The organism is Caballeronia sp. LP006 (assembly GCF_031450995.1).
Lineage (GTDB): Bacteria > Pseudomonadota > Gammaproteobacteria > Burkholderiales > Burkholderiaceae > Caballeronia.
On sequence record NZ_JARTVW010000005.1, the window covers coordinates 114,124 to 171,208 of the forward strand.

The following is a 57,085-nucleotide window of genomic DNA, read 5'->3' on the forward strand; positions in this document are numbered from 1 at the left end:
GTGGTGAGCCGCGCGTCTTTCGAACATTCAGCCAAATGGCTAACGCGTGTGTTTGGCGCGTTTCAAAGGTGCTTATCCGCACGATCCCGCGTATCTTGAAGGGACGAAGTTTCGAAGCAGGAGAAACGGGACCGAAGCACGCCCGCGGTTCGTCGCAAGTCTTAAGAAAGGCTCGAAACCCGGACGGCTATAATCCCGAGACTGTTTTTTGGTGGTGCCATGCAATCCTCTTCCCCGACCAACCCGCCATCCAAACCGCCCGAAGGTCAGACGACCAGGCGACCGTGGTATTTGCGGCTGCTTTCCGCGCTTGTCATCAGCTTTTTCGCGCTAATCGTTTGCGCGGCGCTCGTGCTCGGGTATGCGCTTGTCGTCGCGATGCCGAACCTGCCTTCGCTCGATGCGCTCACTGACTACAAGCCGAAGGTGCCGCTGCGCATCTATACGGCGGATCACGTGCTGATCGGCGAGTTCGGCGAAGAGCGGCGCAGCGTCGTGCGCATTCGCGACGTGCCGGACCATCTCAAGAAAGCGGTGCTCGCCATCGAGGACTCGCGTTTCTACGACCACGGCGGCGTCGATCTCACCGGCATCCTGCGCGCGGGCACGGTGGCGCTGTCGAACGGTCACGCGTCACAGGGCGCAAGCACGATCACCATGCAGGTCGCGCGCAACTTCTTCCTGTCGAGCGAGAAGACCTACACGCGCAAGATCTACGAGATGCTGCTCGCTTACAAGATCGAGCGCGCGCTGACGAAAGATCAGATTCTCGAGGTCTATATGAATCAGATCTATCTCGGACAGCGCGCGTATGGTTTTGCGAGCGCCGCCCGGGTGTACTTCGGCAAGGATCTGAAGGACATCTCGCTCGCGGAAGCCGCCATGCTCGCCGGTCTGCCGAAGGCGCCGTCGGCCTATAACCCGGTCGTGAATCCGAAGCGCGCGAAGGTGAGGCAGGAGTACATCCTTCAGCGCATGCGCGAACTCAACTTCATCACGCAGGACGAATACGACCAGGCGAAGAATCAGCCGCTCGTCGTGAAGGGACAAGGCCGCGAGTTCAGCGTGCACGCCGAATACGTCGCGGAAATGGTGCGGCAGATGATGTACGCGCAGTACAAGGAAGAGGCGTACACGCGCGGTCTCAATGTCGTGACCACGATCGATTCCGCCGATCAGGACGCCGCCTACCGCGCGGTACGCAAGGGGCTGATGGACTACGAACGCCGGCATGGATATCGCGGGCCCGAGGGTTTCATCGATCTGCCCGCGAATGCGGACGACCGCGAGCAGGCTATCGACGACGCGCTTGCCGAGCATCCGGACAACGGCGAGATCGTCGCGGCGGTGGTCACGTCGGCGAGCACGAAGGAAGTGAAGGCGAGCTTCATCGACGGCAACGTGGCGACCATCAACGGCGCCGATCTGCGCTTCGTCTCCAATGCGCTCTCCACGCGCGCACAGCCCAATGCCCGCATTCGTCCTGGCGCGATCGTGCGGCTCATGAAGAACGACGACGGCGAGTGGATTATCACGCAGTTGCCGCAAGTGGAAGGCGCGCTGATCTCGCTCGTGCCGCAGGACGGCGCCATTCGCGCGCTCGTGGGCGGTTTCGACTTCAACAAGAACAAGTTCAATCACGTGACGCAAGCGTGGCGTCAGCCGGGATCGAGCTTCAAGCCGTTCATCTATTCGGCGTCGCTGGAAAAAGGCTTGTCGCCCGCGACCATCATCAACGATGGTCCGCTCTTCTTCACCGCCGCCGAAACCGGCGGTCAGGCGTGGGAGCCGAAGAACTACGGCGGCGGCTTCGACGGACCCATGACCATGCGCTCCGCGCTGCAGAGATCGAAGAACATGGTGTCCATCCGCATTTTGAACACCATCGGCACGAAGTACGCGCAGCAGTACATCACGCGCTTCGGCTTCGACGCGGACCGGCATCCCGCGTATTTGCCGATGGCGCTCGGCGCGGGTCTCGTCACGCCGCTGCAGATGGCGACGGGCTACGCGGTGTTCGCCAATGGCGGGTATCGCGTGAATCCGTATCTGATCGCCGATATCACCGACCCATACGGCGCGGTCGTGTCGCATCCGCAACCGCTCGTCGCGCAGCAAAGCGCGCCGCTTGCCATCACGCCGCGCAACGCGTTCGTGATGAATAGCCTTTTGCAAAGCGTCGCGCAGCACGGCACGGCGGCCAAGACGAATCAGTTGAAGCGCACCGACCTCGCAGGCAAGACCGGCACGACGAACGATTCGCGCGACGCCTGGTTCGCGGGCTATCAGCGTTCGCTCGTGGCGATTGCGTGGATCGGCTATGACAATCCGCGCACGCTCGGCGACAAGGAAACGGGCGGCGGTCTCGCACTGCCCGTGTGGATGGATTACATGGCGCGCGCCCTGAAGGGCTTGCCCGAGTACAAGCCGATGACGCCGCCCGACGTGACCTCGCTCGGTGGCGAACTGTACTTCGACGACATGACGCCGGGCCACGGCTTCATCGCGACAATCGGCGTGAGTCAGGCGTCGTCGGCCTCGGGCGTGTCGGGCGTCACGGCTCCGGCGCCCGAAGTCGGCGAGCAGGAAAAGCAGGACATCATGAATCTGTTCAAGGGACAGTGACGTTCCTTGCCGGGCGCGCCTTACTTCGCTGAAAAGCGAACGGGCTCGCCCGCCTGTTCGGTCGAATACTTGGTGAGCGTGGCGAAAAACTCGCTGTTGTCGCGTGTGTCGCGCCAGGCGCCATCCACGTATTTGTAGTGAAAACCGCCCGCCTTCGCGGCTAGCCAGATCTCGTGTTTCGGCGGCTGAAGATTGACGATCACCTTCGTGCGGTTCTCGAATTCTAGCGTGAGCACATTGCCGCTACGCTCGAATTCGATATCGGCTTCAGCCCGATCCACAGCACGTTCGATGGCCGTCAGCGCGGCCTCTGCCAAGCTCAGGTATTCCTGGTCTGTCATGCTAAACTCCATCGATTCAATGGTACAGGGACGTTTATGCGAGTCGTTTTCAGGATGAGCGCGATTGTAGCGGCTTTGAGCATGAGCGCCGCGGCAACACTCGCACTCGGCGGTTGTGGACAACGTGGTCCGCTCTATCTTCCCACTGTCCCGCCACTGCCGCAGCGTCCTAGCGACCTTCAGGATACGCCGCCTTCCGCTTCCGTCGACAAGGCAAGCGCTGCATCGGCTGCGAGCGAGACTGGCGACATTCCCGATACCTCCGGCGCGCCGCTGTCGCTTTCGCCGGACACCACTCTGAAACCGGCGCCCGCCGGGTACTGACCTAGGCCTCACGCGCACCAAGCCGCGTACATCCGACTCCACGCATGAACGATTCCGCATTCCACTACGTCGACGGCGCGTTGCACGTCGAAGGCGTCCCCGCCGCGTCGCTCGCGGAACAGTTCGGCACGCCGCTTTACGTCTATTCGCGCGATGCACTGACGCGCGCCTATCGCGCTTACGCCGATGCCTGCGCGGGCCGAAAGGCAACGGTGCACGTCGCGGTCAAAGCCAACAGCAATCTCGCGGTGCTCAACGTGTTCGCGCGCCTGGGCGCGGGCTTCGACATCGTGTCGTCGGGCGAACTGGCGCGTGTGCTGGCTGCGGGCGGCAAGGCTTCCAACACGGTTTTCTCGGGTGTCGGCAAGAGCGCGGCCGAGATGCGCGAGGCGCTCGAAGCGGGCGTGAAGTGCTTCAACGTCGAGTCCATTCCCGAGTTGCACGCGCTCAACGAAGTCGCGAAGTCGCTTGGCAAGAAGGCGCCCGTGTCGCTGCGCGTGAATCCCGATGTCGACGCCAAAACGCATCCGTACATCTCCACCGGTTTGAAGTCGAACAAGTTCGGCGTGGCCTTCGGCGACGCGCGCGCGACGTATCGTGAAGCGCATGACATGGCGAATCTCGATGTCGTGGGTATCGACTGTCATATCGGTTCGCAGATCACCGAAGTGAGCCCGTATCTCGATGCCATCGACAAGCTGCTCGACCTCGTCGAACAGATCGAGTCCGACGGCATGAGCATTCGTCACGTGGATGTCGGCGGCGGTCTCGGCATTACGTACGACGACGAAACGCCGCCGGATATCGGCGACTTCGTGCGCACGTTGCTCGCGCATTTCGAAGAGCGCGGCCACGGTCAGCGCGAAGTGTATTTCGAGCCGGGACGCTCGCTCGTCGGCAATGCGGGCGTGCTGCTAACGCGCGTCGAATATCTGAAGCCGGGTGAAGAGAAGAACTTCGCTATCGTCGATGCCGCGATGAACGACCTCGCGCGTCCCGCCATGTACGAGGCGTTTCATCGCATCGTGCCGGTCATGGAACGCAAGGCAAGCGCGCGTTTATACGATGTCGTCGGCCCGGTTTGCGAAAGCGGCGACTGGCTCGGACGCGATCGTGAACTGGCCGTCGAGCAAGGCGACTTGCTCGCCATTCTTTCGGCGGGAGCGTATGGCTTCGTGATGAGCTCGAACTACAACACGCGTGCGCGCGCCGCTGAAATCATGGTCGATGGCGAACGCGCGCGCGTGGTGCGCGAACGCGAAGAAGTGAAGCAGTTGTTCGCGGGCGAATCCATTTTGCCGGACTGAATCTTCGTGCCGTGAGCCAAAAAAGCGATGCCGTGGCATCGCTTTTTTTATGCGCTCAACCGGCGTCGCTCGATTCGTCCTTTGAGCCACGCGATCAGCCGCCAGCCCAGCAACACGATCACGATTGCGCCGTAAATCTTCGGCAAGGCGAAATCGTGCTTGCCGGCCTTCATCCACCAGAAATGCAGGATGGCCAGAATAGCGACGAGATAGATGATCCGATGCAGCATCTGCCAGCGGCGGCCGAGCTTGCGGACCATCGCTTTCGGCGATGTCACCGCGAGCGGTATCAGCAACACGAACGCGGCAAAGCCCACGGTGATGAACGGCCGCTTGCCGATGTCCTTCAACATCGCGGCGACATCGAACCACTTATCGAACCAAATGTATGTCGTGAAGTGCAGCACGGCGAAGAAGAACGCGTAAAGGCCGATCATGCGGCGAAAGCGCACGAGCGCCGTTACGCCCGTCAGCCGGCGCACCGGCGTGATGGCGAGCGTGATGCAGACATAGACGAGTGTCCAAAGGCCGGTCGAACGCGTGATGAACTCGATCGGATTCGCGCCCAGTCCGCCCATGACGCCGAGCAACACAATGCGCGCCAGCGGATAGAGCGCCGCGATGAACACGATCACTTTTGCGGGCGCGATCCAGCGCGGCCCGGACCGCACGTTCGCGCGCGTTTGCGATCGCTTGAGTTCGGATGCAGTGGGCATCGTTCAGAAGTTTTCCTTGAGGTCCATGCCCTGATAGAGCGACGCAACCTGATCGCCATATCCGTTGAACATGAGCGTCTTGCGCTTGGGCGCAAAGAAACCGTCCTCGCCAATACGCCGCTCCGTCGCCTGACTCCAGCGCGGATGATCCACGCCAGGATTCACGTTCGAATAGAAGCCGTATTCCGTCGGCGCGTATAGATTCCAGCTCGTCGGCGGCTGCTTTTCAACGAAGCGAATCTTGACCAGCGACTTCGCGCTCTTGAAGCCGTATTTCCACGGCACGACGATACGCACCGGCGCGCCGTTCTGATTCGGCAGCACTTCGCCATACAAGCCGACGGTGAGCAAGGTGAGCGGATTCATCGCTTCGTCCATGCGCAGGCCTTCGGAATACGGCCATTCGAGGATCGGCGTCGAAAGACCCGGCATCTGCGAAGGATCGGCAAGCGTGATGAACTGCACGTACTTCGCGCTGCCCGTGGGCTCCGCGCGCTTGATGAGCTCGGACAGCGAGACGCCGATCCACGGAATGACCATCGACCAGCCTTCGACGCATCGCAGGCGATACAAACGTTCTTCGAGTGGCGCGAGCTTCAGAAGCTCGTCGATGTCGTAGGTTTTCGGATTCTTGATCGCGCCTTCGACCGACACTTTCCACGGCCTCGGCCGCAACGTGCCCGCGTGTTCGGCGGGATCGCCCTTGTCGGTGCCGAACTCGTAGAAGTTGTTGTAGCTCGTGATGTCCTTGAGCGACGTCGCCTTGTCGAGCGCGATGAACTTCGGATTCGCTTTCGCCGCGAGTTTCTGGCCCTTCGCATCCGGCGATGTGAACGCCGCATTCGCGATGCCGCTCACGCCAGTCAAGCCGGTCGCCGCCAGCGCGCCGATCGAACGCAGCGCACGCCGCCGATTCTCGAACACATCGCGCGGCGTGATTTCGTGCGCGGCGATATCGTCACCATAAAGCGCGCGATTACGTCTGATCCACATGGAGCCATACTCCCTTTGCTTGCGCGGCATTGGATACGCCGCCCATCCATTCATATACGTGCAAACAGCAAACCGGATGCCGCTATTCCATCACAAGGCAAAAAAAAACCGCCAGCGCGACGCATGGCGGTTTCTCTTCTTTCGATGGCGCGAGATCAGAGCTTGCCGTAACTGTGCAGTCCCGAAAGGAACATGTTGACGCCCAAAAACGCGAAGGTCGTGACGATCAATCCCGTCAGCGCCCACCACGCCGCCGCCGCGCCGCGCAGGCCCTTCATCAACCGCATGTGCAGCCATGCCGCGTAGTTCAGCCAGACGATCAGCGCCCAGGTTTCCTTCGGGTCCCAGCTCCAGTAGCCGCCCCACGCTTCGGCGGCCCACAGCGCGCCGAGAATGGTCGCGATGGTGAAGAACGCGAAACCGACCGCAATGGACTTGTACATCACGTCGTCGAGCACTTCCAGCGACGGCAGACGGTCGGCCAAAAAGCCGCGCTGCTTCGCCAGATACGCGACGGAAACCATCGCGGAAAGCGCGAAACTGCCGTAGCCGATGAAGTTCGCCGGTACGTGAATCTTCATCCACCAGCTTTGCAGCGCGGGCACGAGCGGCTGAATCTGCTGCGCGTCGCGGGCAATCGAATACCACATCAGGAAGCCGACCGCCGCGCTGATCACGAGCAGCACGAACGCGCCCATCTGACGCGTCGCGTAATGCTGTTCGTAGTAGAGATAGAACAGTGACGTGATGAGGCAAAACAGTACGAACACTTCGTACAGATTCGAGATGGGAATGTGTCCGACATCCGCGCCGATCATGTACGACTCGTACCAGCGCACCATCAGGCCCGTGAAGCCCATGAGCACCGCGACCCACGTCATGCGCGAGCCGATTGCGCCGCCCGTCTGCGAGCGCGACACGAGGCCGATCCAGTAAAAGAGCGTCGCCAGAATGAAGAGCGCGCTCATCCATAGAATCGCGGATTGGCTCGACAGGAAGTATTTGAGGAAGAAGTTGGTTTCGGCGCGCGCGAGGTCGTGCTGGTAGAGCTGGATCGAGAACAGCGACATGACCGCGATCGTCGCGATGAGCAGCCGCGCCGGTTTCCAGCGCCAGCCGAGCACGACGAAGGTCGGCACTGCGGCGACCAGCACCGCCATGTCGTACACGTCCATGAACGTGTGATAGCGGTTGAGCGCGAAGCCCGCGCCCGCGACCATCGCGATGGCGAACAGCCAGTCGATTGCGCCCAGGCGTTTGAGGAACGGACGATCGTCGAAAACGGCGACATCGGGCAGGCCCGACGACGATGATGCCGGACGTTGCGTCTTGGGCTGCGCGTGGGAGGAGGTCTGAGAGAGGTCCATGATCTTACCGTGTTGATACTTCCGAGCCGGAGGCCGCGGATGGCTCGTGTGTTTGCGTCACCGGCGCTTTCGACGGATGCTGCGCCGCCGGATCGATTGGCGTGGTGCCGAGCGCCGCCGCGACCGTCGCGCGCGTACGCTCGAATTCCTTCTCGAAATCGAGCGTGCGGCGCGCCGTGGACATTGCCATCAAAACGCTCGCACCGCCTTGCCCTGAATCTTTGAGCCAGAACCAGAGCCGGCGTTCACGCACGTAAAACATCGAGAAAATGCCGAGCACGAGCAGGAGGCTGCCAAGATACACCACTTTTTTGCCCGGTGCGCGCGTTAGCTGGAATACCGATGCTTGCACCTGTTTGAAGGTGTCGAGCTGCAAAAATACCGGCGATCCGTACAGAAAGCTGTCGGAAAGCGCGTTGATGGACGACTGAACAAAGGCGCTGTTTTTCTCGTCCACTTTTGCGGCCGGCTCGCCGTTTTGTTCGCGAGAAATCTGCCAGACGTCCCACATTGCGCCTTCCAGCATGCGCATGAGCAAACCGGCGGCCTTTTCTTGCTCGCCCTTCGGCACCGAACGATCGATGAACGCCGCGATACTTTGAAATCCGCCGCTCATTTGCGGATTCGTGGACCCGTTGCCCGATTCATCCGCGCCGGCAAAAAGATTCAGCACGCGGATCGCGCTTTCGTCCAGGTGCTTCTGCAAATCGCCGTTTTCCTGAGGCACGGAACGCTGCGCGAACCGATGCGCAGCCTCGATGCGCGTCGCGGGCGTGGCAAGCGCGGCGCGCAGATTCATCCATTCCTTCACCGTGCCTTGCTCGTCGGCAGGAATGCGCAAGTAGCGGAACGGATCGCTCGGGCTCAGGCGCATGCCGGCGAGGAACATCCGCTGACCGCTGACATCGACCGGCAACATGTAGTTGCTGTACTCGCGCGCCTGACCGTCCGTGCCGCGCACCTTGTACTGCACCGATGGGCCGATATTGCGCAGATCCGTCGGCTTCGACGTCTTTGCGCCGGAGCCGAGGCGCTCGTCGAACGCATCGCGCAAGGTTTCCTTCTTGCCGACGCCGCGTGCGTCCGGCGCACCGTTGCCGTCCGTCATGTTTTCGACGTTGATTGCGCGGAAATCGGTGAATTCGACCGTTTGACCCTGCGCACCGGCAATCTGCTGATTCACGGGCGCAGTGCCGCCGATCGTACCGTTGAAGGGCGTGGTTTTCGCGCTGCCGCCGCTCATGGGCCAGGCGGTCATCTGCATCTTCGAGCCGCCGTCCTGAAAACTCGACTGATAGATAGACACGCCGTCGTACGTGAACGGCTTGTTCACTTCGACGCGCGCCGGAATGCGCTTGCCGGTCTTGTGGTCGATCACCACGATGTCGCTAGCGAACAGCTTCGGCATGCCGGTCGAGTAGTAATCGACGATGAATTTGTCGAGTTGAATCGAGAACGGCAAGTCCTGAATGATCGAGCCGTCCTGTTGATTCAAGATTGCCGTGCCGACGTATTGACCTTCCGGGACCCACGCGTAACCGCGAAACGTCGGATTCGACACGGACAGGCGATGCTCCGCCGGAATGTCGTTGATGACCGCGTTGGTCTGAATGGGCGTCTTGTTGAAGAGCCACATCTGCAGCTTGATGGGCAGATTGCTGTCGAGCAGCCCGCCGACGCAAATGATGACGATAGCCAGATGCGCCGAGATGTAGCCGATCTTCGTGAGCGCGCCGCGCTTGCCCGCGATGAGCGTCGAGCCTGCGTCAATCTGACGCGTGACAAAGCGATAACCCATCTTTGCGGAAAGACGTTCGAGCGTGGCGGCCGTCTGCGCGCGATCCGCGCTGACTACGAATTCACCCTTGTGATGAAACGCGCGCAAGCCGCCTTCGTGAACGCGATCCTTCCAGCTCTTGAGGTCCGCGATCATTTTCGGGCCGTTGCGAATGACGCATAGCGAGACTGAAATCACGAGAAAGATCAGGATCAGCATGAACCACCACGCGCTGTACACGGTGTAGATGCTGATGCCGCGGAAGATGTCCGCCCAGAACGGGCCGAACTGATTGACGTAGTTGGGGTACGGGTCGTCTTGCGTAAGCACCGTGCCGATGATGCTTGCTATGGCCAGTACGACCAGCAAGGCGATGGCGAAGCGCATCGAACTTACGAGTTCGACAAAATGCCTGACCGCGCGACGGCTCGACTTCGACTGCAATCCCGATGTGGTGACGCTCATTCAAACTCCGACTGACAGCAAAAAAGGGTGGCGACGCGAGCGGTCTCGTCGACCGACGTCCCACCCTTTTCTTGTTTTCGCGCCGGCCTCGTTGGACCGGCTGCTTAATGTTTGCTCAGTGGCAACTTATGGGCAACGCTTGGGGCAACTCAGTATCGACGATTACCGGGTTCGATGCCGAAGAACGCATGCCCTGCCCGGATCAATGCAAACCGGCGATGTAATCCGCCACCGCTTTCATCTCCGTTTCGCTCAAACGGGAGGAGATGGCATGCATGGGCTCGCTATTGTTACGCGTGCCTTGCGCGAACGCATTCAACTGCGCCACCGTGTAATCGCCCCACTGCCACGATAGCCGCGGATATTGCACCGGGATACCCATGCCTGTCGCGCCGTGGCACGCCGCGCACGCCGGCACACCCTTGTCCGCGATGCCGCCGCGATAAATCTTCTGCCCGAGCACAACGTCGTTCTTGTCGCGCGCAAAGTTGGGCTTGGCCTTCTGCGACGCAAAGTATGCGGCGACGTTGATCATGTCCTGATCCGACAACGCGCCCGCAATGCCCGCCATGATCGGATTGTTACGCGCCGGCGCCTTGGCTCCCGGCTGCGTCTTGTAATCCTTCAACTGCTTGACGATGTATTCGGCGTGCTGGCCCGCGAGCTTGGGAAACGCCGCGCCAGCGCTGTTGCCATCCGCCGCGTGACACGCCGCGCACACCTGGGTTGCAATGGCCTGACCTCGGGCCACATCCGGCTTTGCCGGTTGCGCGGGCTCCGCCGCGTTTGCTGATGCTGTTATCAATCCACCGAAAGCCGCCGCTGCCTGAATCAACATCAGAGACCTGTACAGTCGGTTCATTCGCGTACCCTGTTTTTCGTCTTGTGAGAATGTGAGGTTCTGCAAAAAACGACGGCGGCAAACCGGGAACGGCCACAACATGACCCGAACGAAAGGGCTCAAAAGACGCCCTTAAAACTGTCTCGCTCCATTGTGGGTGCGCTTGCAACCCGGGTCTTCCGTGCCCGTGCGGATCTTTAAAAAACCGTCGTATTGTACAATAACCCGCTACACGCAAAGACGCCAGTCGGGGCATGCCCAGTATTTGCCGGGTTCTCAAGGCTTCATGTTTTCGCAGCTCTCTCAGTCGACCCGCCAAATGCCATTTCTGCTCCATCAAGCTCGCTTCTTCACCACTGTCAATCACCTTCGTGATCTGCCGCCGACGCCGCAACCTGAAATCGCTTTCGGCGGCCGTTCCAACGCAGGCAAGTCCACTGCGATCAATGTGCTCTGCAATCAGAAGCGGCTCGCGTTCGCCAGCAAGACGCCCGGACGCACGCAGCACATCAACTACTTCTCCGTCGGGCCTGAAGACGAGCCGACCGGCTTTCTGGTCGATCTTCCGGGTTACGGCTATGCAGAAGTGCCAGGCGCCGCAAAGGCGCACTGGCAGCAATTGCTTTCGACGTATCTGCAAAGCCGCGCTCAATTGCGCGGCATGATCCTGATGATGGACTCGCGTCGTCCGCTCACCGAGCTCGACCAGATCATGATCGACTGGTTCGCGCCCACCGGTAAGCCCATTCACGCGCTGCTCACTAAATGCGACAAATTGACGCGACAGGAGATGACCAACGCCCTGCGCGCGACGAAAAAAGCATTCGGCGAGTACAAGGATGCGGGCTATCGCGGTGAATTGAGCGTGCAGCTTTTTTCAGCGCTCAAGCGCACGGGACTGGAAGAAGCGCATGAGCTTATTGAAGGCTGGCTCGCGCCTAAGCAAGCGGCTTCGGAAGACGTCGCGGAGTGAAAATTAACGCGTGCGGCATGAAAAAAACCCGCCGCATGACGGCGGGTTAACAGCCTGATCGAATAACGACAGGCACCCGCTCAGGGAGGAGAAGCGGGGAGTTCAGCGCGAAGCGCCTTACTCGATCGGTATGATATACCATTGTCTCAAAACGTTTCCAGACCGCTCCGAGCGCTTGCCCGGCAAGGCTTCGAGCATTTTCGAAGCGCGTTTTCATCCTCGTCCCCGAAGCACTTCAAACCGAGCCAAGTCATGAGTTTCTATCCCCATCATCGCCCGCGCCGCATGCGCCGCGATGACTTCTCACGCCGTCTGATGCGCGAGAACATCCTCACCACGAACGATCTGATTTATCCCGTGTTCATCGTCGAAGGCACCAACGTGCGGCATGCCGTGCCGTCGATGCCCGGCGTCGAGCGCACGTCCGTCGACTTGTTGATGAGCGTGGCCGAGCAGTGCGTCGAACTGGGCGTGCCCGTGATCTCGCTCTTTCCGGCAATCGAACCGTCGCTGAAAACACCGGATGGACGCGAGGCGATCAATCCCGAAGGTCTGATTCCGCGTGCCGTGCGCGAACTGAAGAAGAACTTCCCGACGCTCGGCGTACTCACCGATGTCGCACTCGACCCGTACACGAGTCACGGCCAGGACGGCGTGCTCGATGAAGAAGGCTACGTGAAGAACGACGAAACGAGCGAGATTCTCGTCGATCAGGCGCGCACCCAGGCGGAAGCAGGCGTGGATATCGTGGCGCCGTCGGACATGATGGACGGGCGCATCGGCGCCATCCGCGAGATGCTGGAAAGCGACGGCCACATCCACACGCGCATCATGGCTTACGCGGCGAAATTCGCATCGGCGTTCTACGGCCCGTTCCGCGATGCCGTCGGCTCCGCCGCGAATCTCGGCAAGGGCAACAAGATGACGTATCAAATGGACCCGGCGAACTCGGATGAAGCGATGCGCGAAGTGCGCATGGACATCGAGGAAGGCGCGGACATGGTGATGGTCAAGCCCGGCATGCCGTATCTCGACATCGTGCGGCGCGTGAAGGACGAGTTCCGCTTTCCGACGTACGCCTATCAGGTGAGCGGCGAGTACGCGATGATCAAGGCCGCCGCGCAAAACGGCTGGCTCGATCACGACAAGACGATGATGGAAGCGCTGCTCGCGTTCAAACGCGCGGGCGCGGATGGCGTCTTGACCTATTTCGCGCTGGATGCCGCGAAGATTTTGCGGGCGCCGAAATAAGTCGTTTCAGGGCGGTGCGCAATGCATCGCCCTTCGTCATCCGTTCGCCGGACTGACTTTATCGAGGCTTTTCAAAAACGTATCCGCCGATTCATAGCCAACCACGCGCGCGACCTCGTTGCCTTGCGCATCGAAAAAGATGATGCCGGGCGGGCCGAACAGCTTGAAGCGCTTGAGCAAGGTCTGATCATCGGTGTTGTTCGCGGTCACGTCCGCACGCAACAGATTGAGTTGCGCGAGACGCGCCTGAACGCGGGCGTCGGAGAAAGTCAGGTTCTCCATTTCCTTGCAGGACACGCACCAGTCGGCGTAAAAGTCGAGCATGGCGGGACGTGCCGCCGATTTCACCGCCGAATCCAGTTCCGTCGATGACTTGACCGGCGCGAAGATCGGCCCCGATGCTCGTGCCGTCGCGCCTGCATTGCTGCCGCCGCGCGCGGCTAGTACGGCTAGCGGGCGCAATGCATCCGTCGATCCCGCCGCGAGACCGACCAGCAACGCCGCCGCCCAGGTGGCAAACGCGGCGCCCAGGCCGCGCCCCAGCCGCTTCCAGACGTTGACCGGCGCGATCGCGCCCGAAGCAAAGAGGCCGAGCGATGCCGCCGCGACCAGCAGCCAAAGCGCGGCGAGCAACATTTGCGCAACGCCACCGATGACCGGCCACACGATCCACAAAGCGGCCGCAAGCAACGCGACGCCGAAGAACACCTTCACGCCGTCCATCCAGGCGCCCGCTCGCGGCAGCACCGACCCCGCGCCGAGACCGATGATCAGCAACGGCACACCAAGCCCGATACCCATGGCGAACAGCGCGGCCCCGCCGAGCACGGCGTTGCCCGTGTGCGCGACAAACGCGAGCACGGCGAAAAGCGGCGCGGTCATGCACGCGCCGACGACGAGCGCCGACAACGCGCCCATCACGGCGACCGCCGCGAACTTACCGCCGCCGCGTTTCTGAGACGCCTCGTTGACGCCGCTTTGCCAGCGCTCCGGCAACGCGATATCGACTCCCGAGATCAGCGCGACCGCGAAAACCGCGAGCAGGATGCCGAACGCGCCCAGCACCCATGGGTTTTGCAGCCACGCGCCGAGGCTTTGACCGACGAGCGCCGCGGCAATCCCAAGCGCGGTATAGACAAGCGCCATGCCGACGACGTACGACACCGACAGCGCAAAGCCACGCGTGCGCGTGACACGCGCGCCTTCGCCGACGATGATCGCGGAAAGAATCGGGATCATCGGATACGAGCAAGGCAACAAGCTCAACACCATGCCCGCCAGAAAGTACAAGCCGACCACAGCGAAGAAGCCGCCGCCTTCGAGCATCGACTGCGCGTAGTCGGCGCTCGTCGCGCGTTCGAACCAGGAATGGGACGACGCAGTGTTTGTCGCTGGAGACGTCGCAGAACCGGCACCGGCAGCTTGCAACGCGTCACCCTTGACGCGATAAACGCGCTCCATCGGCGGATAGCAGATGCCCTGATCCGCGCAACCTTGCGACGTCACCGATAGCTCGAACGGCCCCTTTGCCTGAGTCACCGGGATGCGGATGAGTAGTTCGCCGCGATAGGTTTCGACGTCCTTGTTAAATGTCTGGTCGAAATGAACCTTGCCGGCGGGCAGTTGCGCCGCGCCGATAATCGCCTCGCCGCTTTTGACCGCAAAGGCAAAGCGCTCGCGATACAAGTAGTAGCCATCGGCGATCTTATAACGCACGTCCACTTCGCCCGGCTGTTCGGACGCACTGAACTTGAAGGCGACGGCGGGATCGAGGAAGTCGTCCGCGGCGTGCGCGGCGTTTATCGCCAAAGGCAGAAAGGCGAGCGTCGCGGCCATCATCAGCCAACGCAAAACGAGACGAGGAAGATCAAACATGAAGAGGACGCTGCGTTTCTGCATTGACCCATTGTCCATATCCCGGCGATGCATCGGCCTGCCAGACAAGAATTTCGGGCGTTTCATAAGGATGCGCCGCCGCGACGAAGCGCTGCAATTCGGCGCTGCACGCAAGGCTCGTCTTGAAGAGCAACTGCACTTCCCGCGATGTCTCCAGTGCGCCCTTCCAGTGATATTGCGATTGCACTTCGCCGAGCCTCGTCACGCACGCAGCCAGGCGCGCCTCGAGCACCGCTTGCGCCAACGTGTCGGCAGCGTGTGCATCCGGAACGGTGGTCAGCATAAGGACGACAGGGACATTCACTTCGGGCTCCGGTGCGGCGCGGCACGTGACACTTGTGGATCGGGCCTTATCGTAGCACTCCGCTCACTTCGACGACCGCAACGACTCCGAAGCCCACAATGCAAAAAGGCCAAGCTACGCTTGACCTTTTCGTTCACCACCAACCGAATTTATTCAGCTTCCTGAACTTCTTCGGTTTCTTCGACTTCCGGGCGGTCCATCAGTTGAACCAGCGCCATCGGAGCGTTGTCGCCAACACGGAAACCAAACTTCAGGATGCTGAGGTAGCCACCCGGACGGCTTGCGTAACGCGGGCCGAGGACGTCGAACAGCTTTGCGACGGAGTCACGATCGCGCAGGCGATTGAAAGCCAGACGACGATTTGCCAGCGACGGCTTCTTGCCGAGCGTGATGAGGGGCTCGACGACCTTGCGCAGTTCCTTGGCTTTCGGCAGCGTCGTCTTGATGACTTCGTGCTCGATCAGCGAGTTCGACATATTACGGAGCATTGCCAGACGGTGGCTGCTCGTGCGGTTCAGTTTCCGCAAACCATGCTTATGGCGCATTTCAGTTCCTTAAACGAGTTTTGATCCAGCTCTTCTATTGCGCTCTAAAGTGGCGCACGGGCCGGTCGAAGAAAAAGCAAGACGCGGATTTTAAAGCAAAATCCGCGTCTTTGCCAGTAACGCGATTGACTCTTGCGCTTACTTGTCGAGACCAGCCGGCGGCCAGTTTTCGAGCTTCATGCCGAGCGTCAGACCGCGCGAAGCCAAGACTTCCTTGATTTCGTTCAGCGACTTGCGGCCCAGATTCGGCGTCTTCAGCAGTTCGTTTTCCGTACGCTGGATAAGATCACCGATGTAGTAGATGTTCTCGGCCTTCAGACAGTTCGCCGAGCGAACCGTGAGTTCCAGGTCATCCACCGGGCGCAGCAGGATCGGATCGATCTGCGGCGCACGCGACGGCGCTTCCGCTGCCGCTTCCGTGCCTTCCAGCGCTGCGAAGACCGACAACTGATCGACCAGAATACGCGCCGATTGACGGATCGCTTCCTCCGGCGAGATCACGCCGTTGGTTTCGATGTTCATCACGAGCTTGTCGAGGTCGGTACGCTGTTCGACACGCGCGCTTTCCACGGCATAGCTCACGCGGCGAACCGGCGAGAACGACGCGTCAAGCACGATACGACCGATGATCTTGGCCGATTCCTCGCCATAACGACGCACGTTGCCCGGCACGTAGCCACGGCCCTTTTCAATCTTGATCTGGACGTCGAGCTTGCCGCCCTTCGAGAGATGGGCAATCACGTGACCGGGATTGATGACCTCGCAATCATGCGCGAGTTCGATATCGCCAGCCGTGACGAGGCCTTCGCCTTCCTTGCGCAGCGTCACCGTGACTTCGTCGCGGTTATGCAGCTTGAAGACGACGCCCTTCAGGTTCAACAGCAGGTTGACCACATCCTCTTGCACACCGTCGAGCGTCGAGTATTCGTGCACTACGCCTGCAATCGTCACTTCGGTCGGCGCGTAGCCCACCATCGACGACAACAGCACGCGCCGAAGCGCGTTGCCCAAGGTGTGGCCATAGCCGCGTTCGAACGGCTCCATAACCACTTTCGCATGGCTCTCGCCAAGCGATTCAACTGCAATGATCTTGGGCTTCAACAAACTGGTTTGCATAGGTTTTCCTTTTCAATACCCTCGGCTCGTTACACCGATAAGGCTGACCGGTAACAACCTGAAAAAAACAGCCGAGGCCGCCCTCTTGCCACCGGCAATCAGGGTCCCCGGCTGCCAATCCGGTTACCGCGCGATTAACCGCGCGATTAACGCGAATACAATTCGACGATCAGGCTTTCGTTGATGTCGCCAGCGATATCGCTGCGTTCCGGCATCGACTTGAACGTTCCTTCGAACTTCTTGGCGTCGACCGACACCCAGCTCGGCATACCGCCTTGCTCGGCGAGCGACAGCGCTTCGACGATACGAGCCTGCTTGCGCGACTGCTCACGCACGGAGATGACGTCGCCCGACTTCACTTGCAGTGACGGGATATTCGCGACTTGGCCGTTCACGACGATCGACTTGTGGCTCACGAGCTGACGTGCTTCAGCGCGCGTCGAGCCGAAGCCCATGCGATAAACGACGTTGTCGAGGCGCGATTCGAGCAATTGCAGCAAGTTCTCGCCCGTCGGACCCTTGCGGCGGTCGGCTTCAGCGAAGTAGCGGCGGAACTGACGCTCGAGCACGCCATAGATACGCTTCACTTTTTGCTTTTCGCGCAACTGGGTGCCGTAGTCGGACGTACGTGCGCCCGAAATGCGGCCATGTTGACCAGGCTTGCTGTCGAGCTTGCACTTGTCGGCGAGCGAGCGGCGTGCGCTCTTCAGGAACAGATCGGTGCCTTCACGGCGGGACAGCTTGGCTTTGGGACCGGTATAGCGTGCCACTTTGAATCCTTAAAAATTGATCACGCAAACTTTCGTCTGCGCTAGTTCGAACCCTATAGGCCGAACGGTGGGCTTAGTGAAATGCGCGAAGCAGATGCATAACGCACGAAGCCCGTCGACGCTTTCGCATCGACAGGAAACATGCGGTCGCGAATCAACTGATGCGCGACTTTAGATACGACGACGCTTCGGCGGACGGCAGCCGTTGTGCGGGACCGGCGTCACGTCGGAGATCGCGGTGATCTTGATGCCAAGACCATGCAGCGCGCGCACCGCCGACTCACGGCCAGGGCCAGGGCCCTTGATCCGCACTTCGAGGTTCTTCACGCCGTATTCCATTGCCACGCGGCCAGCCGATTCTGCTGCAACCTGAGCTGCGAAAGGCGTCGACTTACGCGAGCCCTTGAAACCCTGGCCGCCCGAGGTCGCCCATGCCAGCGCGTTACCTTGACGATCGGTGATCGTGATAATGGTGTTGTTGAACGACGCGTGAACGTGAACCACGCCCTCGGCGACGTTCTTCTTGACCTTCTTGCGAACGCGTTGCGCCGCGGAGTTGTTCGAAGCCTTAGCCATTACGTTTTCCTGTAACTGTCAGTTCCGCTTACTTCTTCAGCGATTGCGCTGCACGACGCGGACCCTTGCGAGTACGGGCGTTGGTGCGCGTGCGCTGGCCACGCAGGGGCAGACCCTTGCGATGACGCATGCCGCGGTAGCAACCCAAGTCCATCAGGCGCTTGATGTTCATCGTCACTTCACGGCGCAGATCGCCTTCGACGATGAACTTGCCCACTTCGTCACGCAGCTTTTCGAGGTCTGCGTCGGTGAGGTCCTTGACCTTCTTCGAAAATTCCACACCAGCAGCACTGCAAATGCCGCGGGAACGCGTGCGACCAATGCCGAAGATTGCCGTCAGGCCGATCTCGGTATGCTGGTGATTCGGGATGTTAACCCCTGCGATACGAGCCATTGTTTTTCCTCAAACAAAAAGCGCAAGCAAAAAGCGCGGCGTTCAGCCTTGACGCTGTTTGTGGCGCGGATCAGAGCTGCAAATCACGCGCACAACGCCCTTGCGCTTAATGATCTTGCAATTGCGGCAAATGCGCTTAACCGATGCCATCACTTTCATGATATTACCCTTTTTTCAAATCACTTCGCCCGGAACACGATCCGTGCACGAGACAGATCGTAAGGCGTCAATTCAACCGTAACCTTGTCGCCCGGTAGGATACGGATGTAGTGCATCCGCATCTTTCCGGATATGTGTCCCAGGACGACATGGCCATTTTCCAATTTCACCCGGAAAGTAGCGTTGGGGAGGTTTTCAATGACCTCGCCCTGCATCTGGATTACATCGTCTTTGGCCATAGTCCTAACTAGCGCATCGGGACGTTGCCGCCCTTGAAGTTTGCCTTCTTGAGCAGCGATTCATATTGTTGCGACATAACGTACGACTGCACCTGAGCCATGAAGTCCATCGTGACGACGACAATGATCAGCAGCGACGTTCCACCAAAATAAAACGGCACGTTCCAGCGCAACACCAGAAACTCAGGCAACAAGCACACAAACACGATGTAGATCGCACCGGCCAGCGTCAGACGCGTGAGGATGCGGTCGATGTACCGTGCAGTCTGATCGCCCGGACGAATACCCGGAACGAACGCACCGCTCTTCTTCAAGTTGTCGGCGGTTTCCCTGCTGTTGAACACCAACGCGGTGTAGAAGAAGCAGAAGAACACGATAGCCAACGCATACAGCAGCACGTACACAGGTTGACCGGGCTTGAGGGCTTCAGCCACGCTGTGCAGCGTGTTCGCGAACCAGCCGGTACGCGTTCCCGAACTGAACCAGTTCAGGATGGTTGCCGGGAAGAGAATGATCGACGACGCGAAGATCGGCGGAATCACACCCGACATGTTCAGCTTCAGCGGCAGATGTGACGACTGTCCACCGTAAATCTTGTTACCGACCTGGCGCTTCGCATAGTTCACGAGGATCTTGCGCTGACCGCGTTCGATGAACACGACCAGATACGTAACCGCCGCGATCAACGCGACGATGATGATCGCCGAGATGATGCTCATCGAACCAGTGCGAACCAGCTCGAACAGACCGCCGATTGCATTCGGAAAGCCTGCCGCGATACCACCGAAAATGATGATCGAGATGCCGTTGCCGAGACCGCGCTCCGTGATCTGCTCACCAAGCCACATCAGGAACATCGTGCCCGTTACCAGCGTGACCACCGTCGTCAGCCGGAACACCATGCCGGGATCCAATACCAGGCCGGGCTGATTTTCCAGCGCCACCGCGATACCGAAAGCCTGGAAGGTTGCCAGAACCACCGTGAAGATCCGCGTGTACTGCGTGATCTTTCGTTGACCTGCCTGTCCTTCCTTCTTCAACGCCTCCATTTGCGGCGACACGATCGACAACAACTGCATGATGATCGAGGCCGAAATGTAGGGCATGATGCCCAACGCGAAAATCGTGAATCGTGACAGCGCGCCACCCGAGAACATGTTGAACATGCCAAGGATGCCGCCCGACTGGCTTTGGAACAACTTCGCCAGCTGATCCGGATCGATGCCGGGAACCGGAATATGCGCACCAATGCGGTAGACAACCAACGCCAGCAGCAGGAACACTGCACGCCGACGCAGATCGCCAAATTTCGCCGCGCTTCGACCGGGTTTTGCGAGACTCGGGCTGTTAGCCAAGAACCTTCTCCGATGCTAGTGCTAGTAACGGCGAAATCGCGTTACTCGGCGAACGAGCCGCCAGCGGCTTCGATTGCTGCACGGGCGCCCTTCGTTGCCGTCAGACCCTTCACCGTGACCTTGCGGGTGATCTCGCCGGTCTTGATGATCTTCGCGCTCTTGATGAGCTCGCCGACCAGACCCGCTTGCTTCAAAGCCAACAGATCGATTTCGTCGACCGGCAACTTCTCGAGATCAGCCAGGCGCACTTGACCGACGAATTCCTTCGTCAGCGAAGTGAAGCCGCGCTTCGGCAGACGACGCTGCAGAGGCATCTGACCGCCTTCGAAGCCGACTTTGTGAAAGCCGCCCGAACGCGATTTCTGACCCTTGTGGCCGCGACCTGCAGTCTTGCCGAGGCCCGAACCGATGCCACGACCGACGCGACGCTTAGCGTGCTTCGCGCCTTCTGCCGGCTTCAGGTTATTCAATTCCATGTTCAACTCCTTGGATCCTAGTCGGCGGCCTTAGCCGATGACCTTAACGAGGTACGAAACCTTGTTGATCATCCCGCGCACTGCCGGCGTGTCCTGCAGCTCGCTCACCGAGTTGAGGCGACGCAGGCCGAGGCCACGCACCGTAGCGCGGTGCGTTTCGCGGGTCCCGATCAGGCTCTTGACGAGCTGAATCTTGACAGTTTTCTCAGACATGATGACCTCGAGGCTTAGCCCAAAATATCTTCGACGGACTTGCCGCGCTTCGCCGCGATGTCGCCCGGCGTGGACTGCTTACGCAGACCGTCGAGCGTTGCACGAACGAGATTGTACGGGTTCGTCGAACCGTGGCTCTTGGCCACCACGTTCTGCACGCCCATCACGTCGAACACTGCGCGCATCGGGCCGCCTGCGATCACGCCAGTACCGTCCTTCGCCGGAGCGAGGAGGACTGCGGAAGCGCCATGCTTACCGTGCACTTCGTGTTGCAACGTACCGTTCTTGAGCGGCACCTTGAACATGTTGCGGCGGGCTTGCTCCATTGCCTTTTGAACGGCGACCGGAACTTCCTTCGCTTTGCCCTTGCCCATGCCGACGCGGCCATCACCGTCGCCAACCACGGTCAGTGCGGCGAAACCGAGAATCCGGCCACCCTTCACGACCTTGGTCACGCGGTTGACCGAAATCATCTTTTCGCGCAGGCCGTCGTCGCGTTCGTCAGCCTGAACTTTCGCTTGCATCTTTGCCATGACGAATTCTTCCCTTAGAACTTGAGCCCGGCTTCGCGCGCGGCATCAGCCAGCGCTTTCACGCGGCCGTGGTAGCGGAAACCCGAGCGGTCAAAGGCGACGGATTCGATGCCGGCAGCCTTAGCCTTTTCGGCAATACGCTTGCCGATCAGGGTTGCAGCGTTGATATTGCCGCCCTTGCCCGACTTGTCAGCCAGTTCAGCGCGCACTTCGGCTTCCAGCGTCGAGGCGCTTGCAAGCACCTTCGTGCCGCATGCCGAGAACACTTGCGCGTAGATATGCGTATTCGTGCGATGCACGGCGAGACGCGCGACCTGCAGCTCAGCGATCTTGATACGCGTCTGACGAGCGCGGCGCAGGCGAGATTGAGTCTTATCCATGATTGCGCACCCTTACTTCTTCTTCGTTTCTTTGAGGATCACGACCTCGTCGGCATAACGCACGCCCTTGCCCTTATAGGGCTCCGGCGGACGATAGCCACGAACTTCCGCCGCGACTTGGCCGACTTTCTGCTTGTCGATCCCCTTGATCACGATTTCGGTCTGCGTCGGGGTTTCAGCCTTGACGCCTTCCGGCATCTGGTGCACCACGGGGTGCGAGAAACCCAGCGACAGATTCAGCTTGTCGCCTTGCGCTTGTGCACGATAACCGACGCCAACCAGCGTCAGTTTGCGTTCGAAACCCTTAGTGACGCCATGCACCATGTTCGCCACCAGGGCGCGCATCGTGCCGGACATCGCGTTCGCTTCGCGGCTTTCGTCAGCCGGCGCGAAATTCAACGTACCATTGTCGTTCGCCACGCTCACCAGCGGATTGCCCGCTTGCGAAATCGTGCCGAGCGGACCCTTGACGGTGATGACGTCGCCCTTGACGGCCACTTCGGCGCCTTGCGGCAACGCGATCGGGCTCTTACCTACTCGAGACATGTTTCTTCTCCCTTCGGCGTTAAGCGACGTAGCAGATGACTTCGCCACCGACGCCGGTCTGGCGCGCCTTGCGGTCAGTCATCACACCCTTCGGCGTCGAGACGATTGCAACGCCCAGGCCATTCATCACCTGAGGAATGTCGTTGCGCCCGCGATACACGCGCAGACCGGGCTTCGAGACGCGCTCGAGGCGCTCGATAACCGGACGGCCAGCGTAGTACTTCAACGCGATGTTCAATTCCGACTTCGCACCTTCAGCCTTCACTGCGAAATCGTCGATATAACCTTCGTCCTTCAAAACCTGCGCAATCGCAACCTTGACTTTCGACGAGGGCATAGTCACCGAAACCTTCTCAACCATCTGCGCATTGCGGATGCGAGTCAGCATATCGGCGATAGGATCACTCATGCTCATTTATGTTTCTCCTATTACCAGCTCGCCTTGGTGAGGCCAGGGATTTCACCGCGGAATGCGATTTCGCGGATCTTGCTACGCGCGAGTCCGAACTTGCGGAACGTGCCGCGAGGACGACCCGTGATCGCGCAGCGGTTACGCTTGCGAGTAGGGTTCGAGTTACGCGGCAATTGTTGCAGCGCGAGACGGGCGATATAGCGTTCTTCGTCCGACTTGCTTGCGTCGTCGATCACAGCCTTCAGCTCAGCACGCTTCGGAGCGTACTTGGCTGCGAGGCGTGCGCGCTTCTTTTCACGTTCGATCAGTGCCAGTTTAGCCACGGTAACCTCAGTTTCTGAACGGGAACTTGAAGCCGGCGAGCAGCGCCTTTGCTTCGTCGTCACTCTTCGCGGTGGTCGTGATGCTGATGTTCAGCCCACGCAGCGCGTCGATCTTGTCGTAGTCAATTTCGGGGAAAATGATCTGCTCTTTCACACCGATGTTGTAGTTACCACGACCGTCGAATGCACGGCCCGAGACGCCACGGAAGTCGCGCACACGGGGGAGCGCAACCGTCACGAAGCGGTCCAGGAATTCGTACATCGCTTGACCGCGCAGCGTAACCATCGCGCCGATCGGGTAGCCTTGACGAATCTTGAAGCCCGCGATTGCCTTGCGCGCCTTCGTGATAACCGGCTTTTGGCCAGCGATCTTCGTCAGGTCGCCCACGGCGTTTTCGATAATCTTCTTGTCAGCGACCGCTTCGCCAAGACCCATGTTGAGGGTGATCTTGGTGATGCGCGGCACTTCCATGATGGACTTGTAGCCGAACTTTTCAACCAGTTGCGGCACAACCGTTTCTTTGTAAATTTCTTGCAGACGAGCCATTTTTTAACTCCGCGTCAGGCGTTAAGCGTGGCGCCGGTCGACTTCAAGAAGCGAACCTTCTTTCCATCTTCGACCTTGATGCCCACACGCGACGCCTTGCCATTCGCGTCGACCAATGCGACGTTCGAAATATGCAGCGGCATCGTTTTGGCTTCCACACCGCCCGTCGTACCCTTCATCGGGTTCGGCTTCACATGCTTCTTGACGAGGTTGATACCCTCGACCGTGACATGCTCTTCCGCAACGACCAGCACGGTACCGCGCTTGCCTTTGTCCTTGCCGGTAGTGACGATAACTTCGTCACCCTTGCGAATCTTGTTCATCGCGACTCCTTACAGCACTTCCGGCGCGAGCGAAACGATCTTCATGAATCGTTCGCTACGCAGTTCACGCGTCACCGGCCCGAAAATACGCGTGCCGATCGGCTCGAGCTTCGTGTTCAACAGTACGGCGGCATTGCCGTCGAACTTGATGAGCGAGCCATCCTGGCGACGCACGCCCTTGGCCGTGCGAACGACCACGGCGTTATAAATTTCGCCCTTCTTTACGCGTCCGCGCGGCGTCGCTTCCTTGACGGTCACCTTGATGATGTCGCCAATGCTAGCGTAACGACGCTTCGAACCGCCGAGCACCTTGATGCACATGACTTCACGCGCACCCGTGTTGTCGGCCACTTCAAGCCGAGTTTCGGTCTGGATCATGGTTTATCTTTCCCAACTTAATCCGGTCACACCACCATGGCGCATCCGGTCAGTCTTGGTCCCGTCAGCCAATCGGCTGCTTGGGTTAGAACAGGCAGCGAGGGCAGACGAAACCCGCCATCGCAATCCGGTGAATCTGTCGACTCAGGCTGGCGCCTGAACCGGCTTCCCCCACCAGTTTCGCCCGCGACGGGGCTCCCACAAAGAGGGAAGACCGAGATTATAACAAATAATCTCGGTCTTGCAAGCGAAACTTACTGCGACACTAGTTACTGCATCGCGGCACTACAACTACAGACTTAGATCACGCGCGCCGCTTCAACCAACTTCGACACAACCCAAGCCTTCGTCTTCGAAATCGGACGAGTTTCCTGGATTTCGACGAGATCGCCTTCGTTGTACGTATTGGCGTCATCATGCGCGTGGTACTTCTTCGAACGCACGACGTACTTGCCGTAGATCGGATGCTTCACGCGGTGCTCGACCAGAACGGTGACCGTCTTGTCCATCTTGTTGCTGACGACCTTGCCGACCAGCGTCCGCTTGAGCGAGGTTTTTACGCTATCGTTCATTTCTGGTTCGCCTTCTCAGTCAGGACGGTCCGCACACGTGCGATGTCGCGACGAACCTTCTTCAGCTGGCTCGTGTTCGTGAGCTGCTGGGTCGCGAGTTGCATGCGCAGGCCGAATTGCGCCTTCAGCAGGTCCGTCAGCTCTTTGTTGAGCGCGGCCTGGTCTTTCTGGTGAAGTTCAGATGCCTTCATCATTTACTCCTTAGGCGCCGAGCTGACGCACGACGAAGTACGTCTTAAGCGGCAGCTTGGCTGCAGCCAGACGGAACGCTTCGCGCGCCAGTTCTTCGGTGACACCGTCCATTTCGTACAGCATCTTGCCCGGTTGAATTTCAGCGACGTAGTACTCCGGGTTACCCTTACCATTACCCATACGTACTTCTGCCGGCTTCTGCGAAATCGGCTTGTCTGGGAAAATGCGGATCCAGATCCGGCCACCACGCTTGATGTGACGCGTCATTGCACGACGCGCGGCTTCGATTTGACGCGCGGTCAAACGGCCGCGACCGATAGCCTTCAGACCGTATTCACCGAACGACACCGCGTTGCCGCGCGTCGCCTTGCCGGTGTTACGACCTTTCTGCTCTTTGCGATACTTTCTGCGTTTCGGTTGCAGCATCGTTATTCTCCACTCTTCGCGTCACCGCCAGCGCCGCCACGACGGGGACCGCCGCGACGAGCACCTGCCGGAGCGCCTTCGCCATCACGACGCGGACGGCGATCGCCACCCGGACGTGCGTTGCGGCGCGGACGCTTGTCTTCCGCCACTTCTTCCACCACCGGTGCTTCATTACGGCCCAGCGTGTCGCCCTTGTAGACCCACACCTTCACGCCGATGATGCCGTACGTGGTTTTCGCTTCCGACGTTGCGTAGTCGATGTCGGCACGCAGCGTATGGAGGGGCACGCGACCTTCGCGATACCACTCGGTACGAGCGATTTCGATACCGTTAAGACGGCCCGCGCTCATGATCTTGATACCTTGCGCGCCAAGGCGCATGGCATTCTGCATCGCACGCTTCATCGCGCGACGGAACATGATCCGGCGTTCGAGCTGTTGCGTGATCGAGTCAGCGATCAGCTGAGCATCGGTTTCCGGCTTCCGAATTTCTTCGATGTTGACGTGAACCGGAACGCCCATGCGCTTCTGCAGTTCAGCCTTCAACAGTTCGATGTCTTCGCCCTTCTTGCCGATGACAACGCCCGGACGCGAGCTATAAATTGTGATACGCGCGTTCTTTGCCGGACGCTCGATGATGACGCGACCAACAGAAGCGTTCTTCAGCTTCTTCTTCAGGTACTCACGAACACCGATGTCTTCCTGGAGCATCGCCGCGAAGTTGCTGTTGTTCGCATACCAGCGCGAAGCCCAGTTGCGGCTGACGGCCAAACGGAAGCCAGTCGGATGAATTTTTTGTCCCATCGTATGGCTCCTTAATTCCCGACCGTCACAGTGATGTGACAGGATTGCTTCTCGATGCGGTTACCACGACCCTTAGCGCGTGCGGTAAAACGCTTCAACGAAGCAGCCTTGTCGATATAGATGCTCGTGATCTTGAGCTCATCGATATCGGCGCCTTCGTTGTGTTCCGCATTCGCGATCGCAGACAGCACGACCTTCTTGACGATACCCGCCGCCTTCTTCGGCGAGAACGTCAGAACGTTCAGCGCCTTGTCGACCGGCAAACCACGAATCTGGTCAGCCACAAGGCGCGTTTTCTGCGCCGAGATGCGGGCACCGCGATGAATTGCTTTCACTTCCATCTTGATAGCCCCTTATTTCTTGGCCTTCTTGTCGGCCGCGTGACCCTTGAACGTACGGGTCAATGCGAACTCGCCAAGCTTGTGGCCGACCATGTTTTCCGTGACATACACCGGAACGTGCTGACGGCCGTTGTGAACAGCGATCGTCAGACCGATGAAGTCCGGGAGAATCGTCGAGCGACGCGACCAGGTCTTGATCGGCTTCTTGTCGCGCGTAGCTGCAGCCGACTCAACTTTCTTCAGCAAATGAGCGTCGCAGAACGGACCTTTTTTAGCAGAACGTGTCATTGCCTACTCCTTAACGCTTGTGACGGCGCTGGACGATCATCGTCGTCGTGCGCTTGTTGCTACGGGTGCGATAACCCTTAGTCGGCGTGCCCCACGGGCTCACCGGATCGCGACCTGCAGCCGTCTTGCCTTCACCACCGCCGTGCGGGTGATCGACCGGGTTCATTGCAACGCCGCGCACCGTCGGACGGATACCACGCCAGCGGTTCGCGCCAGCCTTACCGATTTGACGGAGGCTATGCTCTTCGTTGCCCACTTCACCGATCGTTGCGCGGCACTCGACGTGCACGCGGCGAATTTCGCCCGAACGCAGACGAACCTGCGCGTAGACGCCTTCGCGCGCCAGCAGCATCGCGGACGTACCAGCCGAACGCGCGATTTGCGCACCCTTGCCCGGCAGCATTTCGATGCAGTGGATCGTGGTACCGACCGGAATGTTGCGGATCGGCAGCGTGTTGCCTGCGCGGATCGGCGCTTCCGAACCGGACATGAGCTGCGTACCAACGATCACGCCCTTCGGCGCGATGATGTAGCGACGCTCACCGTCTGCGTACAGAACCAGCGCGATGTTCGCGCTACGGTTCGGGTCGTACTCAAGACGCTCGACCTTTGCCGGAATGCCGTCCTTGTTGCGACGGAAGTCGACGATACGGTAGTGCTGCTTATGACCACCGCCCTTATGACGCGTGGTGATGCGGCCGTTGTTGTTACGGCCGGCGGTCACGGACTGCGAATCGAGCAGCGCCGCAAACGGCTTGCCCTTATGCAGATCCTTGTTGACCACCTTGACCATCGCGCGGCGACCCGGCGAAGTCGGCTTAACTTTAACGATTGCCATGATTACTTGGCCTCCGCTTCAAAGTTGATTTCCTGGCCGGGCTTCAAGCAGACGTATGCCTTCTTCACGTCCTTGCGCTTGCCGTTGAAGCGGCCAAAGCGCTTGGCTTTACCCTTCGTGACGAGCACGTTGACGGAATTGACTTCGACCTTGAACAGCAGCTCGACAGCAGCCTTTACTTCCTGCTTCGTGGCGTCCGGGGCGACTTCGAACACGACTTGTTCGTTCTTGTCGGCCACCAGCGTCGCCTTTTCGGAGATCACCGGCGCGAGCAGAACTTGCATCAAACGATGATCGTTTTTGCGAATCTCGCTCATGACAGCAACTCCTCGATCTGAGCGACCGCAGCCTTCGTGATCAGAATCTTCTTGAAGTAGATCAGCGAGAGCGGGTCGGCGTAACGCGGCTCGACAACGGCCACGTGGGCCAGATTGCGCGACGCGAGGTACAGGTTCTCGTCGACCGTATCGGTGATGACCAACACGGAATCGAGACCCATCGCCTTGAATTTATCGGCCAACAGCTTGGTCTTCGGCGCTTCGAGCGCGAGGTCTTCGACCACCGAGATACGGCCTTCACGAGCCAATTGCGAGAAGATCGAGCAGAGACCTGCGCGATGCATCTTCTTGTTGACCTTGTGCGAGAAGTTTTCTTCCGGCGAATTCGGGAAGATACGACCACCGCCACGCCACAACGGGCTTGACGACATACCGGCACGAGCGCGACCCGTACCTTTCTGACGCCACGGCTTCTTGGTGGTGTGCTTCACCTGCTCACGATCCTTCTGAGCGCGGTTGCCGCTACGTGCATTGGCTTGATAAGCCACGACGACCTGGTGAATCAGGGCTTCGTTGTAATCGCGACCGAACACGACGTCCGATGCGTTCACGCCAGCAGCTTCCTGACCATTGGCATTCAGGAGCTTAAGTTCCATTATTTCGCTCCTTTCACAGCACGCGTCTTGACGGCCGGCGTCACGAATACCTTGCCGCCCTTCGCACCCGGAACCGCGCCGCGGACCAGCAGCAGATTACGGTCGGCGTCGATGCGAGCGATTTCGAGATTCTGAACCGTGACGGTTTCGTCACCGAGGTGACCCGTCATGCGCTTACCCGGGAACACACGACCCGGATCCTGCGCCATACCGATCGAACCCGGAACGTTGTGCGAACGCGAGTTACCGTGCGAGGCACGACCTGAGGCGAAGTTGTAACGCTTGATGGTACCGGCGTAGCCCTTACCAATCGACGTGCCTTGCACGTCGACCTTCTGGCCAACTTCGAAAATGTCCGTACCGATCACAGCGCCGTTCGCCAATTCGGCGGCCTTCGCGGATTCGATCTGGAATTCTTTGAGGATTTCACCAGCTTGAACGCCAGCTTTGGCGAGGTGACCCGCCAGCGGCTTCGTCACGCGCGATGCGCGGCGAGCACCGAATGCAACCTGAACGGCGGTATAACCATCCGTTTCAACGGTCTTGATCTGCGTCACGCGGTTGTCCGACACGTCCAGCACGGTGACGGGAATCGAGTCCCCTTCAGGCGTGAAGATACGGGTCATGCCAACCTTGCGACCTACGAGTCCAAGGCTCATCGTTTTCTCCATTCCCGACTGCGATTGGTCGGGGCTGATTACAAAATGTCCACTTCGTTACGAGAAACTGGGCGGACTTTTTTGCGCAAGTGCGCGAAAAGCCTTGGAGTATAACAAGGCTTTCCGTTTTCTGCAAGCAATCAAAGACTTAGCTTCACCCGAAAACCCGGCGAAGCTTTAGAGGCTTACTGCAGCTTGATTTCGACGTCGACGCCAGCCGGCAAGTCGAGCTTCATCAGCGCGTCGACCGTCTTGTCAGTCGGATCGACGATGTCCATCAGGCGCTGATGCGTACGGATTTCGAGCTGATCGCGCGACGTCTTGTTGACGTGCGGCGAACGCAAAATGTCAAAGCGCTGAATGCGCGTCGGCAGCGGCACCGGGCCACGGACGATTGCACCAGTCCGCTTCGCCGTATCGACGATTTCGGCTGCCGATTGATCGATCAAGCGATAGTCGAATGCTTTCAGACGGATACGGATTTTTTGGTTCTGCATGACAATTCCTTAAAAGAGCGAGGCGATGTTGCACCGCCGATTTGGCAAAAGAGCGAGAGACCGGGCATTCGCTTGGGGCGAACACCCGGCCTCGGTCACGTTACTTCAGTACTGCAACGACAGGTGAGCCCGAGATTTTACTCGATAATCTTGGCAACCACACCTGCGCCGACGGTACGACCGCCTTCGCGGATAGCGAAGCGCAGACCTTCTTCCATGGCGATCGGTGCAATCAGCTTCACCGTGATCGACACGTTGTCGCCCGGCATCACCATTTCCTTGTCCTTCGGCAGCTCGATCGAGCCCGTCACGTCCGTCGTACGGAAGTAGAACTGCGGACGGTAGTTGTTGAAGAACGGCGTGTGGCGGCCGCCTTCGTCCTTGCTCAGCACGTACACTTCAGCCGTGAAGTGCGTGTGCGGCGTGATCGAACCCGGCTTGGCCAGAACCTGGCCACGCTCCACGTCTTCACGCTTCGTGCCGCGCAGCAGGATACCGACGTTGTCGCCCGCTTGACCTTGGTCCAGCAGCTTGCGGAACATTTCCACGCCCGTGCAAGTCGTCTTCACCGTCGGCTTGATACCGACGATTTCGATTTCCTCGCCAACCTTCACCACGCCGCGCTCCACGCGACCCGTCACCACCGTGCCGCGACCCGAGATCGAGAACACATCTTCCACCGGCATCAGGAAGGCGCCGTCCACTGCGCGCTCCGGCGTCGGGATGTACGTGTCCAGCGCGTCGGCCAGATTCATGATCGCCACTTCGCCCAGCTCGCCCGTGTCGCCTTCCAGCGCCAGCTTGGCCGAACCCTTGATGATCGGCGTGTCGTCGCCCGGGAAGTCGTACTTCGACAGAAGCTCGCGCACTTCCATTTCGACGAGTTCGAGCAGCTCGGCGTCGTCCACCATGTCGCACTTGTTCAGGAACACGATGATGTAAGGCACGCCGACCTGACGCGCCAACAGGATGTGCTCACGCGTTTGCGGCATCGGGCCGTCAGCGGCCGAGCACACCAGGATTGCGCCGTCCATCTGCGCCGCGCCCGTGATCATGTTCTTCACATAGTCAGCGTGGCCCGGGCAATCGACGTGTGCGTAGTGGCGATTAGCCGTTTCGTACTCGACGTGCGCGGTGTTGATGGTGATACCACGTGCCTTTTCTTCCGGCGCTGCATCGATCTGGTCGTATGCCTTCGCTTCGCCGCCAAACTTCTTGGTCAGCACCGTCGTGATCGCTGCCGTCAGCGTGGTCTTGCCGTGGTCAACGTGACCGATCGTGCCCACGTTCACGTGCGGCTTGGTCCGCTCGAATTTACCTTTTGCCATGATTACCTTCTTTCAGAGATTGTTTATCGGTTAAAAGCTTGTGGCTCGCCGAATGACTTGCAGGGCTTACTTGCCCTTGGCGTTGATGATCGCTTCGGCAACGTTACGCGGAGCTTCAGCATAGTGCTTGAATTCCATCGTGTACGTAGCACGGCCTTGCGACAGCGAGCGCAGCGAGGTCGAGTAGCCGAACATTTCCGACAGCGGTACTTCGGCGCGAACGATCTTGCCGCCGCCGATCATGTCTTCCATGCCCTGGACGATACCGCGACGGCCCGACAAGTCGCCCATCACGTTGCCCATGTAATCTTCCGGCGTTTCGACTTCCACGGCCATCATCGGTTCGAGGATGACCGGGCTTGCCTTGCGCATTGCTTCCTTGAAGGCCATCGAACCGGCCATGCGGAACGCATTTTCGTTCGAGTCGACGTCGTGGTACGAACCGAACGTCAGGTGAACCTTCACGTCGACGACCGGGAAGCCAGCCAGCACGCCCGACTTCAGCGTTTCCTGGATACCCTTGTCCACCGCCGGGATGTATTCGCGCGGAATCACACCGCCCTTGATCTCGTCCAGGAACTCGTAGCCCTTGCCCTGTTCGTTCGGCTCGAGCGTGATGACCGCGTGACCATACTGACCGCGACCACCCGACTGTTTGACGAACTTGCCGTCGACATCGGCAGCCGTCGCGCGGATCGTTTCGCGGTACGCAACCTGCGGCTTGCCGACGGTTGCTTCAACGCCGAATTCACGCTTCATCCGGTCGACCAGAATTTCGAGGTGGAGCTCGCCCATACCCGAAATGATGGTCTGGCCCGACTCTTCGTCCGTTTGAACGCGGAACGACGGATCTTCTTGAGCCAGACGGTTCAGCGCCAGACCCATCTTTTCCTGGTCGGGCTTCGTCTTCGGCTCAACTGCCTGCGAAATCACCGGCTCCGGGAAAATCATGCGTTCGAGCACGATCGGGCTCTGCGGGTCGCACAGCGTGTCGCCCGTGGTCGCTTCCTTCAGGCCCACGGCTGCCGCGATGTCGCCTGCGCGCACTTCCTTGATTTCTTCGCGCTGGTTCGCGTGCATCTGCAGAATACGACCCAGACGTTCCTTCTTGTCCTTGGTCGCGTTCAGCACGGTGTCACCCGAATTGACCACACCCGAATACACACGGAAGAAGATCAGCTGACCGACGAACGGGTCGGTCATGATCTTGAATGCCAGCGACGAGAATTTTTCGTCGTCGGCAGCACGGCGCTCGCCCTTCTCACCGTTTTCGAGTTCACCCGTAACCGGCGGAATGTCGACCGGCGACGGCAGGAAGTCGATCACGGCGTCGAGCATGCGCTGCACGCCCTTGTTCTTGAACGCGGTGCCGCACAGCATCGGCTGAATTTCGCACGCGATGGTCCGGTCGCGGATCGCCTTGACGATTTCCGCTTCGGTCAGCTCTTCGCCGCCGAGATACTTTTCCATCAGTTCTTCGCTGGCTTCGGCAGCCGACTCGATCATCTTCTCGCGCCACTCGTTGCACGTGTCGACGAGTTCAGCCGGGATGTCGACGTAGTCGAACTTCGTGCCCTGGGACGCTTCGTCCCAAATGATCGCCTTCATCTTGAGAAGGTCGACCACGCCCTTGAAGTTTTCTTCCGAGCCGATCGGCACGACGACGGGAACCGGGTTCGCCTTCAGACGCGTCTTCAGTTGCTCGTAGACCTTGAAGAAGTTTGCGCCAGTGCGGTCCATCTTGTTGACGAACGCGAGACGCGGAACCTTGTACTTGTTAGCCTGACGCCACACGGTTTCCGACTGCGGCTGCACGCCGCCCACTGCACAGTAGACCATGCACGCGCCGTCGAGGACGCGCATCGAGCGCTCCACTTCGATCGTGAAGTCGACGTGCCCCGGGGTGTCGATGATGTTGATGCGGTGCTCGGGATAGTTGCCGCCCATGCCCTTCCAGAAGGCCGTGGTAGCAGCCGACGTGATGGTGATGCCGCGCTCCTGCTCCTGCTCCATCCAGTCCATCGTTGCAGCGCCGTCGTGAACTTCGCCGATCTTGTGGTTCACGCCCGTGTAAAACAGGATGCGCTCGGTCGTCGTCGTTTTGCCGGCGTCGATGTGAGCGCTAATACCGATGTTGCGGTAGCGCTCGATAGGTGTCTTGCGAGCCACTTTGGATCCTTTTTTGGTCGACCCGCCGACTCGATCTATAACGAGCCGGCAGCGTCCTAACACAAACGGGCGAGGCGCCTGGAGTAGCGCACCCGCCCTTATTTTTCCGTTTGCCCTACGAGCGGGAGCTTAGAAACGGAAATGCGAGAATGCCTTGTTGGCCTCTGCCATGCGGTGAACTTCGTCGCGCTTCTTCATCGCGCCGCCACGGCCTTCTGCCGCTTCGGAGAGTTCGCCCGCAAGCCGCAGGGCCATCGACTTTTCGCTGCGCTTCTTCGCGGCTTCACGCAACCAACGCATCGCCAATGCCATACGACGCGAGGGACGCACTTCGACCGGAACCTGGTAGTTGGCACCACCAACGCGACGGCTCTTCACTTCGACCACCGGCTTCACGTTGTTGAGCGCAACCGTGAACACTTCCAGCGGGTCCTTGCCACCCTTGGTCTGGATCTGTTCAAAAGCGCCGTACACGATACGCTCGGCAACCGACTTCTTGCCTGAGAGCATCAGCACGTTCATGAACTTGGCTACATCTACGTTGCCGAATTTCGGGTCCGGCAACACTTCCCGCTTGGGGACTTCGCGACGACGCGGCATGATTCTTCCTTTACCTTTTCAGTTGGAGCCGACTCCGAACGAGTCTTTAAGCTCCGCGGCCACCAACAAACCCGATCCATCTTTTCGACAAAACCAGCTTGGCCGGGTGACCACTTACTCGATAGCACTGGCATTCCAGTACCACCGCCTAAACCGCCTTACGGCGACCTCAAACAACTTGCAGATGACTGCAGACCGGCGACTTACTTGCCAGCCTTCGCGCGCTTCGCACCGTACTTCGAGCGAGCTTGCTTACGATCCTTGACGCCCTGAGTATCTAGCGAGCCGCGAACCATGTGGTAACGCACACCCGGCAAGTCCTTGACACGACCGCCGCGAATCAGCACGACCGAGTGTTCTTGCAGGTTGTGGCCTTCACCACCGATGTACGAAATAACTTCGAAACCGTTCGTCAGGCGAACCTTCGCAACCTTACGAAGTGCCGAGTTCGGCTTCTTAGGCGTCGTGGTGTACACGCGAGTGCACACGCCACGACGCTGGGGGCAGTCCTGCAGGGCCGGCGACTTGCTCTTCGTCGTTTCCGACGTGCGGCCTTTGCGAACCAATTGATTGATGGTTGGCATCGTTTATTCCTGAAAATGATCAAATTCGGCGCGATTCTCGACGGGCAAAGCGTCGGAAAATGCGCGTCTAACGTTCTCGAAGAAGCTCGATCCCCTGTCGTACGCGGCGCTAAGCCGGTTCCGAAAACGGACCAAGAACGAGAACCTAGCATGATATGCTGAAAATCCCAATTGGGTCAACACGTTGCGCGCATTTCGGAGTACCGCGCAAAGCGTTGGCTTATTCGGTCGTCACGACATCCAGCAACTCGTCGCCGAAACGCTCCAGCTTGCGCGCGCCGATGCCCGGGATATGACGCAGATCATCCACCGTATCGGGATCGCTTCGAGCTATTTCGGCAAGCGTGGCGTCATGAAAAATGACGTAGGCCGGCACGCCGTCGCTCTTGGCGGTTTCTGCGCGCCAAATGCGCAGACGCTCCCAGCGAGACTTCTGCCGTTGCGACATGCCCGTGGTCGGATCGGCGCGTTCCCGCGTGCGTCCCGACGATTGCCGGCTACGCACCGGCTTCACGTATTTACGCAGCGTGACGTGCTCCTCGCCTTTCAGCACGGGCTTGCTCGCATCGGTGAGAACGAGCGCGCCGAAGCCGTCGTGGTCGATCGCCAAATAGCCAAAAGCGACGAGCTGCCGAAACACCGCGCGCCACTCTGGCTCGGTAAGCGCGGCGCCGACGCCGAACGTCGATAAATTTTCGTGTCCGCGCTGTAGGACCTTTTCGCTGCGCGACCCGCGCAGAATGTCGATCAGGTGTCCCGCGCCGAAATGGAAGCCGCTCGCTTTGCGCGCGCGGAAGACGCAGGACAGCGCCATTTGCGCTTCGCGCGTGGCATCGAACGACGCGGGCGGTTCCAGGCATGTATCGCAGTTGCCGCACGGTTGGCTCGTCTCGCCGAAATAAGCCAGCAGCCGCACCCGCCGGCAGGCAGCCGTTTCGCACAAGCCAAGAAGCGCATCGAGCTTGCCGGTCTGTACGCGTTTGTGGGCGTCGTCGGCTTCGGATTCGTCGATCATCTTGCGCTGCTGCACGACATCGCCGAGTCCGTAAGCCATCCATGCGTTCGCCGGCATGCCGTCACGACCCGCGCGTCCGGTTTCCTGATAGTAGCCCTCGACGCTCTTTGGCAAGTCCAGATGCGCGACGAAGCGCACATCCGGTTTATCGATACCCATGCCGAACGCAATCGTCGCGCACATCACGACGCCTTCCTCGCGCTGAAACATCTCCTGATGCTTCTGCCGCGTCTCGAATTCCATGCCCGCGTGATACGGCAGCGCGCGCACGCCCTGACCCTTCAGCCACTCGGCGGTCTCTTCCACCTTGCGACGCGACAGACAATAAACGACGCCTGCGTCCGTCGTGCCGTCCGTATTCGTATGCTCGGCGCGGATGAAATCGAGTAACTGCAAGCGTGCGTTGTCTTTCTCGACAATCCGGTAACGGATATTCGGCCGATCGAAACTCGATACGAAGATACGCGCGTCGTCGAGCGCCAGCCGATGCACGATCTCGTCGCGCGTGATGGCGTCCGCGGTCGCCGTGAGCGCGATGCGCGGCACCGAAGGGAACCGTTCGTGCAGCACGGAAAGCTGGATGTACTCCGGGCGAAAATCGTGTCCCCATTGCGACACGCAATGCGCTTCGTCGATGGCAAAAAGACCCACGCGCGCGCTTTCGAGCAATTCTAGAAAGCGCGGCGTCATGAGACGTTCGGGCGCCACATACAAAAGGTCGATGGTGCCGTTGCGCAGCGCGCGCTCCGTGGCGGCGGCCTCCGCGCCGGAGAGCGTCGAGTTCAAGTACGCCGCGCGCACGCCAAGCTCGGTGAGCGCCGCGACCTGATCCTGCATCAACGCAATCAACGGCGACACGACGATTCCCGCGCCGAAGCCCGACTCCTTGCGCACGAGCGACGGAATTTGATAGCAAAGCGATTTGCCGCCGCCCGTCGGCATGAGCACGAGCGAGTCGCCACCGTTGGCGACGTGTTCGACGATATCCGCCTGCTGTCCGCGAAAAGCCGGATAGCCGAAAACTTCCTTGAGGATCTGCAGCGGACGGGACATGGACGGGAGACGCTCACTACAACATGGAGATACCGAATTCTAACAACGCATGCTCGCCTGCCGAGGCGCTCGTTGCAGCGTTAGCCAATCGGCAGAGTGGGAATCGTCGAAAACGAACCGGCGAAAAAAAACCGCCCGGCTAAAAGCCGAGCGGTTCGATGTTGCAACCGACAATCCAGCGAGAGAACTTACTCGTTGGTATGCGGCGCCTGCTCCGTTGCCGGGGTTTCCGGCGTACCGAAATCGAATGCCTCTTCGGCAGCGATCTGGTCGAAGCGTTCGCGATCCGACATTTCCTTGCTCTTGCGCGCCTTGTGGAACGCGAGACCCGTACCAGCCGGAATCAGACGGCCGACGATCACGTTTTCCTTCAGGCCACGCAGATCATCACGCTTGCCCATGATCGCCGCTTCGGTCAGCACGCGGGTCGTTTCCTGGAACGACGCCGCCGAGATGAACGAATCGGTCGACAGAGAAGCCTTCGTGATACCGAGCAGCACGTTTTCGTACGTGGCCGGACGCTTGTCGTCCGCGGTCATGCGGTCGTTCTCATCGAGCATGTCCGACCGCTCGACTTGTTCGCCCGGAATGAAGCGCGTGTCGCCGTTGTCCGTGATCTGGACCCGACGCAGCATCTGACGCACGATCACTTCAATGTGCTTGTCGTTGATCTTCACGCCTTGCAGACGGTACACGTCCTGCACTTCGTCCACGATGTAACGCGACAGCGCCTCGATACCCTGCAAACGCAGGATATCGTGCGGATCGGCAGGACCGTCGACGATCATTTCGCCCTTGTTGACGACCTGACCATCGTGCACCAGCACCTGCTTTTCCTTCGCGATCAGGAACTCGTGCTGATTGCCTTCGAGGTCCGTGATAACGAGACGCTGCTTGCCCTTCGTGTCCTTACCGAACGACGTCGTGCCCGTGACTTCCGCCAGAATGCCGGCGTCCTTCGGCGAGCGCGCTTCGAACAGTTCGGCCACGCGCGGCAGACCACCGGTAATGTCACGCGTCTTCTGCGCTTCAACCGGGATACGTGCCAGCACTTCACCAACCTGCACTTGCTGACCATCCTTCACGGTGATCAGTGCGCCGACCTGGAAGCCGATCTGCACCGAATGCTCGGTGTTCGGGATCTTCACTTCCTCGCCGTTCGCGTCGAGCAGCTTCACCTGCGGACGCACGCTCTTCGAAGCCTGCGAACCACGGCGCTTCACGTCGATTACGACGAGCGTCGAAAGACCCGTGACGTCGTCGATCTGCTTCGCGACCGTCACGCCTTCCTCGACGTTTTCGAACTTCACCGTACCGCCCCACTCGGTGATGATCGGACGCGTCAGCGGATCCCATTGAGCCAGTTGCGAACCGGCCTTGATCTGCGCGCCGTCGAGTTGCAGCAACGTGGCGCCGTACGGGATCTTGTGACGTTCACGCTCGCGACCGAGGTCGTCCGCGATGATCGCCTCGCCCGAACGCGAGATGACGACTTGCTCGCCCTTCGCGTTGGTGACGTAACGCATCGTGGCCGTGAAGCGCACCGTACCGTTCGACTTCGCTTCGACCGTCGAAGCAACCGCCGCACGCGATGCCGCGCCACCGATGTGGAACGTACGCATCGTAAGCTGCGTGCCCGGTTCACCGATCGACTGCGCCGCGATCACACCAACCGCTTCGCCGACGTTCACGCGCGAACCACGACCCAGGTCGCGGCCATAGCACGAAGCGCACAAGCCATAACGCGTTTCGCAGGTCAACGGCGTGCGCACGCGCACTTCGTCGATACCGAGGCGTTCAATTTCCTCGACCGCGTCTTCATCGAGCAGATCGCCCGATGCGTACAGCGTTTCCTGCGTTTCCGGATTGACGACGTCCGCCACCGCGACGCGGCCGAGAATACGGTCACGCAGCGCTTCGACGACTTCACCGCCTTCGACCAACGCCTTCATCGCCACGCCGTTCGACGTGCCGCAATCTTCTTCGACGACGACCAGATCCTGCGTCACGTCGACGAGACGGCGCGTCAGGTAACCCGAGTTCGCCGTCTTCAACGCCGTATCCGCCAGACCCTTACGTGCACCGTGCGTCGAGATGAAGTACTGCAGCACGTTCAGGCCTTCGCGGAAGTTCGCGGTGATCGGCGTCTCGATGATCGAGCCGTCCGGCTTCGCCATCAGGCCGCGCATACCGGCGAGCTGACGAATCTGCACCGCGGAACCGCGCGCGCCCGAGTCGGCCATCATGTAGATGGAGTTGAACGATTCCTGACGCGTTTCCTTGCCGTCACGATCCGTCACCGGCTCTGTTGCAAGCTGTTCCATCATCGCCTTGCCGACCGCTTCCGACGTTGCCGACCAGATGTCGACCACGTTGTTGTAGCGTTCTTGCGCGGTGACGAGACCCGACATGTACTGACGGTCGTATTCCTTCACCTTCTTCGCGGCGTCACCGACGATCGTCTCTTTCTGCGGCGGCACGAGCATGTCGTCCACGCAGATCGAGATGCCGGCGCGCGTTGCAAGACGGAAACCCATTTGCATCAGCTGGTCGGCGAAGATCACCGTTTCGCGCAGACCGCACTTGCGGAACGCCGTGTTGATCAGACGCGAAATTTCCTTCTTCTTCAACGGCTTGTTCAGCACGGTGAAGGGCAGCCCCGGCGGCAGAATTTCCGACAGGATCGAGCGGCCGACCGTCGTTGCGAACAACGAGATCTTCGGCACGAACTTCGGCGCGCCTTCGCTCTGGTCTTCGTTGTGGACCATTTCCGTGATCCGCACGTTGACGCGCGATGCCAGCTCGACTTCCTTGTTCTCGTACGCGCGAATCACTTCCGACACGCCCGTGAACGTCATGCCTTCGCCCTTGCCATTCACCGCTTCACGCGATGCATAGTAAAGACCCAGCACGATATCCTGCGACGGCACGATCGACGGGTCGCCGTTGGCCGGGAACAGAACGTTGTTCGACGCGAGCATCAGCGTACGCGCTTCCATCTGCGCTTCCAGCGACAGCGGCACGTGAACGGCCATCTGGTCACCGTCGAAGTCGGCGTTGAACGCCGCGCAAACGAGCGGGTGCAGCTGAATTGCCTTACCTTCGATCAGCACCGGCTCGAAAGCCTGAATGCCGAGTCGGTGAAGCGTAGGCGCGCGGTTCAGCATGACCGGATGTTCGCGAATGACTTCTTCGAGAATGTCCCACACCACGGGCGTCTGGTTCTCGACTTCCTTCTTCGCGGCCTTGATGGTCGTAGCTACGCCCATCACTTCCAGCTTGTTGAAGATGAAAGGTTTGAACAGTTCGAGCGCCATCAGCTTCGGCAGACCGCACTGATGCAGCTTCAACGTCGGGCCGACCACGATCACCGAACGGCCCGAATAGTCGACGCGCTTACCGAGCAAGTTCTGACGGAAACGACCGCCTTTACCCTTGATCATGTCGGCGAGCGACTTCAGCGGACGCTTGTTCGCACCCGTCATTGCCTTACCGCGACGACCGTTGTCGAGCAGCGAATCGACGGCTTCCTGCAGCATCCGCTTTTCGTTGCGGACGATGATTTCAGGCGCCTTCAGTTCGAGCAGACGCTTCAACCGGTTGTTACGGTTGATCACGCGGCGATACAGGTCGTTCAAGTCCGACGTCGCGAAACGGCCGCCATCCAGCGGCACGAGCGGACGCAGTTCCGGCGGCAGCACCGGCAGCACTTCGAGCACCATCCAGTCGGGCTTGATGCCCGAACGCTGGAAAGCCTCGAGCACTTTCAGGCGCTTTGCGTACTTCTTGATCTTCGCTTCCGAACCCGTGTTCTTGAGTTCGGTGCGCAGCATCTCGACCTGTTCGTCGATGTTGATCGAACGCAGCAGTTCGCGCACGCCTTCCGCGCCCATCTCGGCGCGGAATTCGTCACCGTACTCTTCGACCTTGTTGTAGTAATCCTCTTCGGTCATGATCTGCCGCGCTTTCAGCGGCGTCATGCCCGGATCGATCACCACGTATGCCTCAAAGTACAGCACGCGTTCGATGTCACGCAGCGTCATGTCGAGCACCATGCCTAAACGCGACGGCAGCGACTTCAAGAACCAGATGTGCGCAACCGGCGAGGCCAGTTCGATATGGCCCATGCGTTCGCGACGCACCTTGGCGAGCGTCACTTCGACGCCGCACTTTTCGCAGATCACGCCGCGGTGCTTCAGACGCTTGTACTTGCCGCAAAGGCATTCGTAGTCCTTGATCGGACCAAAAATCTTCGCGCAGAACAGACCGTCCCGCTCCGGCTTGAAGGTACGGTAGTTGATGGTCTCCGGCTTCTTCACTTCGCCGAATGACCACGAACGGATCTTGTCGGGCGAAGCCAGACCGATCTTGATCGCGTCGAATACTTCTTCTTGCTGGACTTGCTTGAATAGATCGAGCAGAGCTTTCATTGCTTTCTCTCCGTAGTCCGATTAGTTGCGGTCGAGATCGATATCGATACCGAGCGAGCGGATTTCCTTCACCAACACGTTGAAGGATTCCGGCATGCCGGCGTCGATCACGTGATCGCCCTTGACCAGGTTCTCATAAACCTTGGTCCGGCCTGTCACGTCGTCCGACTTGACCGTCAGCATTTCCTGCAGCACGTACGACGCGCCGTACGCTTCGAGCGCCCATACTTCCATTTCACCGAAACGCTGGCCACCGAACTGCGCCTTACCACCCAGCGGCTGCTGCGTGACGAGCGAGTACGGGCCGGTCGAACGCGCGTGCATCTTGTCGTCGACCAAGTGATGCAGTTTCAGGTAGTGCATGTAGCCAACCGTGACCGTACGCTCGAACGGTTCGCCCGTTCGGCCGTCGTGCAGCGTGACCTGATTCTTCGAAGGCGTCATGCCGAGGTTCTTCGCGATGTCATCCGGATAAGCCAGATTCAGCGCGCGCGACATTTCGTCTTCCGTTGCGCCGTCGAACACCGGCGTTGCGAACGGCACACCTTCGCGCAGGTTCTTTGCCAGTTCGACGATTTCGTCGTCGGAGAAGCTTTCCAGCTCTTCCTTGCGGCCCGACTCGTTGTAGATCTGGGTCAGGAACTGACGCAGTTCTTCGATCTTCGCCTGACGCTGCAGCATTTCGCCGATACGCCAGCCAAGACCCTTCGCGGCCCAGCCCAGATGCACTTCGAGAATCTGACCCACGTTCATCCGCGACGGCACGCCGAGCGGATTCAGCACGACGTCGGCCGGACGGCCATCGGCCATGTACGGCATGTCTTCGATCGGAACAATCTTCGACACGACACCCTTGTTACCGTGACGACCCGCCATCTTGTCGCCAGGCTGCAGACGACGCTTGACCGCGAGATACACCTTGACCATCTTCAGCACGCCCGGCGGCAATTCGTCGCCCTGCGTGAGCTTCTTGCGCTTTTCCTCGAACGCGAGGTCGAACTGGTGACGCTTCTGTTCGATCGAGTCCTTGATGGCTTCGAGCTGCGCCGCTGCTTCTTCGTCCGCGAGGCGGATATCGAACCAGTGGTAGTGATCGAGGTCTTCGAGGTACGGAAGATCGATCGCCGTGCCCTTCGCCAGCTTCTTCGGACCGCCGTTCGCGACCTTGCCGTTCAGCATGCGTGCGAGACGCGAGAAGGCGTCGCCTTCCACGATACGCAACTGGTCGTTCAAGTCGAGGCGATAGCGCTTCAGTTCGTCGTCGATGATCTGTTGCGCGCGCTTGTCACGCGTGATGCCTTCGCGCGTGAACACTTGCACGTCGATCACCGTACCGCTCATGCCCGAGGGCACGCGCAGCGACGTGTCCTTCACGTCCGACGCTTTCTCACCGAAGATCGCGCGCAGCAGCTTTTCTTCCGGCGTCAGCTGGGTTTCGCCCTTCGGCGTGACCTTGCCGACCAGCACGTCGCCCGCTTCGACTTCCGCGCCGATGTACACGATGCCCGACTCATCCAGACGGCCAAGCTGCACTTCCGCAAGGTTCGAGATGTCGCGCGTGATTTCTTCCGGTCCGAGCTTCGTGTCGCGAGCCACGACGTTCAGTTCTTCGATGTGGATCGACGTATAACGATCGTCCGCCACGACTTTTTCCGAGATCAGGATCGAGTCTTCGAAGTTGTAGCCGTTCCACGGCATGAACGCGACCAGCATGTTCTGACCGAGCGCGAGCTCACCCAGATCCGTGGATGCGCCGTCGGCCAGCACGTCGCCGCGCGCAACCTTGTCGCCCACCTTGACGATCGGACGCTGGTTGATGTTCGTGTTCTGGTTCGAACGCGTGTACTTGATGAGGTTGTAGATGTCCACGCCGACATCGCCGGCGACGGCTTCATCGTCGTTCACGCGAATCACGATACGGCCGGCATCGACGTAATCCACGACACCGCCGCGGAATGCCTGCACCGTCGTACCCGAGTCGACCGCGACCGTGCGCTCGATACCCGTACCGACCACGGCCTTTTCAGGACGCAGACACGGCACTGCCTGACGCTGCATGTTCGAACCCATCAACGCGCGGTTCGCGTCATCGTGCTCAAGGAACGGAATCAGCGATGCCGCCACCGACACGATCTGCGACGGCGCCACGTCCATGTACTGGATGCGGTCCGGCGTGACCATCAGCGTTTCGCCTGCTTCACGTGACGAAACCAGTTCGTCGGTCAGCGTGCCGTCTTCGCCCACGGCGGCATTCGCCTGCGCGATCACGTAACGGCCTTCTTCGATCGCTGACAGATAGTCGATCTGATCCGTCACCTTGCTATCCACGACCTTGCGATACGGCGTTTCGAGGAAGCCGTATTCGTTCAGGTGCGCGTAAAGAGCCAGCGAGTTGATCAGGCCGATGTTCGGACCTTCCGGCGTTTCGATCGGGCACACGCGGCCATAGTGGGTCGGGTGCACGTCGCGAACTTCGAAGCCAGCACGCTCACGCGTCAAACCGCCCGGGCCAAGTGCCGAAACACGGCGCTTGTGAGTGATTTCCGACAGCGGGTTGGTCTGGTCCATAAACTGCGACAACTGCGACGAACCGAAGAACTCGCGAATTGCCGACGAAATCGGCTTCGAGTTGATCAGGTCGTGCGGCATCAGATTTTCGCTTTCGGCTTGACCGAGGCGTTCCTTCACTGCGCGCTCGACACGCACGAGACCCGCGCGGAACTGGTTCTCCGCCAGTTCGCCGACGCAACGCACTCGACGATTGCCCAAGTGGTCGATGTCGTCCACTTCGCCCTTGCCGTTACGCAACTCGACGAGAATCTTGATGGTCGCGAGGATGTCGTCGTCTTGCAAAGTCATCGGGCCGATGATTTCATCACGGCCAACGCGGCGATTGAACTTCATGCGGCCGACCTTCGAAAGGTCATACGCGTCTTCGCTGTAGAACAGACGGTTGAACAACGCCTCGACTGCTTCCTCGGTCGGCGGTTCGCCCGGACGCATCATGCGGTAGATCGCGATACGCGCGGCCATCTTGTCGGCGGTTTCATCGATACGCAGCGTCGACGAGATATACGGGCCTTGGTCCAGATCGTTCGTGTAGAGCGTCTGGATTTCCTTGACCTTCGCCTCGCGCAGCTTTTCGAGCACCGTCTCGGTGATTTCCTCGTTGGCGTTCGCGATCACTTCGCCCGTTTCCGGATCGATCACGTTCTTCGCCAGCACGCGGCCGAGCAAATAGTCCTCGGGCACCGAGATGAACTTCGTCTTGGCGTTTTCGAGGTCGCGAATGTGCTTCGCGTTGATTCGCTTGTCCTTCGTGACGATGACATTGCCATCGCGGTCCTGGATGTCGAAGCGCGCGACTTCACCGCGCAGACGCTCCGGCACGAATTCCATTTGCGCGCCTTCGCCCATCAGCGCGAAGTTGTCGAACACGAAGAAGTTCGCGAGGATTTGCTCCGGCGTCATGCCGATAGCCTTGAGCAGAATCGTGACCGGCATCTTGCGGCGACGGTCGACGCGGAAGTACAGCACGTCCTTCGGGTCGAACTCGAAGTCGAGCCACGAACCGCGGTAAGGGATGATACGAGCCGAGAACAACAGCTTGCCGGAGCTATGCGTCTTGCCCTTGTCGTGCTCGAAGAACACGCCAGGCGAACGGTGAAGCTGCGACACGATCACGCGCTCGGTACCGTTGATGACGAACGAACCCGTCGGCGTCATGAGCGGAATTTCGCCCATGTACACTTCCTGTTCCTTCACTTCCTTGACCACCGGCTTGCTCGGCGATTCCTTGTCGAGCAAAACCAGACGCACCTTCGCGCGCAAGGCGGAGCAGTACGTCAGGCCGCGCTGCTGACATTCCTTGATGTTGAACGCGGGCGGCGACAGCATGTAGCTGACGAACTCGAGACGCGCAAACCCGTTGTGCGAAACGATCGGGAAAACAGAGGTAAATGCAGCTTGCAGGCCTTCCGCCTTGCGCTGCGTGGAGGACGTATCCGCTTGCAGAAACGTCTGGAATGATTCAAGCTGGGTCGCCAGCAAAAAGGGAACTTGGTGAACGATGGGGCGTTTCGCGAAACTCTTGCGAATACGCTTCTTCTCGGTGAAGGAATATTGCATACGATCTCCGAATCACGGCGGGCGTTGGCGAGGCGGGATACCTCGACGTCACGGCCCGGTGTTCACCGACTGAGATTCGCGCGAATGTCCGGGGAGGACGCGCGAATCTAGAAGCTTGGTGGTTGGCCGCTACCAACCGCTGGCTGACGGCAGCGGATGCCTGTGTTTCCCGCTACCCGACCAAACTTGCCTTCTGCAGTCGCTTCAGAAGACAAAGAGAACTGCCGGAAATTCATGCTGACCCGACTGTTCTCTTTGGCCTCTGCGAGGACATTTATGCTTGATTACACGCATAAAAACTCTGCCCTCACAAAGCACAAAAAGGCCGGCGGTGGAAAACCGCCAGCCTCAACACAGCGCAATGAAACTTACTTGATTTCAGCTTTCGCGCCTGCGTCTTCCAACTTCTTCTTTGCTTCGTCAGCAGCAGCCTTCGGCACCGCTTCCTTGATGGGCTTCGGTGCACCGTCGACCAGGTCCTTCGCTTCCTTCAGGCCAAGACCCGTCAGTTCACGAACGGCCTTAATCACGGAAACCTTGTTCGCACCAACTTCGAGCAGGTTCACGGTGAACTCGGTTTGCTCTTCAACAGCAGCAGCAGCGCCGCCGCCTGCGGGGCCAGCGACTGCAACAGCAGCTGCCGACACGCCAAACTTCTCTTCGAACGCCTTGACCAGCTCGTTCAGTTCGAGAACCGACATCGAGCCAACGGCTTCGAGGATGTCTTCTTTTGCGATTGCCATTTGAAATACTCCTAGATTGAATTCGGATCGAGCTAGCGATCTAGCTAATACCTAACTGAGCGACTGGCGCCCAAGCGTGTGCGTTATGCAGCTTCGCCTTGTTTCTTTTCTGCCAGCGCGGCCAAAGCGCGCGCAAAGCCGGAAACAGGTGCTTGCATGACGAACAACAACTTGGAGAGCAGTTCTTCGCGGCTCGGGATGTTGGCCAGCGCTTGCACGCCTGCCTTGTCCATCACCTTGCCTTCGTAGGAACCAGCCTTGATGATCAACTTGTCATTGCTCTTGCCGAAGTCATTGACGACCTTGGCAGCGGCAATGGCATCTTCCGAGATGCCGTAGATCAGAGGACCGGTCATCTGCTCAGCCAGCGAAGCGAACGGGGTACCTTCGACGGCGCGACGCGCCAACGTGTTCTTCAACACGCGCAGATACACCTGTTGCTCACGCGCTTTCGCGCGCAGCTTGGTCAGATCGCCAACCGTGATCCCACGATACTCAGCGAGCACCATCGTCTGAGCCTTCGCGACTTGCGCGGCGACTTCAGCGACGACTGCCTGCTTACTTTCTTTGTTCAGTGGCACGGTTAAACCTCCAGATTCGATGCACTCGGGTTACCAACCCTCATGCACCACGTTCGACAACGGCGTCCGACTGTTAGGAGTATCTCGATCGATTGGTGTTCGCATCACAGCGCACGACAACCGACTTCAACCACTGCAAAACCGTTTCGGGTTCGCCATCTGCGTTGGCTTGAATTAAGGCAGTGCCCAACCGCGACGCCACCACCAACGGTCTTTGACAACCGGTTGCTCGATTCCGACTGCAACCTCGCAACCGCCCAAAGCCCTTTACAGCGCGGTCTCAAGACCGCGCCCAAATTCTTTACTGCTGCGCGAGCGTGGCTTGATCCACGCGTACGCCGACACCCATCGTGCTCGACAGAGCGATCTTGCGCAGGTACACGCCCTTACTCGTGGCCGGCTTGGCCTTTTGCAGCGCGTCGACCAGTGCTGCCAGGTTTTGACGCAGCGAAGCAGGTTCGAACGATGCACGACCGATCGTGCCATGAATAATACCGGCCTTGTCGACGCGGAACTGAACTTGACCAGCCTTCGCGTTACGCACAGCTTGCGCGACGTCCGGCGTGACAGTACCGACCTTCGGATTCGGCATCAGGCCGCGGGGGCCGAGGATCTGGCCCAACGTACCGACGACGCGCATCGTGTCCGGCGAGGCGATCACGACGTCGAAGTTCAGGTTACCAGCCTTGACTTGCTCGGCCAGGTCTTCCATACCCACGATGTCTGCGCCCGCTGCACGTGCTTGCTCGGCCTTTTCGCCTTGCGCGAACACAGCAACACGAACCGACTTGCCCGTGCCTGCCGGCAGAACGACCGAACCGCGAACCACTTGGTCCGACTTCTTCGCGTCGATGCCGAGTTGGACTGCGACGTCGATCGACTCGTCGAACTTGGCGCTTGCGCATTCTTTCACGAGAGCCAATGCGTCGTCGATCGGGTACAGCTTCTGGCGATCAACCTTGCTTGCGAATGCCTGAAGGCGCTTAGAAAGCTTAGCCATTTACACGCCCTCCACAGTGATGCCCATCGAACGGGCGCTGCCGGCGATCGTGCGCACGGCGGCGTCAAGATCAGCTGCCGTAAGATCCGGCATCTTGGTCTTCGCGATTTCTTCCGCTTGAGCGCGGGTGATGTTTCCGACCTTATCGGTGTGCGGCTTTGCCGAACCCTTGTCGACTTTGGCTGCCTTCTTGATCAGAACGGTAGCGGGCGGCGTCTTCATGATGAACGTGAAGCTCTTGTCCGCGAAAGCCGTGATTACGACCGGCACCGGCAGACCCGGCTCCATGCCCTGAGTCTGCGCGTTAAACGCCTTGCAGAACTCCATGATGTTCAGGCCACGCTGGCCCAGTGCCGGACCGACCGGCGGCGACGGGTTGGCTTTACCTGCAGGAATCTGCAGTTTGATAAAGCCGATGATTTTCTTTGCCATTTTGAAAACCTCTGCTGAACGCCGAAACGTTCGATGAGTGATAGCGCGCGTTCAACAACGATGCCTACTGACGCTCCTCAACAGCCATTACGCGGGCTGTAAGCGCAAAATCGCGCGAGAACCCAAAGGCCTCACGCGATGAAACTTTTTAAACCTTTTCGACCTGACCGAACTCGAGTTCGACCGGCGTCGAGCGCCCAAAAATCGTGACAGACACACGGACTCGGGACTTTTCGTAGTTCACTTCTTCGACGTTGCCGTTGAAGTCGGTGAAAGGACCTTCCTTCACTCGAACCATCTCGCCAACTTCGAACAACGTCTTGGGCCGCGGCTTTTCGACGCCCTCCTGCATCTGCGACATGATCTTTTCGACTTCACGCGGCGAGATGGGACTCGGACGATTGCGCGCTCCACCAACAAAGCCGGTGACCTTCGCAGTGTTCTTCACCAGGTGCCAGGTTTCGTCCGTCATCTCCATTTCCACCAGGACGTAACCGGGGAAGAAACGACGCTCAGTAACCGACTTGTGGCCGCCCTTGACCTCAACCACCTCTTCGGTCGGGACGAGAATTTGACCGAACTGATCCTGCATGCCTGCTCGGTCGATACGCTCCTGAAGCGCACGTTGCACGCTCTTCTCCATTCCGGAGTAGGCGTGCACCACATACCAACGTTTTCCGCTCGGGGATGCCGGAGTATCGCTCATATCATTTCCAACCCAGAATCGCCGAGAAAATCACCCATTCGATCGACTTATCGCTAAGCCAAAGGAAGATGGCCATGATTAAAACAAACGCGAAGACCACGAGGGTCGTTTGCGTTGCTTCCTTGCGGGTGGGCCAGACAACCTTGCGGACTTCCTTATAGGAGTCTTTCGCGAAGGCGATGAAGCCCTTGCCCGGCGTCGAGAGGAGGCCGACTGCGACACCCGCGATGACACCAACAGCCAGCGCTGCGCCGCGGACGTACCACTCTTGGCCTGACAGCCAGAAGAAACCCACGAACCCGGCCAAGACCAACAATACGCCCGCCACCAACATCAACTTGTCGCCGGAAGTATTTACAGTTTCGACGGAAGGATTCGCCATAACACCTTAAGCAGCGCCACTTGGCGCAATAATTTGGCAGGGGCAGAGGGAATCGAACCCCCAACCTTCGGTTTTGGAGACCGACGCTCTGCCAGTTGAGCTATACCCCTAAACCATTTGGGGTCGACGGTTTCGCCGACCCCGAAAACTACAGACTACCGAGAGATTTCTGGCTCTTACTCGATAATCTTGGCAACCACACCTGCGCCGACGGTACGGCCGCCTTCGCGGATAGCGAAGCGCAGACCTTCTTCCATGGCGATCGGTGCAATCAGCTTCACCGTGATCGACACGTTGTCGCCCGGCATCACCATTTCCTTGTCCTTCGGCAGCTCGATCGAGCCCGTCACGTCCGTCGTACGGAAGTAGAACTGCGGACGGTAGTTGTTGAAGAACGGCGTGTGGCGGCCGCCTTCGTCCTTGCTCAGCACGTACACTTCAGCCGTGAAGTGCGTGTGCGGCGTGATCGAACCCGGCTTGGCCAGAACCTGGCCACGCTCCACGTCTTCACGCTTCGTGCCGCGCAGCAGGATACCGACGTTGTCGCCCGCTTGACCTTGGTCCAGCAGCTTGCGGAACATTTCCACGCCCGTGCAAGTCGTCTTCACCGTCGGCTTGATACCGACGATTTCGATTTCCTCGCCAACCTTCACCACGCCGCGCTCCACGCGACCCGTCACCACCGTGCCGCGACCCGAGATCGAGAACACATCTTCCACCGGCATCAGGAAGGCGCCGTCCACTGCGCGCTCCGGCGTCGGGATGTACGTGTCCAGCGCGTCGGCCAGATTCATGATCGCCACTTCGCCCAGTTCGCCCGTGTCGCCTTCCAGCGCCAGCTTGGCCGAACCCTTGATGATCGGCGTGTCGTCGCCCGGGAAGTCGTACTTCGACAGAAGCTCGCGCACTTCCATTTCGACGAGTTCGAGCAGCTCGGCGTCGTCCACCATGTCGCACTTGTTCAGGAACACGATGATGTAAGGCACGCCGACCTGACGCGCCAACAGGATGTGCTCACGCGTTTGCGGCATCGGGCCGTCAGCGGCCGAGCACACCAGGATTGCGCCGTCCATCTGCGCCGCGCCCGTGATCATGTTCTTCACATAGTCAGCGTGGCCCGGGCAATCGACGTGTGCGTAGTGGCGGTTAGCCGTTTCGTACTCGACGTGCGCGGTGTTGATGGTGATACCACGTGCCTTTTCTTCCGGCGCCGCATCGATCTGGTCGTATGCCTTCGCTTCGCCGCCGAACTTCTTGGTCAGCACCGTCGTGATCGCTGCCGTCAGCGTGGTCTTGCCGTGGTCAACGTGACCGATCGTGCCCACGTTCACGTGCGGCTTGGTCCGCTCGAATTTACCTTTGGCCATTTTCGACTCCTAACAGGATTTTCGCACCTTGCGCCACGCGCAACTTACTAGACTAATACTTCTGGTGCCCATGGGCAGGATCGAACTGCCGACCTCTCCCTTACCAAGGGAGTGCTCTACCACTGAGCCACATGGGCACTACAAACCGACACTGGAGCGGGTGAAGGGAATCGAACCCTCGTCATAAGCTTGGAAGGCTTCTGCTCTACCATTGAGCTACACCCGCTTGGGCTGGATTCCCTACCGCTTGAATTCTGGTGGAGGAGGTTGGATTCGAACCAACGTAGGCGTAAGCCAACAGATTTACAGTCTGCCCCCTTTAGCCACTCGGGCACCCCTCCGCAGAGAACTATCGATTATGGGGAAGAAACACGGTGTTGTCAAGCTTTCCGCGCGACCCGCATCAACTGAGGCTCTCACTTATAGTTGAAAGCGAAACGCAAAAACCCCACCTGTTTGGGGGTGGGGTTTTTGTTGCTGCATGAGGAGCCTGACGATTACCTACTTTCACACGGGAGATCCGCACTATCATCGGCGTGGAGTCGTTTCACGGTCCTGTTCGGGATGGGAAGGGGTGGTACCAACTCGCTGTGGTCATCAGGCATGACTTGTTGTCGTGCGCCGGGTGGGCACACAACCAATCCGGGAAGAAGCAGTAAATGTTGGGTGGCGATTGTCGCACACGCATAACTCGCCAGTGGTTCAAACACACTGGTTATAGGATCAAGCCTTACGGGCAATTAGTATCAGTTAGCTCAATGCATTACTGCACTTACACACCTGACCTATCAACGTCCTGGTCTAGAACGACCCTTCAAGGGGCTCGAAGCCCCGGGGATATCTCATCTTAAGGCGAGTTTCCCGCTTAGATGCTTTCAGCGGTTATCTCTTCCGAACATAGCTACCCGGCGATGCCACTGGCGTGACAACCGGTACACCAGAGGTTCGTCCACTCCGGTCCTCTCGTACTAGGAGCAGCCCCCTTCAAATATCCAACGCCCACGGCAGATAGGGACCAAACTGTCTCACGACGTTTTAAACCCAGCTCACGTACCTCTTTAAATGGCGAACAGCCATACCCTTGGGACCGGCTACAGCCCCAGGATGAGATGAGCCGACATCGAGGTGCCAAACACCGCCGTCGATATGAACTCTTGGGCGGTATCAGCCTGTTATCCCCAGAGTACCTTTTATCCGTTGAGCGATGGCCCTTCCATACAGAACCACCGGATCACTATGACCTGCTTTCGCACCTGCTCGACTTGTCGGTCTCGCAGTTAAGCACGCTTATGCCATTGCACTATCAGCACGATTTCCGACCGTACCTAGCGTACCTTCGTACTCCTCCGTTACACTTTGGGAGGAGACCGCCCCAGTCAAACTGCCTACCATGCACTGTCCCCGATCCAGATCATGGACCAAGGTTAGAACCTCAAACAAACCAGGGTGGTATTTCAAGGACGGCTCCACCGAAACTAGCGTTCCGGTTTCATAGCCTCCCACCTATCCTACACAGATCGGTTCAAAGTCCAATGCAAAGCTACAGTAAAGGTTCATGGGGTCTTTCCGTCTAGCCGCGGGGAGATTGCATCATCACAAACACTTCAACTTCGCTGAGTCTCGGGAGGAGACAGTGTGGCCATCGTTACGCCATTCGTGCAGGTCGGAACTTACCCGACAAGGAATTTCGCTACCTTAGGACCGTTATAGTTACGGCCGCCGTTTACCGGGACTTCAATCAAGAGCTTGCACCCCATCATTTAATCTTCCGGCACCGGGCAGGCGTCACACCCTATACGTCCACTTTCGTGTTTGCAGAGTGCTGTGTTTTTATTAAACAGTCGCAGCCACCAGTTTATTGCAACCTCTTCACCCTTCCAGCGCAGGCTGGTTAAGCTACAGAGGCGTACCTTATCCCGAAGTTACGGTACCAATTTGCCGAGTTCCTTCTCCCGAGTTCTCTCAAGCGCCTTAGAATACTCATCTCGCCCACCTGTGTCGGTTTGCGGTACGGTCACTATTAGACTGAAGCTTAGAGGCTTTTCTTGGAACCACTTCCAATTGCTTCGCTTCCGAAGAAGCTCGCGCCACACCCTTGAATTATGTGCCCGGATTTGCCTGAGCACCTTCTCCAATGCAGCGACCGGGACGTCCAACACCCGGACAACCTTCCGCGATCCGTCCCCCCATCGCATCTAACAATGGTGCAGGAATATTGACCTGCTTCCCATCAGCTACGCATTTCTGCCTCGCCTTAGGGGCCGACTCACCCTACGCCGATGAACGTTGCGTAGGAAACCTTGGGCTTACGGCGAGGGGGCTTTTCACCCCCTTTATCGCTACTCATGTCAGCATTCGCACTTCCGATACCTCCAGCACGCTTTTCAACGCACCTTCGCAGGCTTACGGAACGCTCTCCTACCATGCATATAAATATGCATCCGCAGCTTCGGTGACTGGCTTGAGCCCCGTTACATCTTCCGCGCAGGACGACTCGATCAGTGAGCTATTACGCTTTCTTTAAAGGGTGGCTGCTTCTAAGCCAACCTCCTGACTGTTTTTGCCTTCCCACTTCGTTTCCCACTTAGCCAATCTTTGGGACCTTAGCTGGCGGTCTGGGTTGTTTCCCTCTTGACACCGGACGTTAGCACCCGATGTCTGTCTCCCGTGATTGCACTCTTCGGTATTCGGAGTTTGCTATGGCGTAGTAATCCGCAATGGACCCCACAACCATGACAGTGCTCTACCCCCGAAGGTGATACACGAGGCACTACCTAAATAGTTTTCGGAGAGAACCAGCTATTTCCAAGTTTGTTTAGCCTTTCACCCCTATCCACAGCTCATCCCCTAACTTTTCAACGTTAGTGGGTTCGGTCCTCCAGTACGTGTTACCGCACCTTCAACCTGGCCATGGATAGATCACTTGGTTTCGGGTCTACGCCCAGCAACTGATCGCCCTATTCGGACTCGCTTTCGCTACGCCTGCCTTAATCAGTTAAGCTCGCTACTGAACGTAAGTCGCTGACCCATTATACAAAAGGTACGCCGTCACCCCTTGCGAGGCTCCGACTGTTTGTATGCATGCGGTTTCAGGATCTATTTCACTCCCCTCCCGGGGTTCTTTTCGCCTTTCCCTCACGGTACTGGTTCACTATCGGTCGATCACGAGTATTTAGCCTTGGAGGATGGTCCCCCCATCTTCAGACAGGATTTCACGTGTCCCGCCCTACTTGTCGTACCCCTAGTTCTTCCACGCTGTTTTCGCTTACAGGGCTATCACCTGCTATGGCCGCACTTTCCAGAGCGTTCAGCTAACAACACAGATAAAGAGTACAGGCTGATCCCATTTCGCTCGCCACTACTCTGGGAATCTCGGTTGATTTCTTTTCCTGCGGTTACTTAGATGTTTCAGTTCACCGCGTTCGCTTCACTAAGCCTATGGATTCAGCTTAGGATGACCCATTCGGGCCGGGTTTCCCCATTCGGATATCGGTGGATCAAAGCTCGTTTGCCAGCTCCCCACCGCTTTTCGCAGGCTACCGCGTCCTTCATCGCCTGTGATCGCCAAGGCATCCACCACATGCACTTGTTCGCTTGACCCTATAACGAGTGTGTCTGCCAGCATTGCTGCCTTTAAGCCCACCGTCATAGGTTGAGTATTCGCGTTGTGCCGTATTCCAAAGCAATCTTTCGATCACCTTTTCATACTTGATACAATCACAACCCTGATTACCCTACTCACACCCATCTCTAAGTGCTTTCGAATAATCTCTTTACTACTTCTTCCAGATTGTTAAAGAACGACAGCCGATAGCATGATCAAATTCGATCACCTACCCGCGCTGACTGGCTCAATCGCCAATGCGCAACGTTGAACCCCGCGTTCAGCGCTGTGCATTGAGGATTGGTGGAGGATGACGGGATCGAACCGACGACCCCCTGCTTGCAAAGCAGGTGCTCTCCCAGCTGAGCTAATCCCCCCGTGTGTGCCTGACTCAGTCTGCTCGCTTGGTCGTTTTAAGCACCGCTTGCCCGGGTGGTGGGTCTGGTTGGATTCGAACCAACGACCCCCGCCTTATCAAGACGGTGCTCTAACCGACTGAGCTACAGACCCTTAGCCTGTCTTTCTGACAGCCGATAAGCGTGAACACTTGAGTGGGCGAGCGTTTAAGCTCGAGAAAGGAGGTGATCCAGCCGCACCTTCCGATACGGCTACCTTGTTACGACTTCACCCCAGTCATGAATCCTACCGTGGTGACCGTCCTCCTTGCGGTTAGACTAGCCACTTCTGGTAAAACCCACTCCCATGGTGTGACGGGCGGTGTGTACAAGACCCGGGAACGTATTCACCGCGGCATGCTGATCCGCGATTACTAGCGATTCCAGCTTCACGCAGTCGAGTTGCAGACTGCGATCCGGACTACGATCGGTTTTCTGGGATTGGCTCCACCTCGCGGCTTGGCAACCCTCTGTTCCGACCATTGTATGACGTGTGAAGCCCTACCCATAAGGGCCATGAGGACTTGACGTCATCCCCACCTTCCTCCGGTTTGTCACCGGCAGTCTCCCTAGAGTGCTCTTGCGTAGCAACTAAGGACAAGGGTTGCGCTCGTTGCGGGACTTAACCCAACATCTCACGACACGAGCTGACGACAGCCATGCAGCACCTGTGCGACGATTCTCTTTCGAGCACCCCAGGCTCTCACCCGGGTTTCGTCCATGTCAAGGGTAGGTAAGGTTTTTCGCGTTGCATCGAATTAATCCACATCATCCACCGCTTGTGCGGGTCCCCGTCAATTCCTTTGAGTTTTAATCTTGCGACCGTACTCCCCAGGCGGTCAACTTCACGCGTTAGCTACGTTACTAAGGAAATGAATCCCCAACAACTAGTTGACATCGTTTAGGGCGTGGACTACCAGGGTATCTAATCCTGTTTGCTCCCCACGCTTTCGTGCATGAGCGTCAGTATTGGCCCAGGGGGCTGCCTTCGCCATCGGTATTCCTCCACATCTCTACGCATTTCACTGCTACACGTGGAATTCTACCCCCCTCTGCCATACTCTAGCCTGCCAGTCACCAATGCAGTTCCCAGGTTAAGCCCGGGGATTTCACATCGGTCTTAACAGACCGCCTGCGCACGCTTTACGCCCAGTAATTCCGATTAACGCTCGCACCCTACGTATTACCGCGGCTGCTGGCACGTAGTTAGCCGGTGCTTATTCTTCCGGTACCGTCATCCCCACCCGGTATTAACAGGTAGGTTTTCTTTCCGGACAAAAGTGCTTTACAACCCGAAGGCCTTCTTCACACACGCGGCATTGCTGGATCAGGGTTGCCCCCATTGTCCAAAATTCCCCACTGCTGCCTCCCGTAGGAGTCTGGGCCGTGTCTCAGTCCCAGTGTGGCTGGTCGTCCTCTCAGACCAGCTACAGATCGTCGCCTTGGTAGGCCTTTACCCCACCAACTAGCTAATCTGCCATCGGCCGCCCCTATAGCGCGAGGTCCCGAAGGATCCCCCGCTTTCTTCCGTAGATCGTATGCGGTATTAATCCGGCTTTCGCCGGGCTATCCCCCACTACAGGACACGTTCCGATGTATTACTCACCCGTTCGCCACTCGCCACCAGGGTTGCCCCCGTGCTGCCGTTCGACTTGCATGTGTAAGGCATGCCGCCAGCGTTCAATCTGAGCCAGGATCAAACTCTTCAGTTCAATGCCTGTTACTGTTTTCGGTTGTTTTACCAACCGGTCGCTCACTCAACGTACTGACGATGATCAATCCGTCTTTCGACAGATAAACCTTCCTCTAATACTGTGTGAGACTTGATAACTTTCGCTAAACGTCCCAACCCCAAAAGGTCAGAACCGCTCGCGCCATCAAGTGCCCACACTTATCGGCTGTTAGTTTTTAAAGAGCACATTCGCTAAGACTGCCTGCCAAGCGCACCAAGCATTTTGCTCAGCACCGCTTCGTCTTGCGTCGCTGCATCTGCAGCAGAGAAACGAGATTATGAGGAATCTTTTTCTCGTTGTCAACAGCTTATTTCCGCTTTCGCATCAAAATCTGCCGACTTCGAGGCCGCCTGTTTCGCTGGCGGCTCCCGTCTTGCGACGAGGAGCGGAATATTAGGCGATGCGAACGCCAATGACAAGACAGCGAGCCAACTTTTTTTGAAGCACCTCAATGCGCCGCTTTTGCCTGCCCGAACACCATGTCGAAGGGAACGGCTGCGGCCATCGCTGCGTAGCCGGCATCGCTTGGATGGATGTGGTCGCCGCTATCGAAACGCCGTTGCAGGACGTTCGGGCGCGCCGGATCGCGAAGCGCCTGATCGAAATCGATCACGCCATCGAACGCATGGCTCGAACGGATAGACGCGTTCACCGCCGTCCGGATGGCCTCGCGTTCCGGCGGCAGCGCTGCGGGCGTGAGCGTCGCGCCGTAGATCTTGATGCCGCGCTGATGCGCCTGCGCGATCAGCCGCTGGTATCCGCGCACCAGCGCGTCGGCGTTGACTTCCGTGTGCGGCGCGTCGCAGTCGAGTCCAGCGTG

At 58.9% G+C, this 57,085-nt stretch carries 57 protein-coding genes, 6 tRNA genes and 3 rRNA genes (1 of these 66 cut by a window edge); 5 read left to right on the top strand and 61 right to left on the bottom strand.

Annotated features, from left to right (window positions below):
* Positions 1–219 precede the first annotated feature (219 nt).
* Complete coding sequence (locus P9250_RS17125) at positions 220–2,625, top strand: penicillin-binding protein 1A (protein WP_310394290.1); 2,406 nt, start codon at positions 220–222, stop codon at positions 2,623–2,625.
* Between the two features lie 20 nt (positions 2,626–2,645).
* On the opposite strand, the gene cyaY is transcribed toward P9250_RS17125, so the two are convergent.
* The gene (gene cyaY, locus P9250_RS17130; protein ID WP_244826413.1) at positions 2,646–2,966 is read right to left on the bottom strand and encodes an iron donor protein CyaY; all 321 of its coding nucleotides are present in this window, start codon (positions 2,964–2,966) and stop codon (positions 2,646–2,648) included.
* Between the two features lie 36 nt (positions 2,967–3,002).
* Here cyaY and lptM point away from each other — a divergent pair, with 36 nt between their 5' ends.
* Both lptM and lysA read left to right on the top strand, forming a co-directional pair.
* Entirely contained in the window at positions 3,003–3,290 is a 288-nt protein-coding gene (gene lptM / locus P9250_RS17135; RefSeq protein ID WP_244826414.1) for an LPS translocon maturation chaperone LptM, read from the top strand.
* 44 nt (positions 3,291–3,334) lie between these two features.
* Positions 3,335–4,597: a diaminopimelate decarboxylase gene (lysA, locus tag P9250_RS17140; RefSeq protein WP_310394292.1), complete on the top strand. Its 1,263-nt coding sequence runs from the start codon at positions 3,335–3,337 to the stop codon at positions 4,595–4,597.
* A 47-nt stretch (positions 4,598–4,644) separates the two neighbouring features.
* On the opposite strand, the gene msrQ is transcribed toward lysA, so the two are convergent.
* The 5 genes from msrQ to P9250_RS17165 all read right to left on the bottom strand — a co-directional run bounded on the left by msrQ (position 4,645) and on the right by P9250_RS17165 (position 10,777).
* A complete protein-coding gene (msrQ, locus tag P9250_RS17145) occupies positions 4,645–5,313 on the bottom strand; it encodes a protein-methionine-sulfoxide reductase heme-binding subunit MsrQ (protein WP_310394294.1) in 669 nt (222 codons plus the stop codon).
* Between the two features lie 3 nt (positions 5,314–5,316).
* Positions 5,317–6,306, bottom strand: a complete 990-nt coding sequence (gene msrP, locus P9250_RS17150) for a protein-methionine-sulfoxide reductase catalytic subunit MsrP (protein WP_310394296.1) — start codon at positions 6,304–6,306, stop codon at positions 5,317–5,319.
* Positions 6,307–6,461: 155 nt separating this feature from the next.
* Positions 6,462–7,673, bottom strand: coding sequence for a c-type cytochrome biogenesis protein CcsB (gene ccsB / locus P9250_RS17155; protein WP_310394298.1), 1,212 nt, complete (start codon positions 7,671–7,673; stop codon positions 6,462–6,464).
* Between the two features lie 4 nt (positions 7,674–7,677).
* Entirely contained in the window at positions 7,678–9,915 is a 2,238-nt protein-coding gene (locus P9250_RS17160) for a cytochrome c biogenesis protein ResB (protein ID WP_310394301.1), read from the bottom strand.
* A 202-nt stretch (positions 9,916–10,117) separates the two neighbouring features.
* Positions 10,118–10,777: a cytochrome c gene (locus P9250_RS17165; RefSeq protein WP_250509583.1), complete on the bottom strand. Its 660-nt coding sequence runs from the start codon at positions 10,775–10,777 to the stop codon at positions 10,118–10,120.
* Between the two features lie 298 nt (positions 10,778–11,075).
* On the opposite strand from P9250_RS17165, the gene yihA reads away from it, so the two are divergent.
* A complete protein-coding gene (gene yihA, locus P9250_RS17170) occupies positions 11,076–11,729 on the top strand; it encodes a ribosome biogenesis GTP-binding protein YihA/YsxC (protein ID WP_244828132.1) in 654 nt (217 codons plus the stop codon).
* 252 nt (positions 11,730–11,981) lie between these two features.
* The gene (gene hemB / locus P9250_RS17175; protein WP_310394305.1) at positions 11,982–12,980 is read left to right on the top strand and encodes a porphobilinogen synthase; all 999 of its coding nucleotides are present in this window, start codon (positions 11,982–11,984) and stop codon (positions 12,978–12,980) included.
* A 36-nt stretch (positions 12,981–13,016) separates the two neighbouring features.
* Here hemB and dsbD read toward each other — a convergent pair whose 3' ends face one another.
* The 55 genes from dsbD to P9250_RS17450 all read right to left on the bottom strand — a co-directional run.
* Positions 13,017–14,855 (bottom strand): protein-disulfide reductase DsbD, encoded by a 1,839-nt coding sequence (dsbD, locus tag P9250_RS17180; RefSeq protein ID WP_310394307.1) that lies wholly within the window; start codon positions 14,853–14,855, stop codon positions 13,017–13,019.
* Entirely contained in the window at positions 14,848–15,180 is a 333-nt protein-coding gene (cutA, locus tag P9250_RS17185) for a divalent-cation tolerance protein CutA (RefSeq protein ID WP_309844639.1), read from the bottom strand. The genes dsbD and cutA overlap by 8 nt, the downstream gene beginning before the upstream one ends.
* Before the next feature lie 149 nt (positions 15,181–15,329).
* Positions 15,330–15,725: a 50S ribosomal protein L17 gene (gene rplQ / locus P9250_RS17190; protein ID WP_016346459.1), complete on the bottom strand. Its 396-nt coding sequence runs from the start codon at positions 15,723–15,725 to the stop codon at positions 15,330–15,332.
* A 138-nt stretch (positions 15,726–15,863) separates the two neighbouring features.
* Entirely contained in the window at positions 15,864–16,841 is a 978-nt protein-coding gene (locus P9250_RS17195; protein ID WP_244826424.1) for a DNA-directed RNA polymerase subunit alpha, read from the bottom strand.
* A gap of 146 nt (positions 16,842–16,987) precedes the next feature.
* A complete protein-coding gene (gene rpsD / locus P9250_RS17200; RefSeq protein WP_244826425.1) occupies positions 16,988–17,611 on the bottom strand; it encodes a 30S ribosomal protein S4 in 624 nt (207 codons plus the stop codon).
* Between the two features lie 171 nt (positions 17,612–17,782).
* Entirely contained in the window at positions 17,783–18,187 is a 405-nt protein-coding gene (rpsK, locus tag P9250_RS17205; protein ID WP_006052224.1) for a 30S ribosomal protein S11, read from the bottom strand.
* A 28-nt stretch (positions 18,188–18,215) separates the two neighbouring features.
* Positions 18,216–18,581 carry a 30S ribosomal protein S13 gene (gene rpsM / locus P9250_RS17210; RefSeq protein WP_061179113.1) on the bottom strand — a complete coding sequence of 122 codons (366 nt, stop codon included), beginning with the start codon at positions 18,579–18,581 and terminating at the stop codon, positions 18,216–18,218.
* A gap of 42 nt (positions 18,582–18,623) precedes the next feature.
* Positions 18,624–18,740, bottom strand: a complete 117-nt coding sequence (rpmJ, locus tag P9250_RS17215; protein WP_004199844.1) for a 50S ribosomal protein L36 — start codon at positions 18,738–18,740, stop codon at positions 18,624–18,626.
* Positions 18,741–18,760: 20 nt separating this feature from the next.
* Positions 18,761–18,979, bottom strand: coding sequence for a translation initiation factor IF-1 (gene infA / locus P9250_RS17220; protein WP_004521905.1), 219 nt, complete (start codon positions 18,977–18,979; stop codon positions 18,761–18,763).
* Positions 18,980–18,987: 8 nt separating this feature from the next.
* Positions 18,988–20,334: a preprotein translocase subunit SecY gene (secY, locus tag P9250_RS17225; RefSeq protein ID WP_250465878.1), complete on the bottom strand. Its 1,347-nt coding sequence runs from the start codon at positions 20,332–20,334 to the stop codon at positions 18,988–18,990.
* A gap of 41 nt (positions 20,335–20,375) precedes the next feature.
* Positions 20,376–20,810 (bottom strand): 50S ribosomal protein L15, encoded by a 435-nt coding sequence (rplO, locus tag P9250_RS17230; protein WP_244826427.1) that lies wholly within the window; start codon positions 20,808–20,810, stop codon positions 20,376–20,378.
* A gap of 30 nt (positions 20,811–20,840) precedes the next feature.
* Complete coding sequence (rpmD, locus tag P9250_RS17235; protein WP_016346466.1) at positions 20,841–21,023, bottom strand: 50S ribosomal protein L30; 183 nt, start codon at positions 21,021–21,023, stop codon at positions 20,841–20,843.
* A 14-nt stretch (positions 21,024–21,037) separates the two neighbouring features.
* Positions 21,038–21,556 (bottom strand): 30S ribosomal protein S5, encoded by a 519-nt coding sequence (gene rpsE / locus P9250_RS17240; RefSeq protein ID WP_244793886.1) that lies wholly within the window; start codon positions 21,554–21,556, stop codon positions 21,038–21,040.
* Positions 21,557–21,570: 14 nt separating this feature from the next.
* Positions 21,571–21,936, bottom strand: coding sequence for a 50S ribosomal protein L18 (gene rplR / locus P9250_RS17245; RefSeq protein WP_035967614.1), 366 nt, complete (start codon positions 21,934–21,936; stop codon positions 21,571–21,573).
* Positions 21,937–21,948: 12 nt separating this feature from the next.
* A complete protein-coding gene (gene rplF / locus P9250_RS17250) occupies positions 21,949–22,482 on the bottom strand; it encodes a 50S ribosomal protein L6 (RefSeq protein WP_244826428.1) in 534 nt (177 codons plus the stop codon).
* 19 nt (positions 22,483–22,501) lie between these two features.
* On the bottom strand, positions 22,502–22,897 hold the full coding sequence (gene rpsH / locus P9250_RS17255) for a 30S ribosomal protein S8 (RefSeq protein WP_062638157.1): 396 nt from the start codon (positions 22,895–22,897) through the stop codon (positions 22,502–22,504).
* Positions 22,898–22,911: 14 nt separating this feature from the next.
* Complete coding sequence (gene rpsN / locus P9250_RS17260; RefSeq protein WP_244826429.1) at positions 22,912–23,217, bottom strand: 30S ribosomal protein S14; 306 nt, start codon at positions 23,215–23,217, stop codon at positions 22,912–22,914.
* A 7-nt stretch (positions 23,218–23,224) separates the two neighbouring features.
* Positions 23,225–23,764, bottom strand: coding sequence for a 50S ribosomal protein L5 (gene rplE / locus P9250_RS17265; RefSeq protein WP_244826430.1), 540 nt, complete (start codon positions 23,762–23,764; stop codon positions 23,225–23,227).
* Between the two features lie 14 nt (positions 23,765–23,778).
* Positions 23,779–24,087: a 50S ribosomal protein L24 gene (gene rplX, locus P9250_RS17270; RefSeq protein WP_244826431.1), complete on the bottom strand. Its 309-nt coding sequence runs from the start codon at positions 24,085–24,087 to the stop codon at positions 23,779–23,781.
* A gap of 9 nt (positions 24,088–24,096) precedes the next feature.
* A complete protein-coding gene (gene rplN / locus P9250_RS17275; RefSeq protein ID WP_006998478.1) occupies positions 24,097–24,465 on the bottom strand; it encodes a 50S ribosomal protein L14 in 369 nt (122 codons plus the stop codon).
* 299 nt (positions 24,466–24,764) lie between these two features.
* Positions 24,765–25,037: a 30S ribosomal protein S17 gene (gene rpsQ / locus P9250_RS17280; protein WP_008343854.1), complete on the bottom strand. Its 273-nt coding sequence runs from the start codon at positions 25,035–25,037 to the stop codon at positions 24,765–24,767.
* Positions 25,034–25,228, bottom strand: a complete 195-nt coding sequence (gene rpmC / locus P9250_RS17285) for a 50S ribosomal protein L29 (RefSeq protein WP_035933103.1) — start codon at positions 25,226–25,228, stop codon at positions 25,034–25,036. Before rpmC ends, rpsQ begins: the two co-directional genes overlap by 4 nt.
* A gap of 10 nt (positions 25,229–25,238) precedes the next feature.
* Positions 25,239–25,655, bottom strand: a complete 417-nt coding sequence (rplP, locus tag P9250_RS17290; protein ID WP_061170924.1) for a 50S ribosomal protein L16 — start codon at positions 25,653–25,655, stop codon at positions 25,239–25,241.
* A gap of 2 nt (positions 25,656–25,657) precedes the next feature.
* On the bottom strand, positions 25,658–26,458 hold the full coding sequence (rpsC, locus tag P9250_RS17295; RefSeq protein WP_244826432.1) for a 30S ribosomal protein S3: 801 nt from the start codon (positions 26,456–26,458) through the stop codon (positions 25,658–25,660).
* 11 nt (positions 26,459–26,469) lie between these two features.
* Entirely contained in the window at positions 26,470–26,799 is a 330-nt protein-coding gene (rplV, locus tag P9250_RS17300) for a 50S ribosomal protein L22 (protein WP_011490054.1), read from the bottom strand.
* 12 nt (positions 26,800–26,811) lie between these two features.
* Complete coding sequence (gene rpsS / locus P9250_RS17305; RefSeq protein ID WP_035506764.1) at positions 26,812–27,087, bottom strand: 30S ribosomal protein S19; 276 nt, start codon at positions 27,085–27,087, stop codon at positions 26,812–26,814.
* A 10-nt stretch (positions 27,088–27,097) separates the two neighbouring features.
* Positions 27,098–27,925, bottom strand: a complete 828-nt coding sequence (gene rplB / locus P9250_RS17310; RefSeq protein ID WP_250509589.1) for a 50S ribosomal protein L2 — start codon at positions 27,923–27,925, stop codon at positions 27,098–27,100.
* Positions 27,926–27,927: 2 nt separating this feature from the next.
* Positions 27,928–28,242 carry a 50S ribosomal protein L23 gene (rplW, locus tag P9250_RS17315; protein ID WP_008343846.1) on the bottom strand — a complete coding sequence of 105 codons (315 nt, stop codon included), beginning with the start codon at positions 28,240–28,242 and terminating at the stop codon, positions 27,928–27,930.
* Complete coding sequence (gene rplD / locus P9250_RS17320; protein WP_244826434.1) at positions 28,239–28,859, bottom strand: 50S ribosomal protein L4; 621 nt, start codon at positions 28,857–28,859, stop codon at positions 28,239–28,241. The genes rplW and rplD overlap by 4 nt, the downstream gene beginning before the upstream one ends.
* The gene (gene rplC / locus P9250_RS17325) at positions 28,859–29,518 is read right to left on the bottom strand and encodes a 50S ribosomal protein L3 (protein ID WP_244826435.1); all 660 of its coding nucleotides are present in this window, start codon (positions 29,516–29,518) and stop codon (positions 28,859–28,861) included. Before rplC ends, rplD begins: the two co-directional genes overlap by 1 nt.
* A 185-nt stretch (positions 29,519–29,703) precedes the next feature.
* A complete protein-coding gene (gene rpsJ, locus P9250_RS17330; protein WP_006998489.1) occupies positions 29,704–30,015 on the bottom strand; it encodes a 30S ribosomal protein S10 in 312 nt (103 codons plus the stop codon).
* A gap of 137 nt (positions 30,016–30,152) precedes the next feature.
* Positions 30,153–31,343: an elongation factor Tu gene (tuf, locus tag P9250_RS17335; protein WP_090541958.1), complete on the bottom strand. Its 1,191-nt coding sequence runs from the start codon at positions 31,341–31,343 to the stop codon at positions 30,153–30,155.
* Between the two features lie 66 nt (positions 31,344–31,409).
* Entirely contained in the window at positions 31,410–33,512 is a 2,103-nt protein-coding gene (gene fusA / locus P9250_RS17340; RefSeq protein ID WP_250509591.1) for an elongation factor G, read from the bottom strand.
* A 129-nt stretch (positions 33,513–33,641) separates the two neighbouring features.
* A complete protein-coding gene (gene rpsG / locus P9250_RS17345) occupies positions 33,642–34,112 on the bottom strand; it encodes a 30S ribosomal protein S7 (RefSeq protein ID WP_006053291.1) in 471 nt (156 codons plus the stop codon).
* A 203-nt stretch (positions 34,113–34,315) separates the two neighbouring features.
* On the bottom strand, positions 34,316–34,696 hold the full coding sequence (gene rpsL / locus P9250_RS17350; protein WP_006053290.1) for a 30S ribosomal protein S12: 381 nt from the start codon (positions 34,694–34,696) through the stop codon (positions 34,316–34,318).
* A gap of 220 nt (positions 34,697–34,916) precedes the next feature.
* Positions 34,917–36,764 carry a DNA helicase RecQ gene (gene recQ, locus P9250_RS17355; RefSeq protein WP_310394321.1) on the bottom strand — a complete coding sequence of 616 codons (1,848 nt, stop codon included), beginning with the start codon at positions 36,762–36,764 and terminating at the stop codon, positions 34,917–34,919.
* 188 nt (positions 36,765–36,952) lie between these two features.
* Positions 36,953–41,194 (bottom strand): DNA-directed RNA polymerase subunit beta', encoded by a 4,242-nt coding sequence (gene rpoC / locus P9250_RS17360; protein WP_244826438.1) that lies wholly within the window; start codon positions 41,192–41,194, stop codon positions 36,953–36,955.
* A 21-nt stretch (positions 41,195–41,215) separates the two neighbouring features.
* Complete coding sequence (gene rpoB / locus P9250_RS17365; RefSeq protein ID WP_244826439.1) at positions 41,216–45,322, bottom strand: DNA-directed RNA polymerase subunit beta; 4,107 nt, start codon at positions 45,320–45,322, stop codon at positions 41,216–41,218.
* A gap of 368 nt (positions 45,323–45,690) precedes the next feature.
* Positions 45,691–46,065: a 50S ribosomal protein L7/L12 gene (gene rplL / locus P9250_RS17370; protein WP_244826440.1), complete on the bottom strand. Its 375-nt coding sequence runs from the start codon at positions 46,063–46,065 to the stop codon at positions 45,691–45,693.
* An 83-nt stretch (positions 46,066–46,148) separates the two neighbouring features.
* Positions 46,149–46,646, bottom strand: coding sequence for a 50S ribosomal protein L10 (rplJ, locus tag P9250_RS17375; RefSeq protein ID WP_250465884.1), 498 nt, complete (start codon positions 46,644–46,646; stop codon positions 46,149–46,151).
* A 301-nt stretch (positions 46,647–46,947) separates the two neighbouring features.
* Complete coding sequence (rplA, locus tag P9250_RS17380) at positions 46,948–47,646, bottom strand: 50S ribosomal protein L1 (RefSeq protein WP_244826442.1); 699 nt, start codon at positions 47,644–47,646, stop codon at positions 46,948–46,950.
* Complete coding sequence (gene rplK, locus P9250_RS17385) at positions 47,647–48,078, bottom strand: 50S ribosomal protein L11 (protein WP_244826443.1); 432 nt, start codon at positions 48,076–48,078, stop codon at positions 47,647–47,649.
* 148 nt (positions 48,079–48,226) lie between these two features.
* Positions 48,227–48,784, bottom strand: a complete 558-nt coding sequence (gene nusG, locus P9250_RS17390) for a transcription termination/antitermination protein NusG (protein WP_244826444.1) — start codon at positions 48,782–48,784, stop codon at positions 48,227–48,229.
* A gap of 1 nt (position 48,785) precedes the next feature.
* Positions 48,786–49,166: a preprotein translocase subunit SecE gene (gene secE, locus P9250_RS17395; protein ID WP_244826445.1), complete on the bottom strand. Its 381-nt coding sequence runs from the start codon at positions 49,164–49,166 to the stop codon at positions 48,786–48,788.
* A 34-nt stretch (positions 49,167–49,200) separates the two neighbouring features.
* Positions 49,201–49,276: transfer RNA gene (locus tag P9250_RS17400), tRNA-Trp, on the bottom strand.
* A gap of 66 nt (positions 49,277–49,342) precedes the next feature.
* Entirely contained in the window at positions 49,343–50,533 is a 1,191-nt protein-coding gene (gene tuf / locus P9250_RS17405; RefSeq protein ID WP_090541958.1) for an elongation factor Tu, read from the bottom strand.
* 62 nt (positions 50,534–50,595) lie between these two features.
* Positions 50,596–50,670: transfer RNA gene (locus tag P9250_RS17410), tRNA-Thr, on the bottom strand.
* A 15-nt stretch (positions 50,671–50,685) separates the two neighbouring features.
* Positions 50,686–50,759, bottom strand: a tRNA-Gly gene (locus P9250_RS17415).
* A gap of 29 nt (positions 50,760–50,788) precedes the next feature.
* Positions 50,789–50,874 (bottom strand) — tRNA-Tyr (locus tag P9250_RS17420).
* Positions 50,875–51,021: 147 nt separating this feature from the next.
* Positions 51,022–51,135: ribosomal RNA gene (rrf, locus tag P9250_RS17425) — 5S ribosomal RNA — on the bottom strand.
* A gap of 117 nt (positions 51,136–51,252) precedes the next feature.
* Positions 51,253–54,133: ribosomal RNA gene (locus P9250_RS17430) — 23S ribosomal RNA — on the bottom strand.
* Positions 54,134–54,438: 305 nt separating this feature from the next.
* Positions 54,439–54,514 (bottom strand) — tRNA-Ala (locus tag P9250_RS17435).
* A gap of 56 nt (positions 54,515–54,570) precedes the next feature.
* Positions 54,571–54,647: transfer RNA gene (locus tag P9250_RS17440), tRNA-Ile, on the bottom strand.
* A 64-nt stretch (positions 54,648–54,711) separates the two neighbouring features.
* A 16S ribosomal RNA gene (locus tag P9250_RS17445) occupies positions 54,712–56,244 on the bottom strand.
* The 16S, 23S and 5S rRNA genes sit together here with 5 tRNA genes alongside, the layout of an rRNA operon.
* Positions 56,245–56,713: 469 nt before the next feature.
* Positions 56,714–57,085, bottom strand: the final stretch of a protein-coding gene (locus P9250_RS17450) for an SGNH/GDSL hydrolase family protein (RefSeq protein WP_310394325.1). The gene runs 924 nt beyond the window's last position; only the last 372 of its 1,296 coding nucleotides appear in the window; its start codon lies off the right edge, out of view; it ends in the stop codon at positions 56,714–56,716.

What these genes read in the sequence shown, in the direction of transcription:
- rplA (WP_244826442.1), bottom strand. Translation starts at nt 47,646, where the DNA reads ATGGCTAAGCTTTCTAAGCGCCTTCAGGCATTCGCAAGCAAGGTTGAT.
- rpsK (WP_006052224.1), bottom strand. Translation starts at nt 18,187, where the DNA reads ATGGCTAAGGCTTCGAACAACTCCGCGGCGCAACGCGTTCGCAAGAAG.
- P9250_RS17195 (WP_244826424.1), bottom strand. Translation starts at nt 16,841, where the DNA reads ATGCAAACCAGTTTGTTGAAGCCCAAGATCATTGCAGTTGAATCGCTT.
- rpoB (WP_244826439.1), bottom strand. Translation starts at nt 45,322, where the DNA reads ATGCAATATTCCTTCACCGAGAAGAAGCGTATTCGCAAGAGTTTCGCG.
- tuf (WP_090541958.1), bottom strand. Translation starts at nt 50,533, where the DNA reads ATGGCCAAAGGTAAATTCGAGCGGACCAAGCCGCACGTGAACGTGGGC.
- rpmC (WP_035933103.1), bottom strand. Translation starts at nt 25,228, where the DNA reads ATGAAGGCATCTGAACTTCACCAGAAAGACCAGGCCGCGCTCAACAAA.
- rpsC (WP_244826432.1), bottom strand. Translation starts at nt 26,458, where the DNA reads ATGGGACAAAAAATTCATCCGACTGGCTTCCGTTTGGCCGTCAGCCGC.
- rpoC (WP_244826438.1), bottom strand. Translation starts at nt 41,194, where the DNA reads ATGAAAGCTCTGCTCGATCTATTCAAGCAAGTCCAGCAAGAAGAAGTA.
- rpmD (WP_016346466.1), bottom strand. Translation starts at nt 21,023, where the DNA reads ATGTCTGAGAAAACTGTCAAGATTCAGCTCGTCAAGAGCCTGATCGGG.
- rplD (WP_244826434.1), bottom strand. Translation starts at nt 28,859, where the DNA reads ATGGAACTTAAGCTCCTGAATGCCAATGGTCAGGAAGCTGCTGGCGTG.
- rplE (WP_244826430.1), bottom strand. Translation starts at nt 23,764, where the DNA reads ATGGCTCGTCTGCAAGAAATTTACAAAGAAACGGTTGTGCCGCAACTG.
- P9250_RS17160 (WP_310394301.1), bottom strand. Translation starts at nt 9,915, where the DNA reads ATGAGCGTCACCACATCGGGATTGCAGTCGAAGTCGAGCCGTCGCGCG.
- rpsG (WP_006053291.1), bottom strand. Translation starts at nt 34,112, where the DNA reads ATGCCGCGTCGTCGCGAAGTCCCCAAGCGGGAAGTGTTGCCGGACCCG.
- rplX (WP_244826431.1), bottom strand. Translation starts at nt 24,087, where the DNA reads ATGAACAAGATTCGCAAGGGTGACGAAGTTATCGTCACTACCGGCAAG.
- P9250_RS17165 (WP_250509583.1), bottom strand. Translation starts at nt 10,777, where the DNA reads ATGAACCGACTGTACAGGTCTCTGATGTTGATTCAGGCAGCGGCGGCT.
- lptM (WP_244826414.1), top strand. Translation starts at nt 3,003, where the DNA reads ATGCGAGTCGTTTTCAGGATGAGCGCGATTGTAGCGGCTTTGAGCATG.
- lysA (WP_310394292.1), top strand. Translation starts at nt 3,335, where the DNA reads ATGAACGATTCCGCATTCCACTACGTCGACGGCGCGTTGCACGTCGAA.
- nusG (WP_244826444.1), bottom strand. Translation starts at nt 48,784, where the DNA reads ATGAGCGATACTCCGGCATCCCCGAGCGGAAAACGTTGGTATGTGGTG.
- rplB (WP_250509589.1), bottom strand. Translation starts at nt 27,925, where the DNA reads ATGGCAATCGTTAAAGTTAAGCCGACTTCGCCGGGTCGCCGCGCGATG.
- rplP (WP_061170924.1), bottom strand. Translation starts at nt 25,655, where the DNA reads ATGCTGCAACCGAAACGCAGAAAGTATCGCAAAGAGCAGAAAGGTCGT.
- rpsJ (WP_006998489.1), bottom strand. Translation starts at nt 30,015, where the DNA reads ATGCAGAACCAAAAAATCCGTATCCGTCTGAAAGCATTCGACTATCGC.
- rplC (WP_244826435.1), bottom strand. Translation starts at nt 29,518, where the DNA reads ATGAGCCTTGGACTCGTAGGTCGCAAGGTTGGCATGACCCGTATCTTC.
- rplV (WP_011490054.1), bottom strand. Translation starts at nt 26,799, where the DNA reads ATGGAAGTGAAAGCAATTCATCGCGGTGCCCGCATCTCGGCGCAGAAA.
- rplN (WP_006998478.1), bottom strand. Translation starts at nt 24,465, where the DNA reads ATGATCCAGACCGAAACTCGGCTTGAAGTGGCCGACAACACGGGTGCG.
- msrQ (WP_310394294.1), bottom strand. Translation starts at nt 5,313, where the DNA reads ATGCCCACTGCATCCGAACTCAAGCGATCGCAAACGCGCGCGAACGTG.
- ccsB (WP_310394298.1), bottom strand. Translation starts at nt 7,673, where the DNA reads ATGGACCTCTCTCAGACCTCCTCCCACGCGCAGCCCAAGACGCAACGT.
- rpsL (WP_006053290.1), bottom strand. Translation starts at nt 34,696, where the DNA reads ATGCCAACCATCAATCAATTGGTTCGCAAAGGCCGCACGTCGGAAACG.
- hemB (WP_310394305.1), top strand. Translation starts at nt 11,982, where the DNA reads ATGAGTTTCTATCCCCATCATCGCCCGCGCCGCATGCGCCGCGATGAC.
- rpsM (WP_061179113.1), bottom strand. Translation starts at nt 18,581, where the DNA reads ATGGCTCGTATCGCAGGGGTTAACATCCCGAATCACCAGCATACCGAG.
- rpsH (WP_062638157.1), bottom strand. Translation starts at nt 22,897, where the DNA reads ATGAGCATGAGTGATCCTATCGCCGATATGCTGACTCGCATCCGCAAT.
- recQ (WP_310394321.1), bottom strand. Translation starts at nt 36,764, where the DNA reads ATGTCCCGTCCGCTGCAGATCCTCAAGGAAGTTTTCGGCTATCCGGCT.
- secE (WP_244826445.1), bottom strand. Translation starts at nt 49,166, where the DNA reads ATGGCGAATCCTTCCGTCGAAACTGTAAATACTTCCGGCGACAAGTTG.
- yihA (WP_244828132.1), top strand. Translation starts at nt 11,076, where the DNA reads ATGCCATTTCTGCTCCATCAAGCTCGCTTCTTCACCACTGTCAATCAC.
- rplR (WP_035967614.1), bottom strand. Translation starts at nt 21,936, where the DNA reads ATGGATAAGACTCAATCTCGCCTGCGCCGCGCTCGTCAGACGCGTATC.
- rpmJ (WP_004199844.1), bottom strand. Translation starts at nt 18,740, where the DNA reads ATGAAAGTGATGGCATCGGTTAAGCGCATTTGCCGCAATTGCAAGATC.
- rplF (WP_244826428.1), bottom strand. Translation starts at nt 22,482, where the DNA reads ATGTCTCGAGTAGGTAAGAGCCCGATCGCGTTGCCGCAAGGCGCCGAA.
- rplK (WP_244826443.1), bottom strand. Translation starts at nt 48,078, where the DNA reads ATGGCAAAGAAAATCATCGGCTTTATCAAACTGCAGATTCCTGCAGGT.
- infA (WP_004521905.1), bottom strand. Translation starts at nt 18,979, where the DNA reads ATGGCCAAAGACGATGTAATCCAGATGCAGGGCGAGGTCATTGAAAAC.
- tuf (WP_090541958.1), bottom strand. Translation starts at nt 31,343, where the DNA reads ATGGCAAAAGGTAAATTCGAGCGGACCAAGCCGCACGTGAACGTGGGC.
- cyaY (WP_244826413.1), bottom strand. Translation starts at nt 2,966, where the DNA reads ATGACAGACCAGGAATACCTGAGCTTGGCAGAGGCCGCGCTGACGGCC.
- rplW (WP_008343846.1), bottom strand. Translation starts at nt 28,242, where the DNA reads ATGAGCGAGATTCGCAAAAACGATCATCGTTTGATGCAAGTTCTGCTC.
- rplQ (WP_016346459.1), bottom strand. Translation starts at nt 15,725, where the DNA reads ATGCGCCATAAGCATGGTTTGCGGAAACTGAACCGCACGAGCAGCCAC.
- rpsS (WP_035506764.1), bottom strand. Translation starts at nt 27,087, where the DNA reads ATGACACGTTCTGCTAAAAAAGGTCCGTTCTGCGACGCTCATTTGCTG.
- rplL (WP_244826440.1), bottom strand. Translation starts at nt 46,065, where the DNA reads ATGGCAATCGCAAAAGAAGACATCCTCGAAGCCGTTGGCTCGATGTCG.
- P9250_RS17125 (WP_310394290.1), top strand. Translation starts at nt 220, where the DNA reads ATGCAATCCTCTTCCCCGACCAACCCGCCATCCAAACCGCCCGAAGGT.
- msrP (WP_310394296.1), bottom strand. Translation starts at nt 6,306, where the DNA reads ATGTGGATCAGACGTAATCGCGCGCTTTATGGTGACGATATCGCCGCG.
- rpsQ (WP_008343854.1), bottom strand. Translation starts at nt 25,037, where the DNA reads ATGAACGATAGCGTAAAAACCTCGCTCAAGCGGACGCTGGTCGGCAAG.
- dsbD (WP_310394307.1), bottom strand. Translation starts at nt 14,855, where the DNA reads ATGTTTGATCTTCCTCGTCTCGTTTTGCGTTGGCTGATGATGGCCGCG.
- rplO (WP_244826427.1), bottom strand. Translation starts at nt 20,810, where the DNA reads ATGGAATTGAATAACCTGAAGCCGGCAGAAGGCGCGAAGCACGCTAAG.
- rpsE (WP_244793886.1), bottom strand. Translation starts at nt 21,556, where the DNA reads ATGGCAAAGATGCAAGCGAAAGTTCAGGCTGACGAACGCGACGACGGC.